The organism is Kitasatospora sp. NPDC008115, from assembly GCF_042957205.1.
Classification (GTDB): Bacteria; Actinomycetota; Actinomycetes; order Streptomycetales; family Streptomycetaceae; genus Kitasatospora.
The window spans coordinates 1-51,462 of the sequence record NZ_JBIBHU010000041.1 but is presented as its reverse complement, the minus strand read 5'-3'; the positions used below and the strand labels follow the sequence as shown (position 1 = coordinate 51,462).

49 protein-coding genes and 1 other RNA gene are annotated in these 51,462 nt (G+C 74.6%); 31 read left to right on the top strand and 19 right to left on the bottom strand.

Annotation, left to right across the window (positions count from 1 at the left end):
- The 8 genes from ACFZBX_RS34635 to ACFZBX_RS34600 all read left to right on the top strand — a co-directional run.
- Nucleotides 1-220, top strand: a 220-nt coding sequence (locus ACFZBX_RS34635; protein ID WP_391537779.1) for a hypothetical protein, incomplete at its 5' end; no start/stop codon positions are given.
- Between the two features lie 116 nt (nt 221-336).
- Nucleotides 337-762 carry a hypothetical protein gene (locus tag ACFZBX_RS34630; RefSeq protein WP_391537778.1) on the top strand — a complete coding sequence of 142 codons (426 nt, stop codon included), beginning with the start codon at nt 337-339 and terminating at the stop codon, nt 760-762.
- Between the two features lie 101 nt (nt 763-863).
- Nucleotides 864-1,199: a hypothetical protein gene (locus ACFZBX_RS34625; protein ID WP_391537777.1), complete on the top strand. Its 336-nt coding sequence runs from the start codon at nt 864-866 to the stop codon at nt 1,197-1,199.
- A gap of 39 nt (nt 1,200-1,238) precedes the next feature.
- Nucleotides 1,239-1,454: a hypothetical protein gene (locus ACFZBX_RS34620; protein WP_391537776.1), complete on the top strand. Its 216-nt coding sequence runs from the start codon at nt 1,239-1,241 to the stop codon at nt 1,452-1,454.
- Nucleotides 1,451-1,804, top strand: coding sequence for a hypothetical protein (locus ACFZBX_RS34615; protein ID WP_391537775.1), 354 nt, complete (start codon nt 1,451-1,453; stop codon nt 1,802-1,804). The genes ACFZBX_RS34620 and ACFZBX_RS34615 overlap by 4 nt, the downstream gene beginning before the upstream one ends.
- 76 nt (nt 1,805-1,880) lie before the next feature.
- Entirely contained in the window at nt 1,881-3,863 is a 1,983-nt protein-coding gene (locus ACFZBX_RS34610) for a DUF3987 domain-containing protein (RefSeq protein ID WP_391537774.1), read from the top strand.
- Between the two features lie 256 nt (nt 3,864-4,119).
- A complete protein-coding gene (locus tag ACFZBX_RS34605) occupies nt 4,120-4,350 on the top strand; it encodes a helix-turn-helix domain-containing protein (RefSeq protein ID WP_391537773.1) in 231 nt (76 codons plus the stop codon).
- Between the two features lie 3 nt (nt 4,351-4,353).
- Entirely contained in the window at nt 4,354-5,967 is a 1,614-nt protein-coding gene (locus tag ACFZBX_RS34600) for a tyrosine-type recombinase/integrase (protein WP_391537772.1), read from the top strand.
- A 111-nt stretch (nt 5,968-6,078) separates the two neighbouring features.
- On the opposite strand, the gene ACFZBX_RS34595 is transcribed toward ACFZBX_RS34600, so the two are convergent.
- Nucleotides 6,079-7,440 (bottom strand): glutamine synthetase family protein, encoded by a 1,362-nt coding sequence (locus ACFZBX_RS34595; RefSeq protein WP_350555271.1) that lies wholly within the window; start codon nt 7,438-7,440, stop codon nt 6,079-6,081.
- Between the two features lie 150 nt (nt 7,441-7,590).
- On the opposite strand from ACFZBX_RS34595, the gene ACFZBX_RS34590 reads away from it, so the two are divergent.
- Nucleotides 7,591-9,345, top strand: coding sequence for an NAD+ synthase (locus ACFZBX_RS34590; RefSeq protein WP_391537771.1), 1,755 nt, complete (start codon nt 7,591-7,593; stop codon nt 9,343-9,345).
- 9 nt (nt 9,346-9,354) lie between these two features.
- On the opposite strand, the gene ACFZBX_RS34585 is transcribed toward ACFZBX_RS34590, so the two are convergent.
- The 3 genes from ACFZBX_RS34585 to ACFZBX_RS34575 all read right to left on the bottom strand — a co-directional run bounded on the left by ACFZBX_RS34585 (nt 9,355) and on the right by ACFZBX_RS34575 (nt 13,169).
- The gene (locus tag ACFZBX_RS34585) at nt 9,355-10,410 is read right to left on the bottom strand and encodes an endonuclease/exonuclease/phosphatase family protein (protein WP_391537770.1); all 1,056 of its coding nucleotides are present in this window, start codon (nt 10,408-10,410) and stop codon (nt 9,355-9,357) included.
- A 258-nt stretch (nt 10,411-10,668) separates the two neighbouring features.
- A complete protein-coding gene (locus ACFZBX_RS34580) occupies nt 10,669-11,310 on the bottom strand; it encodes a TetR/AcrR family transcriptional regulator (protein WP_391537769.1) in 642 nt (213 codons plus the stop codon).
- A 224-nt stretch (nt 11,311-11,534) separates the two neighbouring features.
- Entirely contained in the window at nt 11,535-13,169 is a 1,635-nt protein-coding gene (locus ACFZBX_RS34575; RefSeq protein ID WP_391537768.1) for an MFS transporter, read from the bottom strand.
- A gap of 273 nt (nt 13,170-13,442) precedes the next feature.
- Here ACFZBX_RS34575 and panB point away from each other — a divergent pair, with 273 nt between their 5' ends.
- The 3 genes from panB to ACFZBX_RS34560 all read left to right on the top strand — a co-directional run bounded on the left by panB (nt 13,443) and on the right by ACFZBX_RS34560 (nt 16,299).
- Complete coding sequence (gene panB / locus ACFZBX_RS34570) at nt 13,443-14,312, top strand: 3-methyl-2-oxobutanoate hydroxymethyltransferase (RefSeq protein ID WP_391537767.1); 870 nt, start codon at nt 13,443-13,445, stop codon at nt 14,310-14,312.
- 149 nt (nt 14,313-14,461) lie between these two features.
- Entirely contained in the window at nt 14,462-15,490 is a 1,029-nt protein-coding gene (locus tag ACFZBX_RS34565) for an ATP-binding cassette domain-containing protein (RefSeq protein WP_391537766.1), read from the top strand.
- A complete protein-coding gene (locus ACFZBX_RS34560) occupies nt 15,487-16,299 on the top strand; it encodes an ABC transporter permease (RefSeq protein ID WP_380754732.1) in 813 nt (270 codons plus the stop codon). Before ACFZBX_RS34565 ends, ACFZBX_RS34560 begins: the two co-directional genes overlap by 4 nt.
- 84 nt (nt 16,300-16,383) lie before the next feature.
- Here ACFZBX_RS34560 and ACFZBX_RS34555 read toward each other — a convergent pair whose 3' ends face one another.
- Complete coding sequence (locus ACFZBX_RS34555; protein WP_391537765.1) at nt 16,384-19,758, bottom strand: BTAD domain-containing putative transcriptional regulator; 3,375 nt, start codon at nt 19,756-19,758, stop codon at nt 16,384-16,386.
- A gap of 199 nt (nt 19,759-19,957) precedes the next feature.
- Between ACFZBX_RS34555 and ACFZBX_RS34550 the strand changes: the two genes are divergently transcribed.
- Nucleotides 19,958-20,773: a site-2 protease family protein gene (locus ACFZBX_RS34550; protein WP_391537764.1), complete on the top strand. Its 816-nt coding sequence runs from the start codon at nt 19,958-19,960 to the stop codon at nt 20,771-20,773.
- 81 nt (nt 20,774-20,854) lie between these two features.
- Here the strand turns inward: ACFZBX_RS34550 and ACFZBX_RS34545 are convergent, their stop codons facing one another.
- Both ACFZBX_RS34545 and npdG read right to left on the bottom strand, forming a co-directional pair.
- The gene (locus ACFZBX_RS34545; protein ID WP_391537763.1) at nt 20,855-21,040 is read right to left on the bottom strand and encodes a hypothetical protein; all 186 of its coding nucleotides are present in this window, start codon (nt 21,038-21,040) and stop codon (nt 20,855-20,857) included.
- Nucleotides 21,041-21,191: 151 nt separating this feature from the next.
- Nucleotides 21,192-21,884: an NADPH-dependent F420 reductase gene (gene npdG / locus ACFZBX_RS34540; protein WP_391537762.1), complete on the bottom strand. Its 693-nt coding sequence runs from the start codon at nt 21,882-21,884 to the stop codon at nt 21,192-21,194.
- 47 nt (nt 21,885-21,931) lie between these two features.
- On the opposite strand from npdG, the gene ACFZBX_RS34535 reads away from it, so the two are divergent.
- Nucleotides 21,932-22,552, top strand: coding sequence for a hypothetical protein (locus ACFZBX_RS34535; RefSeq protein WP_391537761.1), 621 nt, complete (start codon nt 21,932-21,934; stop codon nt 22,550-22,552).
- A 94-nt stretch (nt 22,553-22,646) separates the two neighbouring features.
- Nucleotides 22,647-23,996, top strand: a complete 1,350-nt coding sequence (locus ACFZBX_RS34530; protein WP_391537760.1) for an MFS transporter — start codon at nt 22,647-22,649, stop codon at nt 23,994-23,996.
- Nucleotides 23,997-24,014: 18 nt separating this feature from the next.
- Here ACFZBX_RS34530 and ACFZBX_RS34525 read toward each other — a convergent pair whose 3' ends face one another.
- Complete coding sequence (locus tag ACFZBX_RS34525) at nt 24,015-24,248, bottom strand: hypothetical protein (protein ID WP_391537759.1); 234 nt, start codon at nt 24,246-24,248, stop codon at nt 24,015-24,017.
- A gap of 156 nt (nt 24,249-24,404) precedes the next feature.
- Between ACFZBX_RS34525 and map the strand changes: the two genes are divergently transcribed.
- The gene (gene map, locus ACFZBX_RS34520) at nt 24,405-25,250 is read left to right on the top strand and encodes a type I methionyl aminopeptidase (protein WP_391537758.1); all 846 of its coding nucleotides are present in this window, start codon (nt 24,405-24,407) and stop codon (nt 25,248-25,250) included.
- A gap of 69 nt (nt 25,251-25,319) precedes the next feature.
- Here map and ACFZBX_RS34515 read toward each other — a convergent pair whose 3' ends face one another.
- Nucleotides 25,320-26,021: a bifunctional DNA primase/polymerase gene (locus ACFZBX_RS34515; protein WP_391537757.1), complete on the bottom strand. Its 702-nt coding sequence runs from the start codon at nt 26,019-26,021 to the stop codon at nt 25,320-25,322.
- 440 nt (nt 26,022-26,461) lie between these two features.
- On the opposite strand from ACFZBX_RS34515, the gene ACFZBX_RS34510 reads away from it, so the two are divergent.
- Both ACFZBX_RS34510 and ACFZBX_RS34505 read left to right on the top strand, forming a co-directional pair.
- Entirely contained in the window at nt 26,462-26,692 is a 231-nt protein-coding gene (locus tag ACFZBX_RS34510; protein ID WP_391537756.1) for a hypothetical protein, read from the top strand.
- Nucleotides 26,693-26,721: 29 nt separating this feature from the next.
- A complete protein-coding gene (locus tag ACFZBX_RS34505; protein ID WP_391537755.1) occupies nt 26,722-26,919 on the top strand; it encodes a hypothetical protein in 198 nt (65 codons plus the stop codon).
- 47 nt (nt 26,920-26,966) lie between these two features.
- Here the strand turns inward: ACFZBX_RS34505 and ACFZBX_RS34500 are convergent, their stop codons facing one another.
- Nucleotides 26,967-27,554 carry a PadR family transcriptional regulator gene (locus ACFZBX_RS34500; RefSeq protein ID WP_391537754.1) on the bottom strand — a complete coding sequence of 196 codons (588 nt, stop codon included), beginning with the start codon at nt 27,552-27,554 and terminating at the stop codon, nt 26,967-26,969.
- 249 nt (nt 27,555-27,803) lie between these two features.
- On the opposite strand from ACFZBX_RS34500, the gene ACFZBX_RS34495 reads away from it, so the two are divergent.
- Together ACFZBX_RS34495 and ACFZBX_RS34490 are read left to right on the top strand one after the other, a co-directional pair.
- Entirely contained in the window at nt 27,804-28,220 is a 417-nt protein-coding gene (locus tag ACFZBX_RS34495; RefSeq protein ID WP_391537753.1) for an ACT domain-containing protein, read from the top strand.
- Nucleotides 28,221-28,327: 107 nt separating this feature from the next.
- Nucleotides 28,328-28,585, top strand: coding sequence for a Prokaryotic metallothionein (locus ACFZBX_RS34490; RefSeq protein ID WP_391537752.1), 258 nt, complete (start codon nt 28,328-28,330; stop codon nt 28,583-28,585).
- Between the two features lie 73 nt (nt 28,586-28,658).
- On the opposite strand, the gene rnpB is transcribed toward ACFZBX_RS34490, so the two are convergent.
- The 5 genes from rnpB to ACFZBX_RS34465 all read right to left on the bottom strand — a co-directional run bounded on the left by rnpB (nt 28,659) and on the right by ACFZBX_RS34465 (nt 32,638).
- Nucleotides 28,659-29,056: RNase P RNA component class A (gene rnpB, locus ACFZBX_RS34485), an RNA gene on the bottom strand.
- Between the two features lie 13 nt (nt 29,057-29,069).
- Nucleotides 29,070-30,569, bottom strand: a complete 1,500-nt coding sequence (locus tag ACFZBX_RS34480) for an MFS transporter (RefSeq protein WP_391537751.1) — start codon at nt 30,567-30,569, stop codon at nt 29,070-29,072.
- A gap of 26 nt (nt 30,570-30,595) precedes the next feature.
- Nucleotides 30,596-32,062 (bottom strand): RNB domain-containing ribonuclease, encoded by a 1,467-nt coding sequence (locus ACFZBX_RS34475; protein WP_391537750.1) that lies wholly within the window; start codon nt 32,060-32,062, stop codon nt 30,596-30,598.
- A 46-nt stretch (nt 32,063-32,108) separates the two neighbouring features.
- On the bottom strand, nt 32,109-32,480 hold the full coding sequence (locus tag ACFZBX_RS34470; RefSeq protein ID WP_391537749.1) for a type II toxin-antitoxin system death-on-curing family toxin: 372 nt from the start codon (nt 32,478-32,480) through the stop codon (nt 32,109-32,111).
- On the bottom strand, nt 32,477-32,638 hold the full coding sequence (locus ACFZBX_RS34465) for a hypothetical protein (protein ID WP_391537748.1): 162 nt from the start codon (nt 32,636-32,638) through the stop codon (nt 32,477-32,479). The genes ACFZBX_RS34470 and ACFZBX_RS34465 overlap by 4 nt, the downstream gene beginning before the upstream one ends.
- A 152-nt stretch (nt 32,639-32,790) precedes the next feature.
- On the opposite strand from ACFZBX_RS34465, the gene ACFZBX_RS34460 reads away from it, so the two are divergent.
- Both ACFZBX_RS34460 and yaaA read left to right on the top strand, forming a co-directional pair.
- Nucleotides 32,791-33,246, top strand: a complete 456-nt coding sequence (locus tag ACFZBX_RS34460; protein WP_391537747.1) for a DUF3995 domain-containing protein — start codon at nt 32,791-32,793, stop codon at nt 33,244-33,246.
- 41 nt (nt 33,247-33,287) lie between these two features.
- Complete coding sequence (gene yaaA / locus ACFZBX_RS34455; RefSeq protein ID WP_391537746.1) at nt 33,288-34,073, top strand: peroxide stress protein YaaA; 786 nt, start codon at nt 33,288-33,290, stop codon at nt 34,071-34,073.
- A gap of 94 nt (nt 34,074-34,167) precedes the next feature.
- Here yaaA and ACFZBX_RS34450 read toward each other — a convergent pair whose 3' ends face one another.
- From ACFZBX_RS34450 to ACFZBX_RS34440, 3 genes are read right to left on the bottom strand one after another with little or no spacing between them, the layout of a single operon-like run.
- Nucleotides 34,168-35,316, bottom strand: a complete 1,149-nt coding sequence (locus tag ACFZBX_RS34450; protein WP_391537745.1) for a bifunctional RNase H/acid phosphatase — start codon at nt 35,314-35,316, stop codon at nt 34,168-34,170.
- A gap of 4 nt (nt 35,317-35,320) precedes the next feature.
- Nucleotides 35,321-36,064: a zinc ribbon domain-containing protein gene (locus tag ACFZBX_RS34445; protein WP_391537744.1), complete on the bottom strand. Its 744-nt coding sequence runs from the start codon at nt 36,062-36,064 to the stop codon at nt 35,321-35,323.
- A 23-nt stretch (nt 36,065-36,087) separates the two neighbouring features.
- Complete coding sequence (locus tag ACFZBX_RS34440) at nt 36,088-36,924, bottom strand: Nif3-like dinuclear metal center hexameric protein (protein WP_391537743.1); 837 nt, start codon at nt 36,922-36,924, stop codon at nt 36,088-36,090.
- 647 nt (nt 36,925-37,571) lie between these two features.
- On the opposite strand from ACFZBX_RS34440, the gene ACFZBX_RS34435 reads away from it, so the two are divergent.
- The 4 genes from ACFZBX_RS34435 to ACFZBX_RS34420 all read left to right on the top strand — a co-directional run bounded on the left by ACFZBX_RS34435 (nt 37,572) and on the right by ACFZBX_RS34420 (nt 43,667).
- On the top strand, nt 37,572-40,913 hold the full coding sequence (locus ACFZBX_RS34435) for a lanthionine synthetase LanC family protein (RefSeq protein WP_391537742.1): 3,342 nt from the start codon (nt 37,572-37,574) through the stop codon (nt 40,911-40,913).
- Nucleotides 40,910-42,925: an alpha/beta fold hydrolase gene (locus ACFZBX_RS34430; RefSeq protein WP_391537741.1), complete on the top strand. Its 2,016-nt coding sequence runs from the start codon at nt 40,910-40,912 to the stop codon at nt 42,923-42,925. Before ACFZBX_RS34435 ends, ACFZBX_RS34430 begins: the two co-directional genes overlap by 4 nt.
- A 145-nt stretch (nt 42,926-43,070) precedes the next feature.
- The gene (locus tag ACFZBX_RS34425; RefSeq protein WP_391537740.1) at nt 43,071-43,214 is read left to right on the top strand and encodes a VenA family class IV lanthipeptide; all 144 of its coding nucleotides are present in this window, start codon (nt 43,071-43,073) and stop codon (nt 43,212-43,214) included.
- A gap of 297 nt (nt 43,215-43,511) precedes the next feature.
- Nucleotides 43,512-43,667 carry a hypothetical protein gene (locus ACFZBX_RS34420; RefSeq protein WP_391537739.1) on the top strand — a complete coding sequence of 52 codons (156 nt, stop codon included), beginning with the start codon at nt 43,512-43,514 and terminating at the stop codon, nt 43,665-43,667.
- A 49-nt stretch (nt 43,668-43,716) separates the two neighbouring features.
- Here ACFZBX_RS34420 and ACFZBX_RS34415 read toward each other — a convergent pair whose 3' ends face one another.
- Nucleotides 43,717-44,841 carry an alcohol dehydrogenase catalytic domain-containing protein gene (locus ACFZBX_RS34415; RefSeq protein WP_391537738.1) on the bottom strand — a complete coding sequence of 375 codons (1,125 nt, stop codon included), beginning with the start codon at nt 44,839-44,841 and terminating at the stop codon, nt 43,717-43,719.
- Between the two features lie 161 nt (nt 44,842-45,002).
- Here ACFZBX_RS34415 and ACFZBX_RS34410 point away from each other — a divergent pair, with 161 nt between their 5' ends.
- The 5 genes from ACFZBX_RS34410 to ACFZBX_RS34390 all read left to right on the top strand — a co-directional run bounded on the left by ACFZBX_RS34410 (nt 45,003) and on the right by ACFZBX_RS34390 (nt 51,338).
- Nucleotides 45,003-46,361 (top strand): M48 family metalloprotease, encoded by a 1,359-nt coding sequence (locus ACFZBX_RS34410; RefSeq protein ID WP_391537737.1) that lies wholly within the window; start codon nt 45,003-45,005, stop codon nt 46,359-46,361.
- Nucleotides 46,362-46,800: 439 nt separating this feature from the next.
- The gene (locus ACFZBX_RS34405) at nt 46,801-47,457 is read left to right on the top strand and encodes a class I SAM-dependent methyltransferase (protein ID WP_391537736.1); all 657 of its coding nucleotides are present in this window, start codon (nt 46,801-46,803) and stop codon (nt 47,455-47,457) included.
- Between the two features lie 227 nt (nt 47,458-47,684).
- The gene (locus tag ACFZBX_RS34400) at nt 47,685-48,956 is read left to right on the top strand and encodes a hypothetical protein (protein WP_391537735.1); all 1,272 of its coding nucleotides are present in this window, start codon (nt 47,685-47,687) and stop codon (nt 48,954-48,956) included.
- A 7-nt stretch (nt 48,957-48,963) separates the two neighbouring features.
- Nucleotides 48,964-50,088, top strand: coding sequence for an N-acetylmuramoyl-L-alanine amidase (locus tag ACFZBX_RS34395; protein WP_391537734.1), 1,125 nt, complete (start codon nt 48,964-48,966; stop codon nt 50,086-50,088).
- Between the two features lie 260 nt (nt 50,089-50,348).
- Nucleotides 50,349-51,338, top strand: coding sequence for a hypothetical protein (locus ACFZBX_RS34390; protein ID WP_391537733.1), 990 nt, complete (start codon nt 50,349-50,351; stop codon nt 51,336-51,338).
- The last annotated feature ends 124 nt before the right edge of the window (nt 51,339-51,462 follow it).

Here is a 51,462-nt window from a genome sequence, read left to right as displayed (position 1 = left end):
CGACACGCCCCACCCGAAGTGCCGCACCTGCAAGGGCGAGGGCGGGTGGGACTACGACTACGGCCACCCCGAGACCGGCGAGTACGACGGCACCGCCACCGAGTACTGCGCCTGCTGGGACCCGGACCACGTCCGCCGACTGCTGCCCGTCCCCCGCCTGCTCGCCCGTCTGCTCTTCGGATGGGCCCCGCCCGTCTACAGCGAGGAACCGCCGTTCTAGCCCGGCCTGCCCGACCGGCCGTGCCGCCCGAACCCCGCCGCAGCCAGCAGCCGGGGCACGGGCCGTGCGGGGGACCGGACAGACCCGATCCCACACCGCCCCTGGAAGGACAGCACGTGGCCGACCCGCACGCCTCCTACTTCAGCGACATCCTGACGGCGCTCGGCGATAACGCCGACCCCGCTGATTCGTGGCACGAGTACTGCAACGACAACGGCGAGGTCATGCTCGCCGAGATCTACATCCAGCTCGACCCCGACCGGGCCGACGCCGTCGGCTGCCCGGACGGCCTGAGCCTGATCTGGAACCAGGTCATCGGCTGGATGTGGGCGTGGGGCACCCCCGACGGCCGCCTCTCCGACCCGGACCCGCTGGTCCTGGCTCTGATCGCCACCCCCGCCACCATCGCCACCGCCGTGGAGGCCCTCCTGTCCGGGGAGAACGAGCTTCCCCTGACGGGCGAGGAGGCCCCGCCGTCCGCCTACCCGGCTCTGGGGGAACTGCCCCGCGGGACGGTCGACGACGAGGACAGCGACATCTGACCTTCGCCCACAGCACGAAACCCCGCGCCAGCCGTCTCTCTGCCAAGTTCGGCGGCTGGTGCGGGGCCTTCCAGTCCCTTCGCAGAGACCAGGACACCAGCATGCCCGAGTTCAACCGCTTCACGCTCGCGATCGTGGACGACATCCGCGACCGCGAGCAGGCCAGCGACGGCTACTCCCGCTACGGCGCCTACATCGCCCAGCACGCCGACGACTTCCAGGACGACGGCGAGCCGCTGCGTCCGGTGGACTTCGCCGCCGTCGCGTGGGCGGTGGCCACCCACCCGGTGATGTCCCCCGGGTACGTGGACGTGCGCCCTGACATCCAGCCGCTCACCGTCCACCGCGACTACGACGGCAGGCCCGTGCTCGGCGCCAAGGTCGGCCTGCGGCACCACGACCTCACCCACCGCCCCGCCGGCCACCCCCACGACTAGGAGCGCGACCCCTGGGGCCGCCCCGACGACAAGTGGCCCGTGCTGGTCGGCCCGCAGCTCACCGACCGCCCGACCGTCCTGCTCGCCGCCACCGTCCTCGTCCCCATCCCCGACCACATCCTGCTCCAGCCCACCGCCACCCAGCCCGGCCGAACCCTCACCCACGAGGCCAAGCAGGTCGTCGCCGCCCTCACCGCCCACGCCAACACCCACCTCTCCCCGCTGGTCGACGACCTGCTCGGCGGTGCCCGGTGAACGGGCGGACCCCGCCGCTCGACGACACCACCGGCCTGTGGCAGGCCGTCCTCGCCGCCGCGGTCGGCCGCTGCCAGTGCCGCGGCACCTGCGGCAAGACCCACGCAAAGGACGGCGGACGCTGCCCCACCCACAACGGCGGCTATGCCCGTCACGGCGCCGGCCCCGTGGGCCTGCTCGTGGCCCCCGCCCAGCCGGACTGCCTGCTGCTGCCAACCCACCGCGCCGCCGCCCTGCCCAAGCGGGAGTTGGCCGCGTGGTGCCCGGCCTGCCACGACGCCACCCGCCGCACCGCCGCCAAGGCCCAGCAGGCCGCCGCCGGGCCGACTGGTCCGGACTCCCTCTTCTGACCTCCCCTCCGCCCTGCGGTCCGCACCGGGCACAGCCCGGGTGCGGGCCGCCCCGCTCCGCATGAAAGGAGCCGCGTTGAGCACCGAGTACGCGCACCAGAACGTGATCCCGTTCCGGCCCGAGCCCGCCGAGGTCAAGGCCGCCGAGCAGGCCGTCATCGGCGCAGCCCTGCTCGACCCCGTCCAGATCCCCGCGTTGGCCGCCCAGCTCGGCGACCCCGGGGCGTTCTACCACCCCGCGCACGAGACGATCTGGCGTGCCATCACCCGCATGGCCGGCGGTGAGCGGCCGGTGGATCCGCTGCTGCTGACCGGTGTCCTGCGCGCTCAGGGCGACCTCGGCCGAATCGGCGGGCCCGGCTACCTCCACACGTGCATCGAGGCGACCCCGACCGCGGCGAACGGTGACTACTACGCCGAGATCGTGCGCGCCGCGGCCGAGCGCCGCCGGATCAACACCGCCACCAGCCGTCTGGCCCACATGGCCGGCGACGGTGGGGCCGACCTGGACGACGTGCGCGCCGCCGCCCTGGCCGCGCTCGCCGACCTCGCCACCGGCGAGAGCTGGCTCGACCCCGTCCCGCTCGGCTCCCACGGCGCCCTGCCGACCTTCCCCGTCCACGCCCTCCCGAAGTGGGTCGGCGCCTACGTGGAGGCGGTGGCGGAGTTCACCCAGACCCCGCCCGACATGGCCGCCACCATGGGCCTGGCCGCGCTGTCGACGGCCGCCGGCGGGCGGGTCGGCGTGGAGATCCGGCCCGGCTGGCGCGAGCAGTCGAACCTCTACCTCGTGTGCGCCATGCCCCCGGCCAGCCGCAAGTCCGACGTCTTCGCCTCCATGACCGCACCGGTCTACCGGGTCGAGGACGAGCTGCGCGCCGAGACCCGGGCCCGGATCATCGAGGCCGAGACCGCCAAAGAGACCGCGCTCGCCGAGGTCGACGCCCTCATGGCCCGGGCCCGCAAGAACCCCGACCTCGACCGCGCGCACCTGGTCGCCGAGATCTCCGCCGCCAGGATGCTCGCCGACGAGATCGTCGTCCCGCCCAGCCCGAGGCTGACGCTGTCCGGGGACATCACCCCCGAGACCGTCACCCACCAGCTCGGCGTCCACCGCTGCCTGGCCGCGCTCTCCCCCGAGGGCGACCTGTTCGACAGCATCGTCGGCCGCTACAGCAGCAAACCCAACCTCGGCGTCTTCCTCCAGGCCCACAAGGGCGAGCGCCTCCAGGCCGACCGCATCACCCGCGAACAGCCCACCGTCGACAAGCCCGCGCTCACGATCGGCGTCACCCCGCAGCCCGCCGTGCTGCAGGAGCTCGGCGCCGCCCCCGGCGCCCGGGACCGGGGCCTGCTCGCCCGCTTCCTCTACTCCCTGCCGCCCTCCAACCTCGGCTACCGCAAGATCCGCACCACCCCCGTCCCCGAGCAGGTCGCCGCCGCCTACGACCTGCGCCTCACCGCGCTCCTGCGCGAGCTCGTCGCCCTGGACGAGCCGGTCACCGTCAGGATGACCGCGGCCGCCGACCTCGCCGTGGAAAAGCTGCAGGAGAAGTTCGAGGTCCAGCTCCGCCCGGACGAGCCGCTCGCCCACATCAAGGACTGGGCCGGCAAGCTCGTGGGCCACATCGCCCGCATCGCCGTCCTGCTCCACCTCGCCGACCACGTCAGCGGCGACTGGCGCGCGCCCGTCGAGGCCGCCACCGTCGAGCGGGCCGCCGAGATCGCGGAGTACTACACCGCTCACACCCTCGCCGTGTTCGACCTCATCGCCGCCGATCCCGCCACCGAGGACGCCCACGCCCTCCTCCAGTGGCTCCGGCGCCCGAAGAAGGACGGCACGCACCGCACCCACATCAAGGCCCACGACGCCGTCGCCAGCAGCCGCCGCTTCAAGAAGGTCGCCGACGTCGAACCCGCCCTCGCCCTCCTCGAACAGCACGGCTGGCTCCGCACCGACCAGCACGCGCCCACCGGCCAGCGCGGCCGCCCGCAAGCCGTCACCTACCGTGTCCACCCGGCCGCGAGCACCCCCACGGACGGGACCGAGACCCAGTAACCGTCAGGGATGTCAGGACAAAGCCCTGACCAGCCAAAACGACTCCGGACACGACGTCAGGGATTGTCAGGGATGTCAGGGAAAGGCCCCGCTTCCCTGACATCCCTGACAATCCCTGACGCCCTGCCAGGACCCAAAACCGCAGGTCAACGATTTGCCCTGGCATCCCTGACACTTTCCGCCCTCCGCGCCAGTCCGCGAGAGGGCTCGCAACACTCCGCAACCACCATCCGAACCTCTCGCCGGAGGTATCCGCATGCCCGCAAGGGGCCAACGCGGCGGTACCGCAACGGTCGTCCGCCCCCTCCCCGACCGCTTCCTCGAACCCGAGGACATCGCCCGGATCTTCGGCGTGCCGCTGGAGACCGTCTACCAGTGGCGCCGCAAGCGCACGGGGCCGCCCGGTTTCCGGGTCGGCCGGCACGTCCGCTACCACCCCCAGGCCGTCGCCGAATGGGCGGCCGAGCAGAACGAACAGGCGGCTTGATCTATGGCAGGACACATTCAGGACCGCTGGTACAAGACTGAGCCCGGCCCCAACGGCAAGCCCCACCGCGTACGCACCGAGCGCTACGGAACGGGCATGCGGTACCGGGCCCGGTACGTGGGGCCGGACGGCACCGAGAAGAGCAAGAGCTTCCCCGACCGCCAGAAGCGGTTGGCGGAGGACTGGCTGACCCGGATCGAGGCCGACATGTCGCGCGGACAGTACATCGACCCGAAGGCCGCTCGCGTGACGTTCAAGCAGTTCGCCGAGCGGTGGCTGGAGTCCCAGCACACCGACTACACCACCCGGGCGTCGGTGGACGCGCAGATCCGGCGTCACGCGATCCCCTACCTGGGCTCGCGGCCGATGGACTCGTTCCAGCCCTCGCACATCCGGGAGTGGCTGGCCGAGCTGGAGAAGGCGGTCCCGGCCTCCTCCTACCGGCGCGTCATCTTCAGCAGCGTGTCCGGCATCTTCACCGCGGCGGTGGAGGACCGCATCCGGACCACCAACCCATGCCGGTCCCGCTCGGTCACCGCGCCGAGCAGGGGCCCCGGCCGGGTGAGGCCGTGGCCCGCCGAGCGGGTCACCGGCGTCCGCGCCGGGATGCCCGACCGCTTCCAGACCACGGTGGACGCCGGAGGCGGGTGCGGTCTACGACAGGGCGAGATCTTCGGACTGCCCGTCGACGAGATCGGCTTCGACACCGGGTGGGTTCACGTCGGGTACCAGATCAAGAACATCAGCGGGCACCTGGTGTTCGCGCCGCCGAAGGGCGGAAAGGTCCGGGACACCCCGCTCGCCCGGCCGGTCGCGCAGGCGTTCCGGGCGCACATCGAGGAGTTCCCGCCGGTAGAGGTCACGCTCCCGTGGATGCGCCCGGACGGGCAGCTCGTCACGAAGCGGCTCATGTTCACCCGGGAGGACGGCGGACCGATCCGCCGGCCCGACTTCAACACCTACGTCTGGAAGCCCGCGCTCGTCTCCGCCGGGGTGATCCCGCCGCCAGAAGGCGGCCGGTACCAGGCGTCACGCGAGGACGGCATGCACGCGCTGCGGCACTATTTCGCCTCGGTGCTGCTGCACGCCGGTGAGAGCATCAAGGCGCTGAGCCACTACCTCGGGCACAGCGACCCCGGGTTCACCCTGCGGGTCTACACCCATCTGCTCGAGGGGAGCGGAGAACGCTCCCGGGGGACGCTGGACCAGGCGTTCAAGCGCGACCTCGCCGGCCTGTACGCCGTGCTGCTGCTACAGCAGCTGGAGCAGTCGGCGCTCGTCCTGCCGGACGAAGTCTTCCGGGACGGGGTCACGGTGCTCCACCTCCACGGCGGCCGGTACGGCGACCGCTGGGTGGTCGGCGTGCAGGAGTCCGCGAGCGCGCCGGTCCTCGGGCAGGTGGAGATCTCGCCGGCGTCCGACCAGGCCGACGCTTCGTGGTTCGCCGAGCAGTGGTTCCGGGCGAGCTGCGAGCGGCAGGGACTGGTGGTTCTCAGCGCGGAGGACCTGAGCGAGCGGTACGGCCCGGACCAGCGGCCGTACTTCGTCCTCGGTCGCGTGGTGGTCGCGCAGCCGGGCGGCGGTGGCTGGAGCGCGCCGTCCGGAGCCCTGTTGTAGCGGCTGACGGCCCACAGGCGGCCCCGGAGGCGCGGACGGCCCGGTTCGGGCAGGCGGGATGCCTGCCCGAACCAGGCCGTCCGGTCGAACGAACCAGCCGCTGACTTGCGACTACAGCACCTGAAGATTCTTCCGCAGCTCGAAGGGCGTGACCTCGGAGCGGTACTCCTCCCACTCCTGCTTCTTGTTCCTCAGGAAGAAGTCGAAGACGTGCTCGCCGAGGGTCTCGGCGACGAGTTCGCTGCGCTGCATGAGGTCGATCGCCTCGCCGAGGTTCTGCGGCATCGGCTGGATGCCGAGGGCGCGGCGTTCGGCGTCGGTGAGGGCCCAGACGTCGTCGTCGGCGCCGGGCGGGAGCTCGTAGCCCTCCTCGATGCCCTTGAGGCCGGCGGCCAGGGTGACGGCGTAGGCGAGGTAGGGGTTGCAGCCGGTGTCGAGGGAGCGGACCTCGACCCGGGTGGAGCCCTGCTTGCCCGGCTTGTACATCGGGACGCGGATCAGCGCGGAGCGGTTGTTGTGGCCCCAGCAGATGTAGGACGGGGCCTCGCCGCCGGCGCCGGCGGTGCGCTGGGAGCCGCCCCAGATCCGCTTGTAGGAGTTCACCCACTGGTTGGTGACGGCGGCGGTCTCGGCGGCGTGGCGCAGCAGGCCGGCGATGAAGGAGCGGCCGACCTTGGAGAGCTGGTACTCGGCGCCGGACTCGTGGAAGGCGTTGCGGTCGCCCTCGAACAGCGAGAGGTGGGTGTGCATGCCGGAGCCCGGGTGGTCGGAGAACGGCTTGGGCATGAAGCTGGCGTAGACGCCCTGCTCCAGCGCGACCTCCTTCATCACCAGCCGGAAGGTCATGATGTTGTCCGCGGTGGACAGCGCGTCGGCGTACCGCAGGTCGATCTCCTGCTGGCCGGGAGCGCCCTCGTGGTGGGAGAACTCCACCGAGATGCCCATCGACTCCAGCATGGTGATCGCCTGGCGGCGGAAGTCGTGGCCCACCCCGCGCGGGGTGTGGTCGAAGTAGCCGGACTGGTCGGCGGGGATCGGCGGGGTGCCGTCGCCGGGCAGGTTCTTCAGCAGGAAGAACTCGATCTCGGGGTGGGTGTAGAAGGTGAAGCCCTGGGCGGAGGCCTTCTCCAGGGTGCGCTTCAGCACGAACCGCGGGTCGGCGTAGGAGGGCGAGCCGTCCGGCATCAGGATGTCGCAGAACATCCGGGCCGTGCCGGGGGTCTCCGAGCGCCACGGCAGGATCTGGAAGGTGGTCGGGTCCGGCTTGGCGATCATGTCGGACTCGTAGACGCGGGCGAAGCCCTCGATCGCCGAGCCGTCGAAGCCGATGCCCTCCTCGAAGGCCTGCTCCAGCTCGGCCGGCGCCACCGCGACCGACTTCAGGAACCCCAGGACATCGGTGAACCACAACCGGACGAACCGGATGTCACGCTCTTCGAGCGTCCGAAGCACGAACTCCTGCTGCTTGCCCATGAGGACAGTCTCACCTCTGCTCTTTACGTTCGTGTTACGCCCGGAACCCACCCCGAAGCGGCTCTCCCCATCATGGCGGATCACCGCCGCCGGAGGCAGCGGCGACCCCGGCCGAGACATTGCGTCAGATCGACGATTAGACTCGGTGGCATGCCCAATCTGCGTCTCGCCCTCTGCCAGACCGACCCGTGGGTCGGTGACATCGCACGCAACAGCGATGAGGTGGTGCACTGGACCAAGCAGGCCGTCGAAGCCGGTGCCCAGCTGGTCGCTTTCCCCGAGATGGCCCTGACCGGTTACCCGGTCGAGGACCTCGCGCTGCGCCGTTCCTTCGTCGAGGCGTCGCGGGCCGGGCTGGTCGAGCTGGCCGGGCGGCTCGCCGCCGAGGGGCTGGGCGAGGTGCCCGTCGTGGTGGGCTACCTCGGCCGCTCCGACCAGGCCTCGCCGCGCTTCGGGCGCCCGGCCGGCTCGCCGCAGAACTGCGCCGCCGTGCTGTTCCGGGGCGAGGTGGCCACCCGGTTCGCCAAGCACCACCTGCCGAACTACGGCGTGTTCGACGAGTACCGCTGGTTCGTCCCCGGCGACCAGCTGCCGGTGGTGCGGCTGAACGGGGTGGACGTCGCGCTGGCGATCTGCGAGGACATCTGGCAGGACGGCGGCCGGGTGACCGCTGCCCGCGAGGCCGGGGCCGGCCTGCTGCTGGTGATCAACGGTTCGCCGTACGAGCGGAACAAGGACGACGCCCGGCTGGAGCTGGTCCGCCGCCGGGCCGCCGAGGCGGGCTGCGCGCTCGCCTACGTGAACATGGTCGGTGGCCAGGACGAGCTGGTCTTCGACGGCGACTCGATCGTGGTCTCCCCGGACGGCGAGGTGCTGGCCCGCTCGCCGCAGTTCGAGGAGCACCTGCTGGTGCTGGACCTCGACCTGCCGGCCGCGAGCAGCGACCACACCGACGGGCTGCTGCTCGCCGACGGCCTGCACCTGGTCCGCGCCGAGCTGGGCGGCGAGCCCGCCCCGGCCCCTGCCGCCCCGGTGTCCGCCGGGGTCGCGCCGCGGATCGGCGACGAGGCGGAGATCTGGTCCGCGCTGGTCTCCGGCACCCGGGCCTACGTCCGCAAGAACGGCTTCCGCTCGGTGCTGATCGGCCTGTCCGGCGGCATCGACTCGGCCGTGGTGGCCGCCCTCGCGGTGGACGCGGTCGGCGCCCCGAACGTGTACTGCGTCTCGATGCCGAGCCGCTACTCCTCGCAGCACTCCCGGGACGACGCGGCCGAGCTGGCCCACCGCACCGGGCTGAACTTCCGCACCGTGCCGATCGCCCCGATGTTCGACGCCTACATGGCGGCCACCGAGCTGACCGGCCTGGCCGAGGAGAACCTGCAGTCCCGGCTGCGCGGCACCCTGCTGATGGCGATCTCCAACCAGGAGGGGCACATCGTGCTCGCGCCCGGCAACAAGAGCGAGCTGGCGGTCGGCTACTCGACCCTGTACGGCGACTCGGTCGGCGCGTACGGCCCGATCAAGGACGTCTACAAGTCGCTGATCTTCCGGCTGGCCCGCTGGCGCAACGAGGAGGCCGAGCGGCTCGGCGAGGTGCCGCCGATCCCGGAGAACACCATCTCCAAGCCGCCGTCCGCCGAGCTGCGGCCGGACCAGAAGGACACCGACTCGCTGCCCGACTACGACCTGCTGGACACCGTCCTCGACCTGTACGTCGAGGGTGACCAGGGCCGGGACGCGATCGTGGCGGCGGGCTTCGACCCGGCCGTGGTGGACCGGGTGGTGCGGCTGGTGGACACCGCCGAGTACAAGCGGCGGCAGTACCCGCCGGGCCCGAAGATCTCGGTCAAGGGCTTCGGCCGGGACCGCCGGCTGCCGATCACCAACCGGTGGCGCCAGGGCTGACGGCGAATCCTACGAAGCCTGATAGCGGTAGGTGGCGGCCACCGCGAGGTGGTCGCTGCCGTCCCGCTCCAGGGTCCGCGAGTCGGTGGGCTCCAGCCCGCCCTTGCTCATGATCTGGTCGATCCGGGCCATCGGGAAGGACGCCGGCCAACTGAAGCCGAAGCCGTCGCCGGCCGCGCCCTGGGCCGAGCGCATCTGCGAGGTGACCGGCGCCAGGCTGCGGTCGTTCATGGTGCCGTTGAGGTCGCCCAGCAGCAGCACCTTCTTCAGCGGCTCCGCCTCGATGGCGTCGCCGAGCAGCTGGGCGCTGATGTCCCGCTGGTTGACGGTGAAGCCGCCCTCGGCCCTGAGCCGGACCGACGGCAGGTGCGCGACGTACACCGCGACCGGGCCCTGCGGGGTGCTGACCTGGGCCCGGAACGCCCTGGTCCAGCCCATGTCGATGTCGACCACCCGGACGTCGCTGATCGGGTACTTGGACCAGAGGCCGACGGTGCCCTCCACCGCGTGGTGCGGGTAGCTGTCGGCCAGCTCGGCCTCGTAGGTGCGCAGCGGCCGGCCGGCCAGCTCCTGGAGCGCGACGATCTGCGCGCCGGAGCCCTCCAGCATCCGGACGGTGCCGCTCGGGTCGGCGTTGAGGGCGGCCACGTTGTGGCTGACCACCGTGAAGTCGCCGGTGCCGCCGCTCTTGTCGATCAGCGCGCCGCCGAACATGTTGGCCCAGATCACCGTCGGCACCAGCAGCGCGAGCAGGGCGGTGGCGGAGCGGCGCAGCAGGGCGGGGACGAGCAGCAGCGGGAGCACCAGGCCCACCCAGGGCAGGAAGGTCTCCAGCAGGCTGCCGAGGTTGCCGGCGCTGTTCGGCACCTCGGCGTGGAAGGCCAGCAGGGCGCCGGTGAGCAGCGCCAGCAGGGCGATCAGCAGGCCGCGCCGCCAGGTGGTGGCGCCGCGGGCGTCGCGGCCCCAGCGCCGCAGCCCGAGGAACCCGGCCGCGGGGCGCCGGCCGGTTTCCGGGTCGTCGGCCTCCGCCGTGGACACCCGGTCCGCCCTGTACGCCTGCGCCATGCCGTGGCTCCCTCGTTCGCGCCGTCCGCCCGTCCGCGGCCGGTCCGGGGCGGTCCGCCGCCGGGTGGCGGAGGGCGTGCCGGACCGGTGCGGGTTTGGTCGGATTCCCGGCTCAGCCTATGCCGGGACAGACGTCCGATCGGGAGGCCGGGGTTCCGGCGTGGCCCGGTTGGTGAGCCAGGCCACTGGCGGGCCAGGGCCAGGTCGGGACCGGGGCCCGGGGCCAGGGCCGGGACCGGGGGCTGGCCCCGGGACCGGTCAGGCGGGCACGGGGGGCCGCAGGGCCGGGCCGGCCAGGCCGGTCAGCAGTGCGTCGACCATCCGCTCGGCCAGCCGGGGGTCGTCCAGGTCCGCGTCGTCCCACAGGACGCTGCGGGCCAGGATCGGGCCGATCAGCAGGTCGGCGAGCAGTTCCTCGTCGAGGTCGCCGCGCAGCTCGCCCTCGGCGACGCCCCGGCGGATGATGTCCTGGGCGGCCTGCCGGCGCGGCGCGATCACCCGTTCGCGGTAGGCGGCGTGCAGTTCGGGCCAGCCGTGCATCTGGCCGAGCGCCGCCTTGAGCACCCAGCGGGAGCGCTTGGCGAGGCCGCGCAGCCGCATGTACTCGATCATCGCGACGAGGTCGCCGCGGATCGAGCCGGTGGCCGCGGGCAGCGGCTCCTCCAGCCTGCTGACCATGTCGACCAGCAGCGCCTCCTTGTTGGTCCAGCGCCGGTAGATGGTGGCCTTGCCCACGCCGGCGGCGGTGGCGATGCCCTCGATGGTCAGTTCGGACAGGCTGGTGCCGGCCGCCATCTGTTCCTCGACGGCGGCGAAGATCGCCTGCTCGGCGGCCTCGCTGCGGGGTCTGCCCCGGCGCGGGCCGGTGCAGGACGGCGCGTCCGGCGACTCGGTCTTCATCTCACATCTCCCGGTGGTGGGGCCCCGGCCCGGCGGAGGGGCGGGGGTCGCACGCGTTCGTGGGCCCTGCCACCGGCTGTTTCCCGGGTGACAGGGCCCCATTGTCGCTCAGCGCCGTCCGTCGCCGGACGGACGCGGCTCGACGCGGCACGCGTGTCCGCGGGTCGCACGGACGCGGGTCGCACGGACGCGGGTCGCACGGACGCAGCTCGCGCGAACGCGGGTCAGGCGTCCGCGACCGCCGTCTTGCGAACCGCCCCGTCCGCCCCGTCCGCCCGGGCCGTCGCCGTCCCGCCGGACGGGCCGGCGGTCCCGTCGGCCGGGTCCTTGCCCGGCAGCAGGAACCAGGCCAGCAGCGCGCCGCCCACGGTGATCACGGCGGAGAGCCCCGCCACCACGTGCATGGCGTGGATGAAGGAGTCGTTGGCCGGGCCGACCAGCTCCTTGCCCCGGTCGCCGAGCCGGGCGGCGACGGCCAGGGTGGCCTCCAGCGACTCGCCGGCCTTCTCCCGCAGCTCCTCGCTGGGCAGGTGGGCGAGGCGGTCGGAGATCCCGTCGCGGTAGACGGTGGAGAGCACCGCGCCGAGCACCGCGACCCCGAGCGAGCCGCCGACCTGGCGGAAGGTGTTGTTGACCGCCGAGCCGGCGCCCGCCTTCTCCCGGGGCAGCGCGCCCATGATCGCGACGGTGATCGGCGGCATGACGTGCGCCATGCCGGTGCCCATCAGCAGGCCGAGCACGACCAGCACCCAGATCGGCGTGGTGGCGCCCAGCAGCACGTAGCCGAGGAAGCCCGCCGCGATGAACAGCATGCCGACGGCGCAGGTGGCACGGACGCCGAAGCGGTCAACCACCAGCCGGGCGCGCGGAGCGAACACCAACTGCGCGGCGGCCAGCGGCAGCATCAGCACTCCGGCCTCCAGCGCGCTGTAGCCGCGCACGCTCTGGGTGTAGAAGACGCCGAAGAACGAGACGCCCATCAGCGCGAAGAAGACCACGCCGATCACGACCACCGAGGCGCTGAACACCTTGTTGCGGAACCAGTCGACGTCCAGCGCGGGGTGCGCGGTGCGGCGCTCGTGGAGCACGAAGGCGGCCAGCGCGACCAGGCCGACCAGCACCGGGCCCCAGGCCTCGACGGCGGTGAAGTCGGCCAGCTCGCCGCCCTTGATGATGCCGTAGATCAGCGCGACCAGGCCGACGATGGACAGCAGCACGCCGACCGGGTCCATCCGGCCCGGGTTCGGGTCCTTGGACTCCGGGACCAGCAGCGTCATCGCGATCAGCGCGACGATCACGATCGGCACGTTGACCAGGAAGATCGAGCCCCACCAGAAGTGCTCGATCAGCAGGCCGCCGGTGATCGGGCCGATCGCGATGGCCAGGCCCACCGAGCCGGCCCAGATGCCGATCGCCTTGGGCTGCTCGGAGCGCTCGAAGACGTTCATGATGATGGCGAGCGTGGCCGGCATGGCCAACGCGCCGCCGACGCCCATCAGCGCGCGGTAGCCGATCAGCTCGCCCGGGGTGCCGGCGAGCGCGGAGAGCAGCGAGGCGACGCCGAAGACGGCCATGCCGGTCAGCAGCGCCCGCTTGCGGCCGAACCGGTCGCCGAGCAGGCCGGAGGTGAACAGCAGTCCGGCGAAGACCAGCGTGTAGGAGTTGATCGACCATTCCAGGTCGCTCTGGCTGGCGCCGATGCCGGTGGGCGCCGGGGACGCGATGGTCTTCATCGCGACGTTGAGGATCGAGTTGTCCAGCACGACGACGAGCAGGGCGAGCACCAGGGTGCCCAGGATCGCCCAGCGACGGCGGTGGATGGCTTCCGGCACACGGGGTGGCGCGGCTGCGGTGGTCATGGGTTCTTCCCGTCGTGGTACGGCGCGGCACTGGCGGGCATTTCGATCCGTGATCGTCTCGCAACCCCCTCGGCCAGCGTAGCGGGATTTTCGATACGAGACGAATCCGTATCGTAAAGCCGTGGCAAAGACCCGCCGCGCCCGCCCGGAACGGCCGCCGGAAGCGGAGTGGCACCCGCCCCTTTTGCACCCGCGCCGGGCCGTGCAAGCATGGAGGTGATCCGGGGACGCCGCACGGCGCCACGAGACGACAACCCTTCAGGAGCCCGTTCGATGAACGCTTCTTCGCCCTCGCCTGCCCAGAACCAGGCGTCGACCGCCACCCTCTACGGTGGGGTCGCCAACCGCCGCGTCACCGTCCGCGACCTCGCCGCCGCCAAGCAGCGCGGCGAGAAGTGGTCGATGCTGACCGCCTACGACGCCCTCACCGCGGGCGTCTTCGACGAGGCCGGCACCCCCGTTCTGCTGGTCGGCGACTCCGCCGGCAACTGCCACCTCGGCTACGAGACCACCGTGCCGGTGACCATGGACCAGATGGTGATGCTCGCCGCCGCCGTCGTCCGCGGCACCAAGCGCGCCATGGTCGTCGCCGACCTGCCGTTCGGCGCCTACCAGGAGTCCCCCGCCCAGGCGATGCACAACGCGGCCCGGCTGATGAAGGAGGCCGGGGTCGGCGCGGTCAAGCTGGAGGGCGGCGAGCGCAGCGCCCGCGCCATCGAGCTGCTGGTCGAGGCCGGCGTGCCGGTGATGGCCCACATCGGCCTCACCCCGCAGTCCGTGCACGCGCTCGGCGGCTACCCCGTCCAGGGCCGCGGCGACGAGGCCGCGCACCAGTTGCTGCGCGACGCCAAGGCGGTGCAGCAGGCCGGCGCCTTCGCGGTCGTCCTGGAGGCGGTGCCCGCCGAGCTGGCCCGGCAGGTCACCGAGCAGCTCGCCGTCCCCACCGTCGGCATCGGGGCCGGCCCGGACTGCGACGCCCAGGTGCTGGTCTGGACCGACTTCGCCGGGATGACCGCGGGCCGGGTGCCCAAGTTCGTCAAGCAGTACGCCGACCTGCGGGCCGTCCTCGGCGGCGCCGCCCGCGCCTTCGCCGAGGACGTCCGCGGCGGCGCCTTCCCCGCGCCGGAGCACACCTTCCACTGACGCCCGCCGTCACCGGGGCCCGGCCACGGCCGGGCCGGGCCCCGGATGACAGCGGCGTGACAGCGGGCCGACAGCGCCCCGCCACCGCCCCGCCGCCACCGGCGAACCCCTGACAGCGGGCTGACAGCCGGGGCCGACAGCCTTGGGGCATGACACGAATCTCCACCGCCCCGAACGACCGGGGGCCCGCCGCGGGGAACGCCGTCGAGGTGCACGGCATCGTCAAGCACTTCGGCACCACCAAGGCACTCGACGGCGTCGACCTCACCGTGCGCGAGGGCACCGTCCTCGGCGTGCTCGGCCCCAACGGCGCCGGCAAGACCACCCTGGTCCGCGTGCTGTCCACGCTGATCAAGCCCGACGCCGGCACCGCCTTCGTCGGCGGCTACGACGTGCTGCGCCAGCCCAAGCAGCTGCGCCGCACCATCGGCCTCACCGGCCAGTACGCCTCCGTCGACGAACTGCTCTCCGGCTACGAGAACCTCTACCTCATCGGCCGGCTGCTCGACCTCCCCCGCCGGGAGGCCAAGGCCCGCGCCGCCGAACTGCTGGAGCGGTTCTCGCTCACCGAGGCCGCCAAGCGGCCCGCCAAGACCTACTCCGGCGGCATGCGCCGCCGCCTCGACCTGGCCGCCTCGATGATCGGCCGGCCCCGGGTGCTCTACCTGGACGAGCCCACCACCGGCCTCGACCCGCGCACCCGCAACGAGGTCTGGGACGAGGTGCAGCGGATGGTCGCCGAGGGCTCCACCGTGCTGCTCACCACCCAGTACATGGAGGAGGCCGAGCAGCTCGCCGGTGAGCTGACCGTCATCGACCGCGGCCGGGTGATCGCGGCCGGCGGCATAGCCGAGCTGAAGGCCCAGGTCGGCGGCCGGACCCTCCAGGTCCGCCCGGTGCACCCGGCCGAGCTGCCCGAGATGACCCGCTGCCTCCAGGACTCCGGCATCGCCGCCACCTTCTCCGCCGACACCGGCCTGCTCTCGGTGCCGATCACCGCCGACGAGCAGCTGACCACCGTGATCGGCGTGCTCGGCACCCGCGGCTTCGCGGTCGCCGGCATCGACACCAAGCTGCCCAGCCTCGACGAGGTCTTCCTCGCCATCACCGGCAAGCCCGCGGACCGTCCCGCGCCCGCGGCCGCCGCCCCCAGCCTCGCCAAGGAGCCCGTCGCATGACCACCGCCACGCTCGCCCCGCTCCGGGCCGAGGACAGCCGGATCGGCCTGGCCGGCCATCTGCGGCACGTCGGCGCGCTGACCCGCCGCAACCTGATGCGGATCAAGGCCGACCCGGAGTCGATGTTCGACGCCGTCCTGATGCCGATCATCTTCACGGTGCTGTTCGTCTACGTCTTCGGCGGCGCCATCTCCGGCGGCCAGGACGCCTACAAGCAGTACATGATCCCCGGCCTGCTCGGGCAGACCGGCCTCACCCTGGCGATGGCCGTCGGCACCGGCCTCAACAGCGACTTCCAGACCGGCGTGATGGACCGCTTCCGCACCCTGCCGATCGGCCGCTCCTCGGTGCTGCTGTCCAAGATGGCGGCGGAGACCTGCCGCGCCCTGCTCTCCTTCAGCATCATGATCGTCTTCTCGATGCTCATCGGCTTCGAGCTGAACGGCGGCGTGCTGGCCACCCTGGCGGCCGTCGGCCTGTCGCTGGTGTTCGGCATGTCGATCGTGTGGATCTCGATGCTGCTGGGGATGGCCCTGCGCAGCGCCCAGGCCGTCCAGGGGGTCTCCATGCTGGTGCTGATGCCGATGCAGTTCGGCAGCTCGATCTTCGCCCCGACCGACACCATGCCGGGCTGGCTGCAGTCCTTCACCAAGGTGAACCCGCTGTCCGCGCTGGCCGACGCCTGCCGGGCGCTGATGAACGGCCAGGGCGCGGTGGCGCACCCGACGATCATCGTGCTCGCCTGGTCGGTCGGCATCACCGCGGTCTTCGCGCCGCTCGCCGTCGCCCGGTTCCGCAAGCGGACCTGAGCGATGTCCGGACGACCGGGCCCCGGGGTGCGCGAGGGGGACACCCCGGGGCCCGGCGCGCTCCGCGAACGCCCCGCGCGCCGGTCAGTCGACCAGCCGGTCCAGCAGCGCGTTGGTCTCCGGCACGGACAGCCCGCCCCCCTCGGCGACGGCCTCCTCGAACACCGCGTCACCGAGCAGGCCGCGCAGGCTCGCCTCGGCCCGCTCCCGCTCCATCCGGTCGAGGTAGCCGCCCCGCGGCCCGTTCATCCCGGCGTGCGCGCCGAACAGCACCGCGGCCCGGCGGGCCCGGTCCCTATCCCCGTCGCGCCGGGCGAAGACGTCCAGCACCCCGATCACCGGCGGCAGCATCATCACCGACATCTGCTCGACGAACCCGCTCGCGGCGAGGGTCAGCGAGCGAAGCATCGCACGCCCCTGGCGGACCAGTTCGATACCGCGCTCGGGATCGCCGCCGCGGGCGGTGATCCAGCCCCGGGTGACGGTCAGCATCCCGCCGACCACGTCCGGGGCGAAGGCGCCGACCCGCGTCCAGCGCAGCGCGTCCAGCTCGGCCAGCGCCGCCTCGTAGTCGCCCCGCGCGCTCTGGATCCCGCAGAGCATCAGGTGCCCGAAGAGCAGCGCGCCGTTGGTCGACTGGTTGTCGCCCGGCTCGATCCCCGCCAGCGCCTCGCGGATCAGGCGCTCCCCCTCGTCCAGGTCGTCGTCCAGCATCGCCGAGCCCAGGTGCACCCGCAGCATCGGCACCTCCTGCGGCGCGCCCAGCTCCTCGGCCAGCTCGATCGCCCGCCGGTACGCCTCGACGGCCTGCGCCGAGCTGCCCTGGTTGGCCAGCGACTCGCCGCGCGCGGACAGCGCCTGGGACATCCCCCACAGGTCACCGGCCTGGCGGAACAGCTCCAGCGACTCCTCGCCGTCCGCGATGCTCTGCTCCGCGCCGTTCGGCCAGTCGTTCATCATCTTGGCCCGGATCTGCAGGATGAACGCCAGGTCGGTGGGGCTGCCGTGCCGCCGGCAGCCCTCCACCGCCTCGTCCAGCAGGTCCTTCATGCCGTCCAGCTGCCCGACCAGGAAGGAGCCGAAGACCCGCATCAGCCCGGGGAAGCGGTAGGCCTGCGGCAGGTCCGGGGTGTAGGCCTCGGTGACCTGCCGGGCCAGCGCGACCGCCTCCGGATCGGCCAGCACGTCCAGATTGCCCTCGAACATGCTGAGCAGCCGGCAGATGACGACCGACCGGCGGGCCTCGGCGGCCACCTCCGGCGGCATCGGCAGCGGGTGCTCCAGCACCGGCCGGTCCAGCGGCTCCCGGAGCGCGTCCGGGCCGAACGGGTCCGGGCCGATCGCCAGCACCGCCTCGTACCAGCGGCGGGACTCCTGGCTGAAACCGCGCAGCGACCAGTACCAGCTCATGCCCAGCACCAGCGCCAGCCCCTCGTCCTCGTCCCGGCGGACGACGGCACGGCGCAGCGCGGCCCGGACGTTGTCGTGCTCCCGCTCCAGCACCGCCAGCCAGTGCAGCTGCGCCGGGCCGTGCACGTTCCGGTCGGCGCCGCGGACCAGCTCGCGGAAGTGCGCGACGTGCCGGCCCTCGGTCGCCGCGCTCTCCCCCGCCTCGGCCAGCCGTTCGAGCGCGTACTCGTGGATGGTCTCCAGCATCCGGTAGCGCGGCGGGCCGTCCCCGTCCAGGTCGGCGACCAGCAGGGACTTGTCGACCAGCGAGAGGAGTAGGTCGGCGACCTCCTCGGCGGGCACCTCGGCGCCGTCCGAGCAGACCGCCTCGGCCGCCTCCATCGTCCAGCCGCCGGCGAACACCGCCAGCCGGCGCAGCACCGCGCGCTCCTGCTTGCCGAGCAGGTCCCAGCTCCAGTCGACCACCGCGCGCAGCGTCTGCTGGCGCGGCAGCAGGGTCCGACTGCCGGCGGTGAGCAGGGCGAACCGGCCGTCCAGCCGGTCGGCGATCTGCCGGGCCGTCATCACCCGCAGCCGGGCGGCGGCCAGTTCGATGGCGAGCGGCAGGCCGTCCAGCCGGTGGCAGATCTCGGCGCAGGCCTCCGGGTCGCTGCGCGGGTCGAAGCCGGGGCGGGCGGCGGCGGCCCGCTCGGCCAGCAGCCGCAGCGCCACCGGGTCGGGCAGCGGTTCCACCGGCAGCACCGTCTCCCCCGGCACGCCCAGCGGCTCGCGGCTGGTGGCCAGCACGGTCAGGCCGGGGCACTCGGTGAGCAGGCTGTCGGCGAGGTCGGCGGCGGACTGGATCAGGTGCTCGCAGTTGTCCAGGACCAGCAGCATCCGGCGGCGTCCGCAGTGCTCGATCAGCCGGCGCACCGGGTCGTCGTTACGGGGCTCGATCACCTCGACGACCATGCTGCCGCCGGTGTGCAGCACGGTCTCGCGCAGGCCGAGCGCCGAGACCACCGCGCCGGGTACCGCGTCCGGGCGCTCCACCGGGGCCAGCTCGGCCAGCCAGACGCCGTCCGGCCAGTGGCCGGCGCCCTGCTCCAGACGGCCGGCCTCGACCGACAGCCGGGTCTTGCCGGAGCCGCCGGGGCCGGTCAGGGTGACCAGCCGGCTGGTGGCGAGCACCGAGCGCAGGGCGGTGAGGTCGTTCTCGCGGCCGACGAAGCTGGTGAGCCGGCCGCGCAGGTTGCCCGCGGCGCGGGGCGCCGGGGCCGGGGCCTGGGCCTGGGCGGGCGCCGGGGCGGGTGGGGTCCCGGCGGGCGTCCCGGCGGGGGTTTCGGCAGGGATCTCGGCAGGGGTGAGCAGTTCGGCGTAGAGGGTCCGGAGCGGACGGCCCGGGTCGACGCCCAGCTCGTCCGCGAGGGCGCGCCGGGTGCGCTCGTAGTGGCGCAGCGCCTCCGCCGTCCGGCCGCTCTCGTGCAGCGCCCGCACCATCAGGTACTGCAGCGGCTCGTCCAGCGGCTGCCCCTCGCACAGCTCGGCGAGCTCGGCCACCAGGTCGGCGGCCCGGCCGAGGCCGAGGTCGGCGGTGATCCGGTGCCGCAGGACCTCCTCGCGCTGCGCCTCCAGCCGGGTGGCCGGTCCGCTGCGGTCCGGCAGGTCCGCCAGCGCCGGACCGCGCCAGAGCGCGAGCGCGGCCCGCAGCCGCTCGGCGGCCGCGGCGTGGTCGCCGCTCTCCAGCGCCCGGCGGCCCTCGCCGGCCAGCCGCTGGAACTCGGCGAGGTCGGTCACCGGGTCGGTCAGCCAGTACCCGGCCGGGCCGGAGCCCACCCGGTCGCGGCCGATGGTGCGGCGCAGCCGGCCGACCAGGGTCTGCAGCGCCGCGGAGGAGTCCTGCGGCGGCTCGGCGTCCCACACCTCGTCGGCCAGCAGGTCGGCCGGCACCGGCCGCCCCTGCCGCAGGGCCAGCGCGGCGAGCAGGGCGCGCAGCCGGGCGCCGCCGAGCGGGACCGGGGTTCCGTCGTCGTGGTGGGCCGTGGTGGTGCCGAGGATGCCGTAGTGCACCGAACCATTCTGGTGGATCGGCGCGGCGGACCACGCACATTTGTCCAGTCCTGCACCCCGTCCACACCGGGGCGCGGAACCCGGCGGCGGGTGCCGTGCGTTCACCCGGGACGGCTTGTCCGGGGCCGCGACCGCCCGGCATGATCGACCACTGACCGTCCACCCTCCCGGCCCCAACCGTCTTCGGAGCACCCACACCATGACCTTCGCCGCAACGCAGCGCTCACGCAGCGAGGACCGCCGGATCAGTCCGGTGTTCTGGGCGCTGCTCGCGATCCTCGTCACCTCCGCCGTGGCGGTCTACCAGGGGTACGGCAACGCCAGGTTCGGGGTCTTCCTGTTCGTGGTGGCCGGCTGGATGGTCTCGCTCTGCCTGCACGAGTACGCGCACGCGCGGACCGCGCTGCACGGCGGCGACATCAGCGTCGGCGCCAAGGGCTACCTGACCCTCAACCCGTTCAAGTACGCCAACGCGCTGCTCAGCTTCGTCCTGCCGATCGTCTTCGTGCTGCTCGGCGGCATCGGCCTGCCCGGCGGCGCGGTCTGGATCGAGCGGAACCGGGTGCAGGGACGGCTCAAGCACAGCCTGATCTCGGCCGCCGGCCCGCTGGTGAACCTGCTCGCCGCCGTGCTGCTGCTGATCCCGGTCGGCGCGGGCTGGCTGGACGACCCGGCGGTGCACGCGGTGTGGAACGGCTACGAGCTGAACGTCTCGCCGTTCGCGCTGGCGCTGGGCTTCCTCGGCATGCTGCAGCTGAGCGCGACCCTGCTCAACCTGCTGCCGGTGCCCGGCCTGGACGGCTACGGCATCGTCGAGCCCTGGCTGTCGTACAAGACCCGGCGGGCGATCGAGCCGTTCGCGCCGTACGGCATGCTGGCCGTCTTCGCGCTGCTCTGGCAGCCGGAGGTGAACCACTGGTTCTTCGAGGCCGTGTACGGCGTGATGGAACTGCTGGGCGTCGACCGCGCCTACCCGCAGGTGGGCCACGAGCTGTTCACGTTCTGGAAGGACTGACCGGCGGGGTCGGGCCCGCTCGGCGGGTCAGGCCCGCTCGGCCGGTCAGGCCCGCTCGGCCGGTCAGGCCCGCTCGGCCGGTCAGGCCTGCTCGGCGGCCGCCCGGGCGAGCTTCTCGCGGCGCACGTTCATCCACAGCACGTTGCTGGCGATGCCCGCCATCGGGAGCCAGATGAGGCCGATCCACCAGCCCTGGACCACCGAGACCACGGCGGCGGCGAGCGCGAGAACGGCGACGATCGAGGCGAGGACGGACGTGCGGGGCATGGCGGCAGACTCCTGGGGCCGGTGAACGGACGGCCCCCATTGTCGCCGACCTCACCTCCGGACCGGGTCCAGGGGTGAGGCCGGCGAGCCGGTGGCCGGCGTCGTCGCTCCGGACGCCGGTGGTCGGACGCCGGTGGTCGGACGCCGCCGGTCAGACGTCGGTGATCCGCAGGCCCGCGTGGGCCTTGTAGCGGCGGTTGACCGAGATGAGGTTCGCCACCAGCGACTCCACCTGGTGCGCGTTGCGCAGCCGGCCCGCGAAGACGCCGCGCATGCCGGGGATCCGCCCCGCCAGCGCCTGCACGATGTCGGTGGCGGCCCGCTCCTCGCCGAGCACCATCACATCGGTCTCGATCCGCTCGATCGACTCGTCCTGGAGCAGCACCGCCGACAGGTGGTGGAAGGCGGCGGTCACCCGGGAGTCCGGCAGCAGGGCGGCGGCCTGCTGGGCGGCGCTGCCCTCCTCCGGGACGAGCGCGAAGGCGCCCTGCTTGTCGAAGCCGAGCGGGTTGACGCAGTCCACCACGATCTTGCCGGCCAGCTCCTCGCGGAGCGCGGTGAGCGTGGCGGCGTGGCCGTCCCACGGCACCGCGACGATCACGATGTCACTCTCCCGGGCGGTGGTGGCGTTGTCTGCGCCGCGCACGCCGAGGCCGATCGCCTCCGCCGAGGCCTGCGCGCGGGCCGCGTCGCGCGAGCCGATGATCACCTGCTGGCCGGCCCCGGCCAGCCGCAGGGCCAGCCCCCGCCCCTGGTCGCCGGTGCCGCCGAGGACGCCGACCACGAGCTGCGAGACGTCCGGCAGCTCGTGGGCCGGGTTTGTCGCTGAATCGAGGGAAGTCATGGGCCGATCCTGCCAAACCCCCGGCCCCCCGCGTCATCCTGTCCGCCATGGACGCGGTGAGAGTTTCGGCACTACGGGAGCGGCTGGCCGGGACGGGCTGGCTGGAGGCCGTCGGCGGCTTCGCCGGTGACCTGCGGCGGGCGGTCTCCAGGCGCGGGGCGGAGGGGCTGCTGCTGGTCGGCACCGAGGCGTACGAGCCCTGGCACCTGGCCGCCCACCTGCACGACGAGGCCGCCTGGTCGGACGTGCCCCGGCTGGCCCCGACCCTGCTGCGGCACCAGGTCCCGCCGCAGGCCCCGGCCCACCTGGCGCACGGGCTGCGCCGGCTGACCGAGGCCGGGCGCGGGGCGACGGTCCTGGTGATCGCCCCGGCGGCGGCCGACGGGACGCTGCTGGAGCGGGTGCAGGACGCCCGCCGGCACGGCGCGACGGTGCTGGCGGTGGACGGCGCCGGGCCCGCCGGGCCCGCCGCCGCCGGCCTCGCCGATCTGGCCGATCTGGCGCACCGGCGGCTCGCGGTGGGCACGGCCGAGGAGGAGCCGTTCGACCTGGCCCAGCACCTGGTCAGCCTCGCCGCCGGGCAGCGGCCCGCGCGGTGCGCCGCTCTGCAGCGGCTGGCGGCGCTGGCCGGGCGGCTCACGGCGGGGCCGACGGTCAGCCGCTGGTAGGTGCTGCCGATGGGCGCCGCCGGGCTGCCGGTGGGCCGGCGGCGGGCGAAAATCCGTTGCGGCCCGGCCGGGCACCCGCGCAGGATGGTCGCTCGTGAAGGACGCCGACCAACCCCCGACCGGTCCGGCGGGCTCCCTGCTGCGCGCGGTCCGCCCCGACCTCTCGCCCTGGCGCTCGTCCCGGGACTTCCGCCTGCTCTGGCTCTCCGGCTGCGTCACCAGCTTCGGCAGCTTCCTCACCTATGTCGCCGTACCGCTGCAGATCAAGGAGCTGACCGGCTCCTCCTTCGCGGTCGGCCTGGTCGGCGCCTTCGAGCTGGTCCCGCTGATCGTCTTCGGCCTCTGGGGCGGCGCCCTCGCCGACGCCCTGGACCGCCGCCGCCTGGTGCTGTTCAGCGAGGCCGGTCTCGGCCTGCTCAGCGTGCTGCTGCTGGTCAACGCGCTGCTGCCGACCCCCGTCCTGTGGCCGGTCTACGCGGTGGCCGCGCTGGTCGCCGCCGCCGACGGCCTGCAGCGCCCGTCGCTGGACGCGCTCACCCCGCGGGTCGTCCGGCACGACCAGCTGGCCGCCGCCTTCGCCCTCAACTCCCTCTACCGCAACGTCGGTTCGGTGGCCGGTCCGACGCTGGCGGGCGTCGTGGTGACGTTCGCCGGGGTGCAGACCGCGTACGCGCTGGACGTCGTGACCTTCGGCGCCTCGGTGCTACTGCTCGCCCGGATCCGCGCCGTCCCACCGCCGACCGACGCCGAGAAGCCGTCGGTGCGGGCGGTGCTCACCGGAATCCGGTACGCGTGGAGCCGCAAGGACCTGCTGGGCACCTACGCGATCGACCTGTGCGCCATGCTGTTCGCCTTCCCGGTGGCGATCTTCCCCTTCCTGGCCGCCGAGCTGCACTCCGAGTGGGCGCTCGGCCCGATGTACGCGGCCTCGGCGGTCGGCGCCCTGCTCGTCGCGGCCACCAGCGGCTGGACCTCCCGGGTCCACCGGCACGGCCGGCTGCTGCTGGCCGCCGCGCTCGGCTGGGGCGTGGCGATCGCGCTGGCGGGCCTGTCCGGCTCGGTCTGGCTGGTGCTGCTCTGCCTGATGCTGGCCGGCGGCGCCGACCAGATCAGCGGCATCGCCCGCTCCACGCTGTGGAACCAGTCGATCCCGGACGAGGTGCGCGGCCGGATGGCCGGGGTCGAACTGCTCAGCTACTCGGTGGGGCCGCAGCTCGGCCAGGTCCGGGCGGGCGGCATGGCCGGGCTGGTCGGCGTCCGGTCCTCGGTGTGGATCGGCGGCGTCGCCTGCGTGGTGGGCGTCCTGGCGCTGGCCACCGCGCTGCCCCGGCTGCTCTCCTACGACGACCGCACCGACCCGCACGCGGCCGCCGTCCGCGCCCAGCACGAGAAGGCGGCGGCGGAGCGCGAGGCGGCCGAGCGGGAGGCGGCGGGCGCGTCCTGAGCCGCCAACCGCCCCCGGCTACTCCTCGGGCGTGTCCTCGGAGCGGTCGTTCCAGCGCGGGTCGTTGTTCCACTCCCGGTTGCGCAGCTCCGCGGTCTCCAGCGCGTGCGACGCCTCCTCCCGGGTGGCGTACGGCCCGAGACGGTCCTTCGCGGGGCACTCCGGCCCTTCCTCGACCTTGCCGTGCTTGATGCAGTAGAACCACTCGCCGGGCCGGCCGGTCGGCTTGCTGCGGCTGAATCCCAGGGGCATGGTGTTGGTCACCTCCGTGTCGGCGGGCGCGGCTCGCGTTCCCGGTGCGGCGTCGCGTCGTCCCGATCATTCCCCGCCGGGGCACCGTCCGCACACCCGGCATCGGCCACGGTGCCCGGCCACGGCCCGCCGGTCGCGCCAACTAGACTCGCCGCCATGGCACTCGTACCCGGCATCCAGTCCCCCACCCGCAAGGTCCCGGCGCACATCGCGCGCCCCGAGTACGTCGGCAAGCCCGCCCCGGCGGCGTACACCGGGCCCGAGGTGCAGACCGCCGAGACGATCGAGAAGATGCGGATCGCCGGCGGGATCGCCGCCCGGGCGATGGCCGAGGCGGCCAAGCTGATCGCGCCCGGCGTCACCACCGACGCGCTGGACGCGGTCGCCCACGAGTACATGTGCGACCACGGCGCCTACCCGTCCGACCTCGGCTACCGGGGCTTCCCCAAGTCGGTCTGCACCTCGATCAACGAGGTCATCTGCCACGGCATCCCGGACTCGACCGTCCTCCAGGACGGCGACATCGTCAACATCGACGCCACTGCGTTCATCCACGGGGTGCACGGCGACCTCAACGCCACCTACCTGGTCGGCGACGTGGACGACGAGTCCCGGCTGCTGGTCGAGCGGACCCGGGAGTCGCTCGACCGGGCGATCAAGGCGGTCAAGCCCGGCCGCCGGATCAACGTCATCGGCCGCGTCATCGAGTCCTACGCCAAGCGCTTCGGCTACGGCGTGGTGCGGGACTTCACCGGACACGGCATCAACACGTCGTTCCACTCCGGCCTGATCATCCCGCACTACGACAGCGAGCGGGCCACCGAGGTGATCAAGCCCGGGATGACGTTCACCATCGAGCCGATGCTCACCCTGGGCACCTACGACTACGAGATCTGGCCGGACGGCTGGACCGTCGTCACCAAGGACCGCAAGCGCACCGCCCAGTTCGAGCACACCCTGGTCGTCACGGCGGACGGCGCGGAGGTCCTCACCCTGCCGTAGCAGGCGAGCGGGCGAGTCCCCCGCCCCGGGCCCTGCCCGGGAGGCGGGCGGGCGAGCCCCGGCGGGCGCCTAGCCGATCAGCCACTGCTCCTCGGCGACGGCGCCCACCTCGGTGCAGGCGTCGGTCAGCACGTCCAGCACCCGCAGCGGGTCCGGCAGCGGCTGGTCGGGCCCGCGCAGCCACCGCACCTCGGAGCCGTCCGGCAGCGCGGCCGGCGGCAGCAGGGTGTACGAGCCGCGGCAGTGCCAGCGCAGGCCGGGGTGCTCGGACATGGTGTCCGGCGTGGAGTCCAGGGCACTGGGCCACCACTCGTCCTCGTCCACCGGGGTGCCCCTGGTGGCGGTGAAGAACAGGTAGCGGTCCTCGCCGACCGCGGCCACCGGGCCCTCGACGCCGAGCGCGGTCAGCCGCTCCAGGGCGAGGCGCCCGGCCTCGGCCGGCACGTCCAGCACGTCGTGGACGCGGCCGGTGGCGGTGATGAAGTTGGCCTGCGGGTCGCGGGAGAGCCAGCGGGCCAGCTGCTCGGGATCGGTGGTGGCCTGGGTCTGCCAGGCGAAGGAGACCGGGTGCTGGGCGGGGGCCGGACAGGCGACCCGGTCACAGGAACAGCGGTACCCGGCCGGATGGGCGGCGGGGGCGAGCGGGAACCCGGCCCGGACCGCACCGAGCAGCTGGTCCAGTCTCGCCGCGGGGCTGTCGGCGACCGCCGGCCGGCCCCGCTCACGGTCACGCTTCTGCCACCAGGCCGTCCACCTGCCGCCGGATTCCATCGGGCCCCTTCCGCGCATTGCCGTGCCTGGTGTGACACAGCGTTCGACGTACCACTCCGACGCAACGCACGGCGCCCCCCGCTGCTTCCCCGGGTGGTGCTCGGCCCTGCAGTCCCGCGCCCTGCCGGCCGGAGCCGGAGTAGCCGGACGGCCGACGCCGGGGTCACGGTACGGAGTCACTGCGGCACGACGGCTGCGGCTCGGCGGCCCGGCGGGCACGGTGAGGTGCGCCTCGCCCGGCCCGTACGGGCCCGCTGACCCGGGTGGACCCCGAGGGCGTAACAGGAAGGATAAGGGTGCGCGGGCCCTCCGGATGACCGGGGGCGGTGCCTCTCCGGTCACACTCCCGGCACCCGGCCCCCACACCGCCTCCGCCGCGCACCACCACTGCTGCACACCGGCGCCGCCGAGCCCCGGCGCGGGGGTGAGACCCTGGTGGGGTGAAGAGCGCGGACACCGAATTCGTCGGCGGCCCCCTGGACGGCCGGATCCTCCCCATCCCGCTGGGGCCGATGTACGGCGTGCCCAGGAAATACACCGTGCCGGTCCCCTCGCACGGGGACACCCCGGCGCGCACACTGGTGTACGTCCGGGCCAAGCAGCAGCGGGGCGCCCGCTGGTACTGGCGCTACGAGTACGACGAGGCGGCCACCGTCCGCGCTTCCGGGTGACGGCCGCCTCCCCCCGTGGGAGGACGGCGATGGCGAGAACCGCACGGCACCCCAGGACCCGGCCCCAGGCCGTGGCGCACCACAACCGGCAGGTGGCCGCGGTCACGGCCGGCCTGCTGGTCGTGGTCAGCGTCTACAGCGCGGTGCTCGGCTCCAACGGCTGGCTCTGGTTCGGCTGGACGGTGCTGCTGCTCTCGTGCGTGGCACTGTTCCTCGTCCACCCCTGAGCAGCGGCACGGCCACCTGCCTGTCGGCCGCCCTCCGTCCATGACGGTCAGGCGTCCTCGGCCAGGATCAGGTACAGCTTCTTGCGGGCCTCGTTGAGCACCTCCAGGCCCTTGGCGCGCTGCGCCTCGCTGCCCGTCGTCATGACCTGGCGGACGGCGTGCTCCACGGCGCCGAGCGCCTGGCCGACCTCCTGGACCGCGGCCCAGTCGATCTCCTGGCCCGCCTCGGCCCACGGCTCGTCCGGCCCGGCGTCGGCCTCGGACCGGCCCGCCTCGGTGAGCGAGACCAGCCGCTTGCCACCGGACTCCTCCGCCGTGACCAGGCCCTCCTCCTCCAGCAGTTGGAGGGTCGGGTAGACCGAACCGGGGCTCGGCCGCCACGCCCCACCGGACCGCTCGGCGATCTCGGAGATCATCTCGTAGCCGTGCATCGGCCGTTCCTTGAGCAGCGCCAGCAGCGAGGCACGCACGTCCCCGCGCCGGGCCCGCCCGCCGCGCCGGCCGCCCCGGACCCACGGCGGCCCGCCGAAACCGCCCCGGGCCCACGGCGGACCCGGCCGTCCGCCCGGCCCACCGCCGAACGGCGGCCCGAAGGGGCCGAACGCCCCCCGGCCCTCGTCGTACTCACCGGGCATCCCGGCGAACTCCGGCCCCGGGCGGCAGCCGCCGGGACCTCCTTCTCCACGGAATCGTCCTGGGCGCATCGCACCCACCTCCCGTTCGGGCCGCTCCGCCGCGACCCAATAGTCGATGATCAGACGATCGTTCAGAACAGTCGAGTAACTGTCCCGATAACTCGACGATATATCGGTGACTGTCGACCGTCAACGGATTCCGATACGCCCTCCACCGCTTCCCGGCCACCGGCCGCTACGGTGCGGGGCATGGCCGGAGAACGAGACCTCGCGAAACTGCTGCGCGACCTGCGCCCGCTGCTCAACCCGGGGCGGTACGTCTACTGCACGCTGCCCACCAAGGTGCCCGCCGGACTGCGGCCGGTGGCCACGGTCGCCGAACCCGAGGGGGTGACGGTGGTGGTCGCCCAGGAGGAGGCCGACGCGCTCGGCCTGCGCTACGAGTACGTCGCCGCATGGATCACCCTGCGGATCCACTCGGCGCTGGAGGCCGTCGGCCTGACCGCCGCCGTCGCCACCCGGCTGGCCGAGGAGGGGATCAGCTGCAACGTGGTGGCCGGCTTCCACCACGACCACCTCTTCGTCGCCGCCGACGACGCCGACCGGGCCATCCGCACCCTGGAGGCCCTCTCCGCGCACGCCGCCGGCCCCGCCCCCACCGCCTGACCGGCTCGGACCCGCCGGGTGGCCGCCCCGCGCGGCGCCTCGGAGACTGGAGGGACCGGGCACCCCCGCCCGGCCCCTCCCCTCCGCCCGGAAGGAAGTGCGCCGCCATGGCCATCTGCGTCACCTGCGGCAACGACTACTGGCTCGCCTTCGAGATCAAGACGGTCACCGGCGACACCTACACCTTCGACAGCTTCGAGTGCGCGATGGAGAAGCTCGCCCCGCGCTGCGAGCACTGCAACGTCCGCATCGTCGGCCACGGCGTCGAGGTCGCCGGCATGTTCTTCTGCTGCGCCAACTGCGCCCGCGTCAACGGCGGCCTGGGCTCCCAGGTCCGCGACGCCGTCGGCACCCACCCGGGCTGATCCCGCCCCGCGGCCGCCCCGGAACGACGAAACCCCCCGACCAGGTGGTCTCACCTGGTCGAAGGGGAAGGGGCGGAAGAGTCGGCCTGTACGCCGGGTCCTGTCTCCTGGGTTGCTCGCGCGGCCCAGGGAGGCGGCCATCCATCTAGGGCTGCCGTTGCCGACAGCCTCGAGCGGTCTACCCGCGGACTCGGGCGAGCAGCCCTCAAGCATCCGCGCACAGCGCCGTGAGGCGCCGATCTTGACCTTGCTCCAGGTGGGGTTTACCGAGCCGGCCGGGTCACCCCGGTCGCTGGTGGTCTCTTACACCACCGTTTCACCCTTACCCGTCGCCGAAGCGGCGGGCGGTCTGTTTTCTGTGGCACTGTCCCGCGGGTCACCCCGGGTGGGCGTTACCCACCACCCTGCTCTGTGGAGCCCGGACGTTCCTCGGCGGGTCCGAAGACCCGTCGCGACCGCCCGGCCGGCTCTTCCGCCGTAGTGGTCATGGTAGCCGCTCGGGCGGGGCCTCCCGAACCCCGGGGCGGGTGAGGGGCGGGTCGCCGCCGAGGCGGGCGGCGACCCGGGTGGCGGTGGCGGTGCCCCAATCGGAGGTGGTGACCAGGCCGAGCAGGCCGATCGCGGCGCCCAGGCCCGCGATGATGTACCAGCCCGCGTGGGTCGCCGGGGCGAAGCCGGCGGCGACCGTGCCGACCACCGACGAGGTGACCACGGTGCCGATCACCGCGACGCCGAGCGACTGGCCGACCTGTCGGCTGGTGGAGGCGACGGCCGCCGCCACGCCCGCCTGGGCGCGCGGCATGCCGGAGACGGCGGCGTTGGTGATCGGCGCGTTCACGAAGCCGAAGCCGAAGCCGAACAGCCCGTACGCCACCAGCAGCAGGCCCGGCGGGGAGTCGGCGGCCAGCCGGGTGAGCAGCAGACCGCTGGCGACCAGGCCGAGCCCGGCCAGCACCAGCGGCAGCCGCGGGCCCCGGGCGCCGACGATCCGGCCCGAGACCGGCGCGCAGACCAGCATCATCCCGGCCATCGGCAGCGTCCACAGACCGGCCTCCACCGGGCTGTAGCCGCGGACGTCCTGGAGGTAGATGGTGTTCAGGAAGAGGAAGCCGCCGAGCGAGGCGAAGGCGCAGACGGCCGTCACGGTGGCGCCGGTGAACGGCGCGCTGCGGAAGAACCGCGGGTCGACCAGCGGTTCGGCGACCCGCCGCTCCCGGATCGGGAACGCCACCAGCGCGGCGAGCGCCGCCGCCGCCAGGCCGAGGATCAGCGGGGACGTCCAGCCGTGCGCCGGGCCCTCGATGATCGCGGCGGTGCCGCAGCCGAGCAGCACCATCATCAGCAACTGCCCCACCGGGTCCAGCCGGCGGGCCCGGGGCGCGCGCGACTCGGGGACGTAACGGGCGGTCAGCAGGCAGGCCAGCAAACCGACCGGAACGTTGATCAGGAAGATCGCCGGCCACCCGGCGGCGTGCACCAGGAAGCCGCCGAGCAGCGGTCCGAGCGCCATCGAGATGCCGACCACGCCGCCCCAGACGCCGATCGCCCGGGCCCGTTCGCGCGGCTCGGTGAAGGTGTTGGTGATGATCGACATCGCCACCGGGTTGAGCATCGAGCCGCCGACCGCCTGCACCGCCCGGAACGCCACCAGCCACCCCAGGCTCGGCGCCAGGCTGCAGAGCAGCGAGCCGAGCACGAAGACCAGCAGACCGGTCTGGAACACCCGGCGGCGGCCGAAGCGGTCGGCCAGCGAGCCGAACAGCATCAGCAGCGAGGCCAGCACCAGCGTGTAGGCGTCGATGATCCACTGCAGGCCGGAGGCGGGGGCGTCCAGGTCCCGCTGGATCTGCGGGAGGGCGATGTTCACCACGGTGTTGTCGAGCCCGACGATGAACAGGCTCAGGCAGCAGATCGCCAGGACGAGCTGTCGGCGGCGCCGTCCGGGGTCGGCGGCGGGCGGACTCTGGGGGGTGGCTTCGGGCACGGCTCGATCCTCCCACCGGGCGGGCGTCAGAGGGTGACGAAGCGGACCGTCCGGGTGGTGGGGTCGGCGGTGGCGAGCCTGGCGGTGATCCGCGCGCCGAGCGGGAGCGCGGTGGGGGGCGAGGCGCCGTCCGGGCGTTCGCAGCGGGCCCGGACGGCCGGTTCGCGGAGCTGGACGGTGCCGCGGCCCGGCCGCTTCTCGTCCACGTCGATGACCACCGCCCGGAACTCCTCCCCCACCCGCCCGGCCAGCAGCTCCGCCTCCACCAGGTCCACGCAGGCCCGCTCGACCTCGGCCGCCCGGCGCTCGCCGCCCGCCATCAGCCCGGGCACGGTGGTGAGCGCCTCGCGCACCCAGTCCGGCACCCGCTCCCCCGCCGCGACCGCCGCGCAGACCTCCTGCGCGTACCGGTCCGCCAGCCGGCGCAGCGGCGCGGTGCAGTGCGCGTACGGCGCGGCCAGCGCGGCGTGTGCCGGGTCGGCGGGGGCGGGCACGCCCCGGCTCTCGTCGAAAGCGTGGTAACCGGCGCCGCGCAGCAGGCCGGTGCACTCGTTGAGGAAGGCGGCGTGCAGCGGGCGCTCCGGGTCCAGCGAGCGGACCAGGTCCGGATAGGGCAGGCCCTCCGGCCAGTCGACGTCCAGCGCGTCGGCGGTGCGGCGCAGCCGCTCGTACGCGGCCGGCGGGGCGGCGGGCAGGGTGCGGAGCAGGCCGACGCCCGCGTCCAGCATCAGATCGGCGGCGGCCAGGCCGGTGAGCAGCGAGATCTGGGCGTTCCAGCCGTCGGCGGGGCCGGCCGCGCGGTAGCCGAGGGCGTAGCCGCGCGCGGTCTCCTCGATCTCCTGCTCGGGCACCGGCAGGCTGATCCCGCCGCGGGCGCGCTCGCGCTCCTCGCGCAGCCGGCCGACGGTGGCGAGCAGGCCGAGCTGTTCGTCGGCGCCGCCGGCGTCCACGGCGCGCTGCACGGCGGCGTAGTCGAGCCTGCGCTGCGAGCGGACGGCGGCGCGGCGCAGGTCGGCGAGGACGACGGCGCCGTCGGCGTCCAGGTCGAGCTGCCAGAGCAGGGCGGGGCGCACCTCCCCGGGCAGCAGGCTGGCCGCGTCCTCGGAGAGCCGGGCGGGGTGCAGCGGCACCCGGCGGTCGGGGAAGTACAGGGTCTGCACCCGGCGGCGGGCCTCCTCGTCGACGGCGCCGCCGGGGCGGACGAAGGCGGCGACGTCGGCGATCGCGTAGTGGACGCGGTAGCCGCCGCCGGGGCGGTGGGCGAGGTGCATGGCCTGGTCGAGGTCGCGCGAGCCGGGCGGGTCGACGGTGAACAGCGGCAGGTCGGTGGCGTCGTACTCGGGCATCCGCGGCGAGCCGGCGGCCTCCTCGGCCTCCGCCAGCACGGCCTCGGGCCACTCCGCCCGGATCTCCAGCCGGGCGCGCAGCTCGGCCAGCTCCTCGTTGATCCGGGCGGAGTCGGCGGCCTTGACGCGCAGCTTTCGGCGGGGCATGGGGGCAGCGTAGGCCGCCCGGCGCGCCGCCGCCCGTCGGCGCGGGTCAGCGCCCGAGGAGGGTGCGCAGGTCCGCGGCGGCGAGGGTGAGGCTGTCGTCGTAGCCGCCGGTGGCCAGCCGGAGGATGAAGGCGACGGCCTCGTCGGGGCCGGGGTCGGTGTAGGGCTCGTTGTTGTAGTCGAGGAACAGCGGCATCGCCTCGAAGGCGGTTCGCTTGTTGCGGTCGATCAGGGGGTGGTTGCGGGCGAGGCTCTGGCCGAGTGCGGCGGCCTTGGTCCACAGGTCGGGGTAGGCGTCGGCGCCGAACAGGCTCGCCCGCGGCCGCCCGAGGGCGGAGTGCAGGGCGTCGAGGTCGCGGATGTTGCGCGGGCCGCCGGCGAGGTAGCCGACGTCGTCCAGGTCGAGGTAGTCGATCACAGGTCCTTCAGCCTCTCCAGGGTCTCCGCGTTGGCCTCGCGGATGCGGTGGACCAGGGCGGTGCGGCGCTCGGCGCGGGTGGCCGGGGGCCGCGCGGCGGGGGACTCCTCCACGGCGTCGTCGTCGCCGGGGACGCGGTCCAGGGGGTACGGGGTCATCGCGGCACGCTCCTCGGTCGTCACTGCCGGTTCGGTCGGACAGTAGGGCCGGCGGGCTCGCGGCGGCCATCGGTTTTCCGCCCGGGGACCGGCCTGTAAGGGGTCGTAGCGTGGGTGTCGTCAGGGAATCGGCGGGGACGGAGGTCCGGGTGATGGGTGCGGTGACGCGGGGTGTGGGTGTGGCGGTGGCCGGGGGGCTCGCGGTGGCCGGGGCGCTGCACGCGGTGTGGACGGTGACGCCGTGGCCGCTGCGGACGCCGGAGGAGTTCGCGGACACCGTGGTCGGCACGGGCGAGGGCGTCCCGCCGGCGGCGGCGTGCGTGGCGGTGGCCGGGGCGCTCGGGGCGGCCGCGTACCTGGTGGCGGCGGAGGCCGGGGTGGCACCGGCGGTGGGGCCGGCGCGGGTGCGGCGGGCCGGGGTGCGGACGGTCTCGGCGGTGCTGCTGGCCCGCGGGGCGGGCGGGCTGGTGGTGTCCGGTCTCGGGCTGGGCGCGCGCAGCGAGCGGTTCCGGCGGATGGACACCCGGTACTACGCGCCGCTCTGCCTGGCGCTCGGTGCCGGAGCCGCGGTGACCAGCGGTTTCCCGGGGCGGGGGTGGGTTGCGTAGGGTGGCGTGGTTCGTGGCCGTGGAGTGTGGAGGAGTCCGTCGTGCTGGTGCTGTTGCCGCCCTCGGAGGGGAAGGCCGCGTCGGGGGACGGTGTGCCGGTGGCGCTCGACGGGCTGTCGCTGCCCGGGCTGACGGCGGCGCGGGCGGAGGTGCTGGAGGCGCTGGTCTCGCTGTGCCGCGGGGACGAGGACGCCGCCGCCGGGGTGCTCGGGCTGAGCCCGGGGCTGCGCGGCGAGGTGGCGCGCAACGCGGGGCTGCCGACGGCGGGGGCGTTCCCGGCCGGGCAGGTGTACACCGGGGTGCTGTTCGACAACCTCGGGCTGGCGACGCTGGACGAGGCCGCGTACGGCCGGGCCGAGCGGAGCCTGCTGGTCTTCTCCGGTCTCTGGGGCGCGGTGCGGATCGATGACCGGATCCCGCCCTACCGCTGCTCGATGGGCGTGAAACTCCCCGGACCGGGGGCGCTCGGCGCGTACTGGCGGCGCGCGATGGCGGATGTGCTGCCGGAGGTCGCCGACGGCCTGGTGCTGGACCTGCGCTCCTCCGCCTACGCGGCGGCGTGGAAGCCGGCCGGCGAGGTGGCGTCCCGGACGGCGACCGTGCGGGTGCTCCAGGAGCGGGACGGCCGGCGGACCGTCGTCAGCCACTTCAACAAGGCCACCAAGGGCCGGCTGGTCCGCGACCTGCTGGTGGCGGGCGCCGAGCCGAAGACTCCGGCCGAGCTGCTGGACGCGCTGCTGGGGCTGGGCCACCGGGTGGAGGTCGCCGCCGAGGGCACCGCGCGCAAGCCCTGGCAGCTGGACGTGGTGGTCACCGAGGTGCACTGAGGCACCGGACGCGCGGGACCGAAGGCCAGGGACCAAGGACCGGGGACCGGGGACCGAAGGCCGGTCGGACGAATCCGACCGGCCCCCGGCGTTCTCAGCGCAGGTGCCCGGTGTCGTTGAGCAGCCGCAGCGAGGCGTTGCCGTCGGCGTAGTACTGGACGGCGCAGAACGAGGCGGCGGACAGCTCCATCCGGTACAGCGAGTCCGGCGGGGCGCCGAGCGCCAGCCGGACCAGCGTCTTGATCGGGCTGACGTGCGAGACCACCAGCACGGTCTTCCCGGGGTAGCGGGCGAGGAGCTTGTCCCGGGCCACCCCGACCCGGTGGGTGAGGGTGGCGAAGCTCTCGCCGCCGCCGGTCGGCCGGGCCTTGGTGGAGCCGAGCCACGCGGTGAGGTCGTCCGGGTACCGCTCCCGCGCCTCGGCGAAGGTCAGCCCCTCCCAGGCGCCGAAGTCGACCTCGCGCAGCCCCTCCTCGTAGCGGACGTCGAGGCCCAGCCGGGCGGCGACGGCCTCCGCGGTCTGCCGGGTGCGCCGCATCGGCGAGGCGACCACGGCCTGGATCGAGCCGCGCGCGGCGAGCGCCTCGGCGGCCCGCTCGGCCTGCCAGCGGCCCTTCTCGGAGAGCTCCGGGTCGGTGCCGCCGCTGCCGGAGAACCGCTTCTCCGGGGTGAGGTGCGTCTCGCCGTGCCGGAGCAGGACGAGGGTGGTCGGGGTGCCGAGGTCCGCGGGGGCGGCCCAGCCGGCCTTGGGCGCGGCGGTCTCCAGCGGCTCGGGCTCCTCGGCGGCCTGCGCGGGTGCGGCGGCGGGCCGGGGCTCCCACTGGCGGCCGGCCTTGCCCGCGTCCATCGCCTCGTTGGCGAGCCGGTCGGCCTCCTTGTTCTTCTCGCGCGGGATCCAGGTGTACTGGACCGTCCCGCGCGGGAAGACCTCGCGGGCCTCGGCGGCGAGCGGCCGCATGTCCGGGTGCTTGATCCTCCACCGGCCGGACATCTGCTCGACGACCAGCTTGGAGTCCATCCGGACGTCCACCGAGGCACCCGGGTCGATCTCCCGGGCGGCGCGCAGGCCGGCGATCAGCCCCTTGTACTCGGCCACGTTGTTGGTCGCGTGACCGATGAACTCGGCCGTCTCGGCCAGGATCTGCCCGGTGTCGCCGTCGCGGACCACCGCGCCGTAGCCGGCCGGCCCCGGGTTGCCCCGGGAGCCGCCGTCCGCCTCGACGACGAACCTGCGCGCCGCCACCGGCTCAGACGCCGGAGTCGGCGGTGCGGACCAGGATCCGCGAGCAGTTCTCGCAGCGGACCACCTTGTCGGCCGGCTCGGCCTTGATGGAGTTGAGCTCGGTGATCGAGAACTCGGTGCGGCAGCCCTCGCAGCGGCGCTGGTACAGCCGGGCCGCGCCGACGCCGCCCTGCGTCTCGCGCAGCTTGCCGTAGAGCTTCATCAGGTCGGCGGGGATGACGGCGGCGACGGCCTCGCGGTCGCGCTTGACCTTCTCCACCTCGGCGTCGATCTCGGCGTACGCGGCGTCCCGGCGGCCCTCGGCCTCGGTCAGCACGACGGTGGAGTGCTCCAGTCGCGCGCCCAGCTCGGTGACCCGGGTCTGGGCGGACTCCAGCCGCTCCATGATCTCCAGCACGACGTCCTCCAGGTCGCCCTGGCGCTTGGCCAGCGAGCCGATCTCGTGCTGGAGGTTCTCGAGGTCCTTGGGCGAGGTGATCGCGCCGGAGTCCAGACGCTGCTGGTTGCGGGCGGCCCGGGTGCGGACCTGCTCCACGTCCTGCTCGGCCTTGGTGAGCTCGCGGGTGGTGTCGCCGTGCTGGGCCTGGGCGGCGACCACCAGGTCCTTGAGGGCGGTGTGGTCGGCGGTGACCTTGTCGATCTCGGCGTGCTCGGGCAGGCTGCGCCGCCGGTGGGCCAGCTGGTCGAGCTTGGAGTCGATGGCCTGGAGGTCGAGCAGGCGGATCTGGTCGGCGGGCGCGGCGTTCAAGCGGAGAGCTCCTGTGAATCGGGTCAGGCGGGGAAGGACATGGGGGCGTGCGCGGTCCACGGGTCGGTGACCGTGCGGGAGACCCGGGTCTCCACGGTCCAGCCGTGCTTCTCGGCGGCGCCGTGCAGCGCCCGCTCGGCCAGCGGCAGCCAGGGCCACTCGGTGGCCCAGTGCGCGGCGTCGACCAGCGCGACCGGCGCCGCCTCGGCGGCCTCGGAGGCCGGATGGTGGCGCAGGTCGGCGGTCAGGTAGGCGTCCACGCCGGCCGCGCGCACCTCGGCGAACAGGCTGTCGCCGGAGCCGCCGCACACCGCGACCCGGCTGACCAGGCGGTTCGGGTCGCCGGAGACCCGCACGCCGGCCGCGGTGGCCGGCAGTCCCCTGGCGACGTTCGCGGCGAACACGGCGAGGGTCAGCGGGGGCTCCAGCAGGCCGACCCGCCCGGTGCCGCGCCGGCCCAGCGGGTCGGTCGGGTCCGGGACGAGCGGGCCGGTGACGGTGACGCCGACGGCCTCGGCGAGCGCGTCCGAGACGCCCGGGTCGGCGTGGTCGGCGTTGGTGTGCGCCACGTGCAGGGCGATCCCGTTGCGGATCAGGGTGTGCACGACGCGGCCCTTGAAGGTGGTCGCGGCGACGGTGGTGGTGCCGCGCAGGTACAGCGGGTGGTGGGTGACCACCAGGTCAGCCCCCCACTCGACGGCCTCGTCGACGACCGCCTGCACGGGGTCGACGGCGAACAGCACGCGGCGGACCTCGGCCTGAGGGTCTCCGCAGACCAGGCCGACGGCGTCCCAGGACTCCGCCCACCGCGGCGGGTACAGCTCTTCGAGGGCGGTGATGACGTCGGACAGTTTCGGCACCTGTCGAGACTACCGTGCGCGCGGGCGGCGGCGGTCCGCCGGTTCTCCGGCCGCGGTGGCCCGCGGGCGGCTCGCGGGTCCGTTCCCACTGGCGGGCGCAGGCGTACGGCTGCGCGTCAACCTGCGGTGGCGGCGCGCGCGGGCGGGCGGCGCGGCCCCGTTCGACCGGCGCGCGAGCGCGGTTCGCACCGGGGGACGGGGCGTGCGCCGCGCACACCGGGACGTTCGCACGAATTCGAAACGACACCGGGATCACCCTTACGAGTGAAGTGACCGGCTTCGGATTGAGCATCCCTCGCTACCGAACGTAACTTCACTTCTGCGAACGGGAGTTGCCCGGACGGTGCCCAGGCCGATCACCCGGCGGGGGGCCGGGAAGGCGCTCCGCCGGACGTACCGGCCCCGGTGATCAGGACGGACCGGGCCCGCGGCGGAGGCGGCCAGGACGGCATACCCGGCGCATTTCCGAGGAACCGATTTCAGGCCGTGGCCGCGCGCCCCGGTGCCGGAGCAGTGGGCACCGACGGGGCGCGACGGCACCGGACGAAGGGATGTGGTGACGAGTGGGGGCGGACACATCGCTGCGTACGGCCGGAGGCACGGACTCGGCGGACCGCGGGCCGGATGCGGCCGGCCAGTGGTCGGAGATGACGCGGACGGCGCTGGCCGCCGCCGGGGGCCGGGGAGGCGAGGGGGACGCGCGGGCCGACGGGCAGGCCGGCTGGCGCGTCACCGTCGAGGGCTTCTGGTGCACGGCCAGGCCGTCCGCGGACGGGCTTCCCGACGAGGGCTGGAAGCTGCACGTCAGCGCCGCCTCGGCGGTCGGCGGCGCGGTGCTCGCGGCCGTCACCGAAGTACTCGCGGAGGACCCGTGCGCGTTCAAGTTCGCGGCCGGGCCCGAGCAGCTGCACCAGCTCAACTCGCGCAACAGCGACCGGGGTTCGGCCGGCAAGTTCATCACCGTCTATCCGGGCGGCGAGGCGCGGTTCCGGCGGCTGGCCGCCGCGCTGCACCGGGCCACCGACGGCCTGCCCGGTCCCGTGGTGCTCTCCGACCGGCCGTACCGGCCGGGCAGCCTGGTCCACTACCGGTACGGGGCCATCGCGGCCCGCGCCGAGCTGGGCAACGACGGCGGGTACCGCTCGATGCTGCGCGGGCCGGGCGGCGAGCGGGTCGAGGACGTGCGCGGGGCGTCGTACCGGTGCCCGCCGTGGGCGCGGGACCCGCTGACCAGCGTCGACGGGTCGAGGGCGCAGGGGGAGGGCGGCCCGGGCTACCGGCCGGGCGCGGGACGGCCGACGGCGCGGCGGCGCGGCAGCGGCGGGGTGCTGCTGGCCGGGCGGTACGTGGTCACCGGGGCGATCCGGCACGGTGCCAAGGGCGGCGTCTTCCTCGGCCGGGACACCGACGGCGGCGCCGAGGTCGTGGTCAAACAGGCCCGCGCGCACATCGAGGTGGACCGCGCCGGCACGGACGCGCGCGCCGCGCTGCGGCACGAGGCCGCCCTGCTCGCCCGGTTGGAGGGCCAGGGGCTGGCGCCGCGCCCGGTCGAACTCGTCGAGCAGGACGACTCGCTCTTCCTCGTGCAGGAACGAATCGCCGGACAGCCGCTGGGCGCCTGGGTCGCGTCCCGGCTGCGCCGCGACGGCAGCCCCGACGTCGACTGGGCCGAGGCCGGCCCGATGGCCCACGCCCTGCTCGACCTCGTCGAGCGGGTCCACGACGAGGGCCTCGTGCTGCGCGACCTCTCCCCCGGCAACGTCCTCGTCCAGCCGGACGGCTCGCTGCGGCTGGTCGACCTGGAACTGGCCGCCGAGGCCGGCAGCCGGGCAGGTTCGGCCGGCACCCCCGGCTACCGGGCCCCCGAGCAGGGCCCGGGGCGGCTCGTCCTGGTCACCGGGGACGCCGCCGGCGCGCCGGGCGGCCGGCGGAGCGGCCCCTTCGCCGGACTCGCGGCGGGCCGTGGCGGGGACGGCGTCCGCACGGCCGAACCGGAGGCCGACCTGTACGCGCTCGGCGGGCTCCTCTTCCTCCTCGCCACCGGCCACGACCCGCTGCTGCCCGAGGACCTCCCGCACGCCCGCCCGGTCGCCGACCGGCTGGGCCGCTGGCTCGCCCTCGCCGCCCGCTTCGGCGCCACCGCCCACCGGCTCGCCCCGGCCGTCCTCGGCCTGCGCGCGGAGGAGCCGCGGGACCGCTGGAGCCTGCACCGGGTCCGGGAGTCCCTGACGGCCGCCGCCCCCGCCCCCTGGCCGCAGGCACCGGAGCCCGCCGCCGAGGAGATGCCGGAGGGCGAGCAGCCGGCCGGCGTGTGCGTGCCGCTCGCTTCGTTCTGGGACACGGAGGCTCCGGGAGCACCCCACAACGGAGGCGACGCCCCGCCCGCCGCCCGCGAGACCCACCTCAGCGCCCCCCGCACCATCGGGGAAGGCTCCCCCGGCGCCGGTGTCGACGATGCGCCGCCGCCTCCGAAGGCCGCCCACCCCCAGCGCCCCGCCGGCGAACACCCCCGCAGCCCCGGCACCCACGACACCCCGCCGGCCACCCAGCCCGCCGGTTCGCCCACCCAACACCGGAACGCCGACGCCGACGTCAGCAACCTCGACACCCCCGGCACCCACGACACCCCGCCGGCCACCCACCCCGACAGTTCGCCCACCCGCCACGGCCGAGCAGGCCGCGCCGCGAGCGGTGACCACGCGGCGGCCGTCCTCGACCGGGTGCTGCACGACGGGCTGCGGCTGCTCGCCGTCACCGCCACGCCGTCCCGGCGGGACCGGCTCTGGCCCGTGGTGCCGGCCGGCGAGCGGTCCGACCCGTGCAACGTCCAGCACGGCGCCGCCGGGGTGCTGGCCGTCCTCGCCCGGGCCGCCGCAACCACCGGCCTGCCCGAGGACGTCCGGGAGACCGCCCGGACGACCGCCCGCACCGCCGCCGACTGGATCGAGCGCCGGTGCGCCGCCGAGCCGGTCGTCCTGCCCGGCCTGCACTTCGGCCGGTCGGGCGCCGCCTGGGCACTGCTGGACACCGCCCGCGCACTGGGCGACGACGCCCTGGCCGGGCGAGCGGCCGAGCTGGCCGGCCGGATACCGGTCGAGTGGCCCAACCCGGACGTCTGCCACGGCGCGGCCGGTGCCGGCTTTCTCCAACTCCGATTTGCAACAGATGATGCGAAGGACTCTTCGGCGGGACCCCGCTGGTTCCTCGGCCGGGCGGTCCGCTGCGGCCACGCCCTGCTCGCCGCCGCGCAGCAGGCGCCGTACGGCACGGTGTGGCCGGTGCCGCAGGAATTCGACTCGGCGCTCGCCGGGATCACCCACCTCGGCTACGCCCACGGCGTCGCGGGGGTCGGCGCCTTCCTGCTGGCCGCAGCCGGAGCGACCGGCGACGGCCCGCTCCTCGACGGAGCCCGCGCGGCGGGCCGCACACTCGCCGCCACCGCCCGCCTCGACACCTCGGCCTCCGCCGAAGCCCCGGCCGCCTGGTGGCCGCAGAGCGCCGACGACCCCGGGCACGTCCGGCTGGCGCACTGGTGCAGCGGCTCCTCCGGCGTCGGCACCTTCCTCGTCCGGCTCTGGCGCGCCACCGGCGACGCCGACGCACACCGGCTCGCCGTGGCCGCCGGCCGGGCGGTGACCGCCGGGCGCTGGCACAGCGGCACCACCGCCTGCCACGGCCTGGCCGGCAACGGCGAGTTCCTGCTCGACCTGGCCGAGGCCACCGGAGACCCCGAATTCCACTCAGCCGCAGGCCAGTTGGGTGACCTCATCGAAGCCCGGTCGGCCCTGCGCGACGGCCTGCTCGTCCTGCCGGACGAGACCGGCACCGGCTCCGCCCCCGCGTACGGCACCGGGACGGCCGGGGCGCTGGCCTTCCTCCTCCGACTGCGGCACGGCGGCCCACGGCTCTGGACGGACCCGGTCCCGACCCTGACTTCGGCCCCGGCCCCGAATCCGAATCCGAACCCGCCCGGGACGGTGGCGACATGACCGTGGCCACCCGCGCCACCACCCGGGCGCTGCGCCGGCTCAGCTTCACCTTCTCCGCCGACGGCGGCCACGCCGCCTGCCTCGCCGCCGCCGCCGACGGCGGCTGGTACGTGGAGAGTTGGCACCTCCCGACGGCCGGGCCGGCCACCCCGACCGGCCTGCACCTGCCCGCGAACCGCTTCGAGAGCTTCCGCTCCCAACTGGTCGCCCTGCCCGACGGTTCGGTGCTGGTCTGCCGGCACGACGGCGAACGGCACGACCTGGTCACGCTCCACGCCGCCAACACTCCCGACGGCCAACCATCGACCGCCGAAAGGCTGTTGGCCACCCTGCGGATGCCCGGCCTGCGCCTCCTGCCGCTCCCGGCGGGCGCGCCGTCCGGCCCCGGGGCGCCGGTCGCGCTGGCCGTCGGCAGCGACACCCGGCCGGCCACCACGGTCTGGCTGGTGCGGGCCGACGGCTCCGCACCGCAGCAGGTCGCCGAGATCCCGGGCCTGCACGGCGGGGGCGTCTGGCTGGACCACACCGGCGCGCTGCTGGCGCTCGACCGGGTACGCGACGGCCTGGTCCGCACCGTGGCGCTCGACCTGCGCACCGGCGGCGTCACCCCGCTGCTGGAGATCGGCGAGCGCAGCAACGACCGACTGGTGCTGTTCGACCCGGACAGCCGGTTCGCGATGGTGCGCAGCGACGCGCCCGGCGCGGACCGGATCGGCTGGGGCGTCCTGGGCGGCGGCGAACCGCTGCGGTTCCCGGAGGCCCTGCACGTCGCGGGCATGTTCCTGCGGCCGGTGGCGCTGCGTCCGGGCGAGGACGGGGCCCGGGTGGCCATCCAGGTCGACCACGGCGCGGGCTGCTCGCTCGCGCTGTGGCGCCCGGCCGCCGGGCGGCTGGACCCGTTGCCGGTCCCGCCCGGGCGGATCGGCGCGGTGGGGAGCTGGTCGGCGGGCGGGCTGCGGGTGCCGTACTCGGCGCCCGACCACCCGACCGCGCTCGCCACCCTGGACGTGGACGCGCTGCTGGCGCACGACCCGGCGGCCACCGTGTCCGCCCCGGCGCCGATGCCGCTGCCGCTGCAACTGGCGCCGCTCGGCTCCGGACTGCCCGGGCCGTGGCGGGACACCGTCCTGCCCTGGCGGCCCGGCGCCGTCGGCCGCGCGAACTCCAGTGCGCCGCCGCCCGGTTGGCGCCTGGACGGCTCCGCCGAACCGGGTGACGGCGGGCGTTGGCATCCCGCCCAGAGCCTCGAACTCGCGGGACCGGCCGGGCCGCTGGAGGCCGTGGTGTACGGCGGGGACGCCTGGCTGAGCAGCCCGCACCTGGTGCTGGCGCTGCACGGCGGACCGGCGGACGCCTGGCGGCTGGAGTTCGACCCGGCCCTGCAACGGATGGCCGCCGAGGGCCTGGCCGTGCTCGCGCCGAACCAACGCGGCTCCACCGGCTACGGGTTGGCGCACGCGATGGCCATCCGGGGCGCCTGGGGCGGGCCGGACCTCGACGACGTGCTGTACCTGCTGGAGGCCGTCGCCGGCCAGCGGGCCGCGCTGGGCCTGGAGCCGCCGGCCCTGTTCGGGGTCAGCTACGGCGCGTTCCTCGCCCTGCTGGCGACCGCGCACGCGCCGGCCGAGCACGTGACGCGCTGCGCGGTCGTCGCACCGTTCCTGTCGGGTGCCCGGCTGCTGGCCGAAGCCTCGTCCCCCGTCCGGGCGCTGACCACCCGGCTGGGCGGCGGCGAGCCGATCGCGGACGCCCGGGGGCCGCGCGACGTGCTCCAGCTCGCGCACCGGATCGGGGCACCGCTGCTGGTCGTGCACGGCGACCGGGACGAGGTCGTTCCGGTGAGCCAATCACGTTCGCTGCGGCACGAGTTGCTGAGGATCGGACGCACGGAGGGGACCGACTTCCGCTACGTCGAGGCGGCGGGGGCCGGGCACGAGGTCCTCGCCGAGGAGGGCGGCGCGGTGCTGCACGAACTGCTCGCCGCATTCCTCCGCACCGGCCGCCCGGGGTAGGCCCGCGCCGAACCCACAGACTCCCCGGCCCTGCACGGCCGGGGGAACCACCCCACGGCGGCGGACCGAGCCGCCCGGGGTCACCGAAAGGCGCCCGCACCGCACCTCGCGACGGGCGCAACCATCAATGGGGAGGAACCCGATCATGGAGAACATGGTGGACTTCGAGACCGACCTCGCGGCCTTGCAGGACCTGCCGGAGACCGAGTCCGTCCAGCTGACCGGCCACGGCGGCGGCTGCCAGTACACCTGTCTCATCCTGACCTGCCTGATCTTCACCATCAGCTAGTGATGAGGATCGGCAAGTAGCACGACCACCCTGCTGCCGTCTTCGCCTGTCCGGACAGGCGAAGACGGCACAGCACCACCCCCACGGGAAGCCGGGTCCGTCGGCTCTTCGCTCCGGGGTGGTTCGGGCTGGAGGCGGGCGGGTGAGTGCGCTGATCGGGGACGTGCCGGTGCCCGGATGGGCGGGGTGATCTCGATAGGATCTCGCCCGCCCCGGCGGTTAAGGTGGCGGCCGGGGTACGGACCGCGCCCAGGATGTGCCGGCCGGGCGCCGAAGCATCTGCACCCTCGCAAGGAAATGACGATTCTGATGTCCGACACCCTCACCGACCCCGACGAGACCACGGCCGAGGACACCGCGTCGCACGGTCGCCACCGCGGCCCGTCGGCCGCCGACGACAGCCCCGAGGCCGATCCGCACGGCCGTCACCGGGCCGCCGCCGACCAGGGCTGAGCGACCTCGCCGTGGGCCCGCCGGACGTCGTCCGGCGGGCCCACCCCGTTCAGCCCGGCATCACGACCGTCCGCAGCGCCTCGCCGCTTCGCATCTGCGCGAGCGCCTCGTTGACCTCCGCCAGCTCCACCCGGTGCGTGATCATCCCCGCGAGGTCGATCCGCCCGGCCCGCCACAGCTCCACCACCAGCGCGGCGGTGCGCACCAGCGGCGCGCCGCCGTACAGCGAGGGCAGCAGCCGCTTCTCGTTGAAGAACAGCTCGCCCATGCTGAAGCTCGCGAGGTCGTCCTGCGCCCCGGCGCCGATCACCACGACCGCACCGCCGCGCCGGGCCGCGCCGTATCCGGCCCGGACGGTGGACGAGCGGCCGACCGCCTCGAAGACGTAGTCGAAGCCGCCGTCCGGCAGGCCCTTGGCCGCCGCCTTGAGGTCCTCGGGGGCGAGCGCCTCGGTGGCGCCGAAGGCCAGCGCCCGCTCCCGGCGGGAGACCACCGGGTCGACCACGGCGATCCGGCCCGCGCCGCAGACCCGCGCGCCCTGCACCGCCGCGACGCCCACCCCGCCGGCGCCGATCACCGCGACCGACGAGCCCGGCTCGACGCGGGCCGTGTGGACGGCGGCGCCGATGCCGGTGGTCACGCCGCAGCCGATCAGCGCGGCCAGTTCGTACGGGAGGTCGGCCGACACCGGGACCAGCGCGTCGCGCTCGACCACCACCTCCTCCGCGAAGGCGCCGGTGCCGTAGAAGCCGGACGCCTCACCGGACGCCTCACCGGAGCCCGAGCCCGAGCCTGAGCCGGCACCGGACCCCGAGCCGAAGCGGAAGTTGGGCGCGCCGAGCCGCCGCAGGCTGGCCACGCAGAGGTGCGAGCGGCCGTTCCCGCAGTGCGCGCACCGGCCGCAGGGCGCCATCCAGCAGAGCACCACGCGGTCGCCGACGGCGAGGTCCGTCACCCCCTCGCCGACCTCGACGACGTCCCCGGCGCCCTCGTGGCCGGGGACGAACGGCGCGGGCTGGGGCAGGACTCCGTTCATCGCCGAGAGGTCGGAGTGGCAGAGGCTGGCGGCGCGCAGCCGGACCCGCACCTTACCGGGACCGAAGCCCACGGCCTCGACGTCGTCGCGGACGTCGAGCGTCTCCTGACCGGTCTTGTGCAGGATGGCTGCGCGCATGGGGCTGCTCCGGGGTCCGTCTCGGATCGCTGGTCGGGCCGATTCTGGCACGGCGCGCGGGGGCGGAGTAGAACACGTTCCACCCGCGCCCCTCGAACCGGTGAAACCCGGTGGTTCGAAGGGTTCCCCCAGGTCCGGGGCGCCTGGCATGATCAGCCGCCGTGCCGAACCCCGCCGCTCCGCTGCCTCCCGCGCCTGCGCCCGCGCCCACGCCGTCCGCCTCCGACCGTCCCCGCTCCTGCCCGGCGTGCTCCGGGCCGATCGACCCCGACCCCCGGTTCACCGCCTGGTGCCCGGCGTGCGAATGGAACCTGGTTCCCGCCGAGGAGGCCGCCGAGGAGTGCGCCAGGTCCGCGAAGGAGCAGGCCCGGGAGCGGGCGGCGGCCGAGCGGACCGAGCGGCTGTTCGAGGAGGTGGTGGCCGGCCGCGGCGACATCACCCGCCGCGACTGGCTCGCCGCCTCCGCCTTCGCCGTCCCGGTCCACGCCGTCACCGTCGCCGTGGCGGGGGCGGCCGCCTGGCTGCTCGTCACCGGCAACACGCCGCTGCGCTGCCTGGGCGCGCTCCTCCTCGCCGTCGCCTTCCTGCTCCGGCCACGGCTCGGCCGGGTGCCGAGCGGCACGGGCGTGCTGAGCCGGGCCGAGGCCCCCGCGCTGTACGGGCTGACCGACCGGGTCGCCGCCGGGCTCGGGGCGCCGCCGGTCGGGGTCATCCGGGTCACCGAGGACTTCAACGCGTCCATGGGGGTGGTCGGGCTGCGCCGGACGTCGGTGCTCACGATCGGCCTGCCGCTCTGGGAGGCGCTGGACGACCAGCAGCGGGTCGCGCTGCTCGGGCACGAACTCGCCCACCGGGTCAACGGCGACAACCGGCGCGGCCTGTGGCTCGGCTCGGCGATGGGAGCGCTGGCGCACTGGTACGACCTCTCCCGGCCGCGCGAGCGGGCTCAGGGAGGGTACGGCGTGGTGGCGCTGCTGTCGCTGATCGGGGACTACATCGGCAATGCCTTCCTGCGCCTCGTCAGCCAACTCCCCTACCGGGCCTACCTCTTGCTCGACCGGCTCACGGCGCGGGCCGGGCAGCAGGCCGAGTACAAGGCCGACGAGTTCGGCGCCCGGGTCGCGTCGACCGAGGCGGCGGGCGGGATGCTGGAGACGCTGCTGCTCGGCCCGGCGACCGGGACGGTGACCATGCGGCTGCGCGCCGAGATCCAGTCCCGGCCGCGGTCCGGGCGGCGGGACGCCGCTCCGGGACCGGACGTGACCGCGCTCTGGCCGCAGTTGCGCGCGCACCTGGCCGCGATCCCGCCGCTGGAGCGCGAGCGGCTGCTGCGCCGCTCGCGCAAGGACGGCCACACGGTGGACGCCTCGCACCCGCCGACCCATCTGCGGCTGGCGCTCCTCGGCCGCCGCACACCGCTCCCGGCGGCCGTCACCTGCGCGCCGGACGAGGCCACCGCCATCGCTGTCGAACTCGCCCCGCACGGCACCCGGGTCGCCCGCGTCCTGCTCGCGGGCTGACCGACCACCGCGCGTCCGCCGCGCTCGCCCGGTCCCGGAGTAGGAAGTCGGCCAGTCCGACTTCCTACTCCGGGACCGCTCCGCGTCCCGAGCTGCACGGGTTGGCATGCGAAAAATATGTCGACCGATCTACTGATTCGGGTCTGAATATCTAGACCGTCCTGCATATTTCAGCGTTGATTAGGTGGATCGGTCTACATATTCCGCCCGCCCGCGCGCGGCGGGAGGAAGCGAGGGCCCAAAGGGCGAGGGCGGCGCGCCCTGGGGGGTGGGCCAGGGGCGAGGGCGGCGCGCCCTGGGGGGTGGGCCGGAAGCGAGGGTCCGAGGGCAAGGGTCCGGGGGCAAGGGTGCGAGGGTGGCCGCCGCCCCGGGGCGTACCGTCGAGTAGGGTCCGACGGCGACCAGCAACACACCGGTACCCCCGTCGAGGAGCAGCACCATGTCCGACCTCCTGGAGACCCCGCGCCCCCGGCCCGAGGTGCTGGCCGCGTTCGAGGGCGCGACCGGGTTCATGCCCGTCGACGAGGGCCTCGCGCTGTACGCCGCCGCCGTGACCGCCGCGCGCCGGACCGGGCTGCCCGTGCTGGAGATCGGCACCTACTGCGGCCGCTCCGCGATCCTGCTGGCCGACGCCGCCCGGGAGGCCGGCACCGTCGCGCTGACCGTCGACCACCACCGCGGCTCCGAGGAGCAGCAGCCCGGCTGGGAGTACCACGACCCGACGCTGGTCGACCCGGAGGTCGGCCGGATGGACACCCTCCCCAGGTTCCGCCGCACCCTGCACGCGGCGGGACTGGAGGAGCACGTGGTCGCGTTGGTCGGCCGCTCGCCGCAGATCGCGGCGCTGTGGGGCGGCCGGCTCGCCCTGGTCTTCATCGACGGCGGCCACACCGACGAGCACGCCACCGCCGACTACGAGGGATGGGCGCCGCACCTGGCGCCCGAGGGCCTGCTGGTGGTCCACGACGTCTTCCCCGACCCGGCCGACGGCGGCCAGGCCCCCTACCGGGTGTACCTGCGGGCGCTGGACGAGGGCTTCGAGGAGGTCTCGGTGACGGGTTCGCTGCGCGTCCTGCGCCGCCGCGCCGCCCTCTGAGCGGCACCCCCGCGCGACCCGGCGCCGGCCGGGGTGTCCGGAATCGGCCGACCGTGCCCACGGACGATCACGGATGCTCTAACGTCGTGCCGGGGCCGTCGGGCGGGGGCGCGAACGGTACGGTGTCCGCGCGGTCGCGGACGCCCGCGATCGCGGCACGGCCGCATGACACCAGCAGAGAGCATCCGGGCGGAGCGCACCCGGGCCGACCGTGGGGGCCAGCACAGATGACGGACCAGCAGAACACCGCTCCGGCGGTCTGGGACCCGACCGCCCGGGGCGGTGCGGGCGGCTGGGTGCGTGGTCCCCAGCAGCCTTCCGCCCCGGCGGCTCCCGCCGCGCCCGCCGCGCCGCCGACCGCCCCCGCCGCGCCCTCCCGCCCCCCGCAGCCCCCCGTCGGACCGTCGGCCGGACCGCCCGCCGACGACGCCCCGACGGCCTTCCTCCCCAAGCCGGTGCCGCCGCGGCCCGCCGCCCCCGGCCCGCTGCCGCCCCGGACCGACCCCGCGTTCCCCCAGGCCGCCCCGGCCGCCGGCCCGTCCTACGGCGCGCCCCACCAGCCGCCGCAGGCCGCGTTCCCTCCCCCGCCCCAGCAGGGCTACGGCGCCCAGGCCCCGTACGGCCACCCCGGCCACTACCAGCCGGGACCCCCTCAGCCCGCGCAGCCGTCGCACGAGTACCCGCAGCACGACTACCCGCAGCACGAGTACCCCCAGCGCGACTACCCGACCGGCTACGCCGAGCCCGACGACGAGGACCGCACCGGCAGCCGGCGGGCGCCGCTGCTGATCGCCTTCGCCCTGCTCTTCGTGCTGGCCCTGGGCGGCGGCGTCCTCTGGGCGGCCCGGGACAAGGGCCCCGACACCGACCAGGCCGGCCCCGCGGCCCCGTCCGCCGCCGCCACCGGCGGCGCCGACGCGTCCGGGAACCCTCCGCCCGCCCCGGCGCCCGGCGGCTCGGCCGGCGCCCCGACCCCGGCCGCCTCCGACAGCGCGCCGGCGAGCGCGACGCCCAGCCCGACCGCGACCACCGGCGGGCCCAACGCGCAGGCCCAGGCCAAGGCCCTGGACGAGCTGCTCAGCCAGGGCGAGAGCGCCAAGGCCCCGATCGGCAACGCGGTCGCCAAGGTGAACAGCTGCCCGGCCAAGCCCGACATCGACGCCGCCGCGCAGGTCTTCGACAACGGCGCCAAGCAGCGCGACGAGCTCCTCGCCAAGCTGGCCACGCTGAGCGCCACCGACCTGCCGGGTGGCGCGGACGCCGTGCAGTCGCTGAAGTCCGCCTGGCAGCTGTCCGCCGACATCGACCGGGCGTACGCGAGCTGGGCCCGGACGGTCGCCGGCCAGGGCTGCTCGGGCAGCGCCCCGAACACCGCCGACAAGAAGCGCGCCGACGAGCTCAACCCCAGGGCCACCCAGGCGAAGAAGGACTTCGTGACGAAGTGGAAGGTGATCGCCGACCAGTTCGGCTTCACCGCCCGTACCCAGGACCGGATCTGACCCACCCGTGACTCGCACCACCCGCCACCGGGCCGCGCGGACCGAGCCGGCCGGACCGACCGGGCCGGCCCGCCCGACGGACCCGGTCGACGCCGCGGCCCCCGCGAACGACGCACCCGACAACGCCCCCGACAGCGACACGCCCGACGCTCCCGACGACGCCCCCGCCACCCCGCGCCGCCGGTCCCCGCTGCTGCGCACGGTGACCGCCGCCGCCGTGCTGGCCCCGCTCGGCCTGGCCGGCTGGCTGGGCTGGCAGGCCGTCGGCGGCCCGGACCGGGGCACCCCCGACGCCGCCCCGGCCCCCGCCGCGACGAGCACCGACACGCCCGGCCCCGCCGACACGGGCCCCGCCACGGCCCCCACCGCCGGCGCCGCCACCGACCCCGCGTTCCCCGCCCCGGCCCCCACCGCACCCGGCGCACCCAACGACCCCACCGTCGCCCCCACGACCGCCACCACCCTGGCCGGCCGCACCGTCCTGCTCGACCCGGGCCACAACACCGGCAGCTTCGCCCACACCGCCGAGATCAACCGCAAGGTCGACATCGGCAACGCCCGCAAGGAGTGCGACACCACCGGCACCTCCACCAACGCCGGCTACACCGAGGCCGAGTACTCCCTCGACGTGGTCCGCCGGACCCGGGCGATCCTCGCCGCCCGGGGCGCCACCGTGGTGCTGGTCCACGACGGCGACCGCCCCTGGGGCCCGTGCATCGACGAGCGCGCCCGGGCCGGCAACACCGCCCACGCCGACGCGGCTGTCTCGGTGCACGGCGACGGAGGCCCGGCGAGCGGCAGCGGGTTCCATGTGATCATGCCCGCCAAGGTGGTCGCGGGGAAGGCGAACACCTCGGCGATCGTCGACCCCTCGCACCGGCTCGGCCTCCTGCTGCGCGAGAACTTCCACCGGGCGACCGGCGAGCCCTACGCCGACTACACCGCGAGCCAGGGCCTGGACACCCGCTCCGACCTCGGCGGACTGAACCTCTCGACCGTCCCCAAGGTGTTCATCGAGTGCGGTAACATGCGCAACCCGGCGGACGCCCGCCGGATGACGGATCCTCAGTGGCGCCAGCAGGCCGCCCAGGGGATCGCCGACGCGCTGACGGCGTTCCTGACCACCCGGTAGGAGCCCGCGGAGCCCGGTGCCGTCCAGGGCGGAGCCCGGCGGGCCGGAGCCGGAAACCACCTGGTCGGAACCGCGTGGTTTGCAACGACTTCGCCCCGTTCCCGTGCCCTGCCGTGCACCCGCGCGGCCGTTGGCCCTAGGCTTCTGGTCCGTTCGGGGTTTTCCGGCCGGTCAGCGGACCGGGCGGGCGCCGACACCACACCGGCCGAGCGCCGGAACCTAAAACCGCCGACCACGACACACCAACGAGGGGAACGTTAGTGAATCTGCGCGCTCTCACCAAGGGAGACGCCGCCGTCGCAGGTGCGGCCGTCCTGCTCTTCATCGCCTCCTTCCTGCCGTACTGGACCGTCGACTGCAAGGGCAAGTACTGCGGCGACACCTCGACGAACGCCTGGGACAGCGTCCTGTTCCCCGTCCTGCCCTCGGTCTTCCTGCTCGGCATCCTCGCCGCGGCCCTGATCCTGGTCCAGCGCTTCCAGGGCCAGGCCGCCGCCAACCGTCAGATCCTCGGCCTGCGCCTGGACCAGTGGGGCATCGCCTTCTCGGTGGCCGCGCTCTGGGCCGCGCTGTGGTCGCTCGGCGGCGGCCTGGAGGGCATCGGCCACGGCATCGGCGCCTGGCTCGCCGTCATCGCGCTGATCGTCCTGGCCGGTGCGGCCGCGGGCGGCCAGCTGATCCCCGTACTCAAGACCCCGCTGGTCACCGACCGTCCGGCCGCCACAGCCGCCTTCCCGCCCGGCGGCGGATACCCGGCCCCGGGCCAGCCCGGTCAGCCGGGTCAGCCCGGCCACTACGGCTACCCGGGCCCGGGCCAGGACCCGAACCAGGCGCAGTCCCCCGCGTTCGCCGGCCAGCCCGGCGGCTACGGCTACCCGACCCCGCAGACCGGCCAGCCGGTCCCGGGCCAGGGCCAGCCGCAGGACGTCGCCGCCCAGCAGGCCCAGCAGGCCCAGGCCCAGGCCGCGGCCGCGCAGGCCGCCGAGGCCGAGGCCGCCCGTCAGGCCGCCGCCCAGCAGGCCGCGCAGCCGCAGCCGGCCCCGGCCGCCGACTTCGCGCCGTTCTGGTTCGCCGTCCCGGCGCCGCGCCAGCTGGCCCCGAAGGACAACCCGGCCGGCGCCCCGGTCGGCGAGCTCGTCCCGGGCACCTGGTACCTGGCGGTCGAGCAGCGCGGCAGCGCGCTGGTCGCCCAGCTCCAGGACGGCACCCAGGGCGTGCTGGCCGACACCTCGGGCATCCAGCGCGGCTGACCCCGTACGGCGAAGGGGCGGGACCGGAGAGGGTGGTTTCTAGCGGTTGTCGCAACACGTGGTCGGTTGTCTAGGCCGCGATGAGTCTATGCAGGCGCTCGGCTGGGGTTTCCCAGCCGAGCGT

Excerpts from the sequence above, each read along its gene's own strand:
- ACFZBX_RS34625 (WP_391537777.1), top strand. The coding sequence starts at position 864 with ATGCCCGAGTTCAACCGCTTCACGCTCGCGATCGTGGACGACATCCGC.
- ACFZBX_RS34605 (WP_391537773.1), top strand. The coding sequence starts at position 4,120 with ATGCCCGCAAGGGGCCAACGCGGCGGTACCGCAACGGTCGTCCGCCCC.
- ACFZBX_RS34600 (WP_391537772.1), top strand. The coding sequence starts at position 4,354 with ATGGCAGGACACATTCAGGACCGCTGGTACAAGACTGAGCCCGGCCCC.
- ACFZBX_RS34595 (WP_350555271.1), bottom strand. The coding sequence starts at position 7,440 with ATGGGCAAGCAGCAGGAGTTCGTGCTTCGGACGCTCGAAGAGCGTGAC.
- ACFZBX_RS34590 (WP_391537771.1), top strand. The coding sequence starts at position 7,591 with ATGCCCAATCTGCGTCTCGCCCTCTGCCAGACCGACCCGTGGGTCGGT.
- ACFZBX_RS34585 (WP_391537770.1), bottom strand. The coding sequence starts at position 10,410 with ATGGCGCAGGCGTACAGGGCGGACCGGGTGTCCACGGCGGAGGCCGAC.
- ACFZBX_RS34580 (WP_391537769.1), bottom strand. The coding sequence starts at position 11,310 with ATGAAGACCGAGTCGCCGGACGCGCCGTCCTGCACCGGCCCGCGCCGG.
- ACFZBX_RS34575 (WP_391537768.1), bottom strand. The coding sequence starts at position 13,169 with ATGACCACCGCAGCCGCGCCACCCCGTGTGCCGGAAGCCATCCACCGC.
- panB (WP_391537767.1), top strand. The coding sequence starts at position 13,443 with ATGAACGCTTCTTCGCCCTCGCCTGCCCAGAACCAGGCGTCGACCGCC.
- ACFZBX_RS34565 (WP_391537766.1), top strand. The coding sequence starts at position 14,462 with ATGACACGAATCTCCACCGCCCCGAACGACCGGGGGCCCGCCGCGGGG.
- ACFZBX_RS34560 (WP_380754732.1), top strand. The coding sequence starts at position 15,487 with ATGACCACCGCCACGCTCGCCCCGCTCCGGGCCGAGGACAGCCGGATC.
- ACFZBX_RS34550 (WP_391537764.1), top strand. The coding sequence starts at position 19,958 with ATGACCTTCGCCGCAACGCAGCGCTCACGCAGCGAGGACCGCCGGATC.
- ACFZBX_RS34545 (WP_391537763.1), bottom strand. The coding sequence starts at position 21,040 with ATGCCCCGCACGTCCGTCCTCGCCTCGATCGTCGCCGTTCTCGCGCTC.
- npdG (WP_391537762.1), bottom strand. The coding sequence starts at position 21,884 with ATGACTTCCCTCGATTCAGCGACAAACCCGGCCCACGAGCTGCCGGAC.
- ACFZBX_RS34535 (WP_391537761.1), top strand. The coding sequence starts at position 21,932 with ATGGACGCGGTGAGAGTTTCGGCACTACGGGAGCGGCTGGCCGGGACG.
- ACFZBX_RS34525 (WP_391537759.1), bottom strand. The coding sequence starts at position 24,248 with ATGCCCCTGGGATTCAGCCGCAGCAAGCCGACCGGCCGGCCCGGCGAG.
- map (WP_391537758.1), top strand. The coding sequence starts at position 24,405 with ATGGCACTCGTACCCGGCATCCAGTCCCCCACCCGCAAGGTCCCGGCG.
- ACFZBX_RS34515 (WP_391537757.1), bottom strand. The coding sequence starts at position 26,021 with ATGGAATCCGGCGGCAGGTGGACGGCCTGGTGGCAGAAGCGTGACCGT.
- ACFZBX_RS34505 (WP_391537755.1), top strand. The coding sequence starts at position 26,722 with ATGGCGAGAACCGCACGGCACCCCAGGACCCGGCCCCAGGCCGTGGCG.
- ACFZBX_RS34500 (WP_391537754.1), bottom strand. The coding sequence starts at position 27,554 with ATGCCCGGTGAGTACGACGAGGGCCGGGGGGCGTTCGGCCCCTTCGGG.
- ACFZBX_RS34495 (WP_391537753.1), top strand. The coding sequence starts at position 27,804 with ATGGCCGGAGAACGAGACCTCGCGAAACTGCTGCGCGACCTGCGCCCG.
- ACFZBX_RS34490 (WP_391537752.1), top strand. The coding sequence starts at position 28,328 with ATGGCCATCTGCGTCACCTGCGGCAACGACTACTGGCTCGCCTTCGAG.
- ACFZBX_RS34475 (WP_391537750.1), bottom strand. The coding sequence starts at position 32,062 with ATGCCCCGCCGAAAGCTGCGCGTCAAGGCCGCCGACTCCGCCCGGATC.
- ACFZBX_RS34465 (WP_391537748.1), bottom strand. The coding sequence starts at position 32,638 with ATGACCCCGTACCCCCTGGACCGCGTCCCCGGCGACGACGACGCCGTG.
- ACFZBX_RS34460 (WP_391537747.1), top strand. The coding sequence starts at position 32,791 with ATGGGTGCGGTGACGCGGGGTGTGGGTGTGGCGGTGGCCGGGGGGCTC.
- ACFZBX_RS34435 (WP_391537742.1), top strand. The coding sequence starts at position 37,572 with ATGACGCGGACGGCGCTGGCCGCCGCCGGGGGCCGGGGAGGCGAGGGG.
- ACFZBX_RS34430 (WP_391537741.1), top strand. The coding sequence starts at position 40,910 with ATGACCGTGGCCACCCGCGCCACCACCCGGGCGCTGCGCCGGCTCAGC.
- ACFZBX_RS34425 (WP_391537740.1), top strand. The coding sequence starts at position 43,071 with ATGGAGAACATGGTGGACTTCGAGACCGACCTCGCGGCCTTGCAGGAC.
- ACFZBX_RS34420 (WP_391537739.1), top strand. The coding sequence starts at position 43,512 with ATGACGATTCTGATGTCCGACACCCTCACCGACCCCGACGAGACCACG.
- ACFZBX_RS34415 (WP_391537738.1), bottom strand. The coding sequence starts at position 44,841 with ATGCGCGCAGCCATCCTGCACAAGACCGGTCAGGAGACGCTCGACGTC.
- ACFZBX_RS34405 (WP_391537736.1), top strand. The coding sequence starts at position 46,801 with ATGTCCGACCTCCTGGAGACCCCGCGCCCCCGGCCCGAGGTGCTGGCC.
- ACFZBX_RS34400 (WP_391537735.1), top strand. The coding sequence starts at position 47,685 with ATGACGGACCAGCAGAACACCGCTCCGGCGGTCTGGGACCCGACCGCC.